We start from the raw sequence: 44,883 nt of genomic DNA on the forward strand, positions 1-44,883 counted from the left end.
AAACGAAGAACAGTCGCTAAGCGAGCTCTCCCGAGCAAGAGAACCGTGTTGGTCTCGACACGCCTCCGCCTAGCGGCTCCGGCGGCTCGACCAGCAGTGGACGGCTCCGGCGGCTCGACCAGCAGTGGACGGCTCCGGCGGCTCGACCAGCAGTCGACGGCTCCGACGGCTCGACCAGCAGTCGACGGCTCCGACGGCTCGACCAGCAGTCGACGGCTCCGACGGCTCGACCAGCAGTCGACGGCTCCGACGGCTCGACCAGCAGTCGACGGCTCCGACGGCTCGACCAGCAGTCGACGGCTCCGACGGCTCGACCAGCAGTCGACGGCTCCGACGGCTCGACCAGCAGTGGACGGCTCCGACGGCTCGACCAGCAGTGGACGGCTCCGACGGCTCGACCAGCAGTGGACGGCTCCGGCGGCTCGACCAGCGGTGCTCCGGAGCAGACGAGTCAAGCCCAACCAGAGCCCGCAGAGAACGAGATCCACGTGTCGACCGTCCCACGAAGCCCCACGGTCTCGGACCATGACCGATCACACCCCGCGGTGACCCGATCCCAGAACCCAACAGCCGCACGATTCCGCTCCTGATACGCCACTTTCCACTCCCCCGGAGCATCAGAGACGACAGCCCGAGCGAACTGGAGGCCGAGCCCGCCCCGACGAGCACCGGCGACGAGAAAGAAGCTGTTCAGGATGTGTACGGGCCGGTCGGCGTCTCGAACCAGAGCGAACCCGATGGGGTGGATGTCGGCGGTGAGGATCCAGGCGTGCCAGCCGGGGTCGGAGCGGAGGGCGGCGTCGAGCCATTCGGATCGGAAGGTGCCGTCGGCGAACGGAAGGGTGGAGCTGAAGCGCGACATGTCGTGGCGGAAGAGCAGCCAGAGATGGCGGAGGGCGAGATGGTCCTCGGCCCGGGCGAGACGGGCGGTGATCGGGCCGGGAAGGTCAAGGTCGGTATGGAGGCTGGTCATACACGAAAGCCTCGGAGCGCGTCGCGCTCCGAGGCTTTCGATCATTATCTCATGCCGTCCGGCGAAGGATCAGGCGATGTGGAAGTCGCTCACGTTGACGTCCACGGCCACTACGTCGATGTCGAAGTAGTCCTCGGCGACCTCGATCACCTGGGTACGGATCGTGGCGGCGTTGCTCTTGACGTTGGTGCCGTAGGCGATCACGTAGGACACCGTGATGTTGGCGACGTCGTCGACGATGTCGACCGAGGTGCCCTCGTCGTCGATGGCGTGCACGCCGTCGATCTTGGCGACGACGTGGTGGACCAGGCGCTCGACGAGGCCCTCGCTCACCGTCGAGGTGCCGCGCTCCTCGCGGGCCGCACGCAGGACGCCGGTCAGCGTCGAGTTGGCGTCGGGTTCCGGCTCGACGACCGGCTCGGGCGCGAAGCCCGGCGCGGGCGCCTCGGTCACGGTCTCCTCGACCGCGGCGGGTTCCTCGACCGTCTCCGTCGCCGTCTCCTCGGTGGCGGTGTCGACGGCGTCGGAAACCTCGGCGGCCGGTGCCTCCGCAGCGTCCTCGGTCGGCGCCTCGTCGACGATCGCCTCGGTCTGCTCGGCGGTGGTCTGCTCGGCGGTGGTCTCCTCGGCGGTGGTCTCCTCGGCGGTGGTCTCCTCGACGACGTCGGTCGGCTCCACGGCGGTCTCGACCTCGTCGGTCACCTCAGCAGCCTCGTCAGCAACCTCGACCGTCACCTCGGCGTCCTCGGCATCGACCTCGACCTCGGTCGGCTCGCCTTCGACGACGTCCTCGACGACGTCGGCGACCTCGGCGTCGGCCTCGACCGGCTCGGTCACGTCAGCAGCGTCCTCGTCGGTGGCGTCCTCAGCGACCTCGACGGGCGCGTCGGCGTCCTCGGTCTCCACGGGCACCTCGTCGACCGCGACCTCCTCGGCGAGCACCTCACCCTCCGGCTCGACGACCGTCTCCTCAGCGTCGGCCTCGACCAGCGCGTCCTCCTCCTGGAGGACGGTCTCCTCGATCGCCTCGGCGGCCGGCTCGACAGCGTCCTCCGACTCGACGGTCTCGACGACCTCGACCTCGGAGACCTCGCCGTCGTCCGCGGTCACCACGGCGTCCTCGATCTCGGTCGACTCCTCGGCAGCGGCCTCCTCGACAACGGCCTCCGCGTCGAGCACCTCGCCCTCAGGCGCGACGACGGTCTCCTCGACCTCGGCCGGCGCGTCGTCGACAACGGTCTCCTCGACCACGGCGGCCACCTCGACGTCGTCGGCGGACTCGATCGCGTCGGCGGGCACGAAGGTGTCCTCGGCGTCGATCTCGACCTCGGTCGCCTCACCGGTCTCGGTCGCCTCGACGACGTCCTCGGTCACACCCTCGGCAACGATCTCCTCGACCTCGTCGGTGGTCTCGGCGGCAGGGGCGTCGGCGTCGGCGCCCTCGAGCGGCGCCTCGTACGTGCCCTCGGTCTCGGTCTCGGCGACCTCGCCCACGACATCGGCAGACACCTCGGTGTCCTCGACGGCGAGCTCGGCCACGTCGGCGGCGGGGGTCTCCTCGGCGTCGGTGACGACGTGCTCCGGGTCGGAGAGCGGGTCGACGACCGCCGTCTCGGCGACCGGCTCGACAGAGGGCTCGAGAACAGGCTCGGCGACGGGCTCGACGACGGGCTCGGTGGCCTCGACGATGCCGGAGTCGGTGACGTACGCGGTGGTCTCGGCGGCCACCTCGGTGGTGGCCAGGTTCTCACCGAAGACGGGAGCGGAGGTGTCGGTCGACGCCCCTTCCTCGGCCTTGGCGGGGTCGGTCTTGTGACGGTTGAAGATGCCGCTGATGAAGTCGGACATGTCGGCGCATTCCTTCGAGGTGAGGGGAGGTTTTTGAGTGGGCGCTCACGGTTGGGCGTGATGCTAGGGCGGGCACGCAGCGGGTCGGGGCGCGTGTCTTGGATTCCCTTGTCTTGTACCCCAACGTTCACCGACGCGAGGACCCCTTGTGTCAAACCTTCCGGGGACATTCGCCCGCCGTTCAGCCAACGTCGCAGACCCGCCGGAGCACGCGCTGTAGAACGACGGAAGAGCACGTACGTCACGACAGAACCGCGCAGGGAGAGACGATGAATCCACTGCTGCTCCCGCTGGTCGCCGCACAGGCGGCGTACGTCCATCGGACCATCGGAAAGGAGGCTCGTCCGGAGGGTCCGACGAAGGGGCTCGTACCGGGTCCGACAGGTGCGCCGCTGCGGCTGCTGGTGATCGGCGACTCGTCCGCGTCAGGACGCGGCGCACCCACCCACGACCTCGCCTTCGCCGGATCGATGGCCCGCGCGATCGCGAAGCGGACCGGGCGTCCGGTCGAGTGGCGGGCGCTGGGGAAGTACGGCGCGACCAGCGAGCGGATCCGGCACGGCATCCTCACCGAGGTCACCGGCGAATGGGACCTCGCCGTGCTCCTGGTCGGCGTCAACGACATCCTCGCGCGCCGCTCGGTCGAGGCGTGGACGCGGGACCTGACCGCCATCGTCGAGACCCTCGAGCAGCACGCCGTACGCACCGTCCTCCCGGGGATCCCGGAGTTCGGTGCGTTCCCGTCACTCCCCCGCGCCCTGCGGCGCTACCTCGCCGAGCGCGGGCAGGCGCTCGACGTGGCGGCGCGGCTGGTCTGCGCCGGGCGTACGTCAGTGCAGTGGGTCAGCTCCGCCGACCTCGGTCCCGCGGAGCCGTCCTTCTTCGCCGCCGACGGCTTCCACGCCTCGCCGGCGGGCTATGCGCGCTGGGCCCAGGCGGTCTGCGACCACCTCGATCTCTGACTCACGGCACGACCAGCTGTGCGAGCGGTACGTGGTGCTGGCCGGCGTGGGTGTCGCGGTCGCGCAGTGAGCCCTGCGAGACCGGGCGCGGGTAGGAGATCTTGACGACGTTGAGCGACGGGATCCGGAAGATCTGGACGGACCCGGGATCGACCCGGTAGAGACCGGCGACGACGTCCTCGTCGAGGAACGTCTCGTCGGCCGCGATCCGGTAGCCCTCGGCGTCGCGCATGAACAGCTCCATCGTGATCCAGAACGGCCCGGCGTTCTTGGAGCGGACCTCGATCGCGAGGTCCCCCAGGGTGGTCTCAGACATCGTGCTTCTCTCCCATCTCGGTGCGGAACATCGCGGTCGGCGTGAGGCTGTCGACGGCGTGGTTGAGCACGAACTCGTACGCAGCGCCCCGCTCGACCTCGGCCGGCGACCCGGGGAACGCCAGGCTGGGCAGGTAGTCCATGTCCTGCGCCGGCAGATGCAGCATCAACGGGTTGGCGACCTTGGCGACCGCGGTGGCCAAGGCCTGGTCGGCAGCACGGACGAGCAGCATCACCCCGACCTCGCGCGGCGGGTCGGTGGACGGGTCGAGGTCGCCTAAGACCGCGTTGTAGCCGTAGAGCCGCAGGTCGTAGTCGTAGTCCTCGCTGGTCAGGCAGAGGGTCTGCTCGACCCGCTGGGTGAACACGACATGCATCAGCGAGGCCCAGCCCTCGATGTCCTTCAGGATCAGCGGGTCGCGGATCGCGGAGAACGACATGGTCTCGTAGCCGGTGATCCGGGCACCCTCGAGCTTGATCGTGTGCTGCTCCGCGTGGTGGAACAGTGATCCCTCGACGCGCACCCGGCGCTCGTCGAGCGCGGTGTAGACGGCATCGCGCACGTCCAGGGTGCCGTCCGGCTCCCGCATCAGATACGGGTTGGCCGTCTCGTACAGCATGTGGGCGGCCACCGAGATCGGAGTGCACGCGGCGCTCTCGTCGAGCGGCTCGATGGTGAATCCGGTCCGGTCGATGGTCGCGAAGACGCCGCCCATCCGCGGGTTGGTCGTGCACTGGCCGCCGCACTCGACGATCTTGGCCGCGTGCCAGGTCGGGCCGGCGGGCATCCCCTTCAGCAGTGCGTACGCAGCGGCGTTGGCCGTGTCGGTCGCCCGTCCCGCCAGGACCACCTGAGCCCCGGCGGCGAGAGCCTCGGCGATCGGCTCGTGGCCCATCATCGCGACGATGTGGGTGCACTCCTCCAGGGTGGAGACGTCGAGCTCGCCCAGCGGCGGCAGCGGACGGATCCGGCCGGCCTCGAGCGGCTCCTTCAGGTCCGCCGCGCGCTGCTCGCTGTAGATCCGGGCGACCTTCATCGACAGGCCCTCCTCGGCGAGCAGGTCGGCGACGATCCCGGCGACCCAGTCGACGCCGTCGTCGGTGCCGCTGGTGCCGCAGGAGCCGACGATGAGCGGGATCCCGGCACCGGCCACGGCCCGGAGCAGGAGCCGCAGGTCACGGGCGACCGCGGCGGCGGTGGTCTTCGGCTTCGAGGCACCCAGGTAGTAGGGACCGGAGTCGGTGGAGCCGCCGTCGATGGCGATCACGTCCGCTCCCAGCGCGATCCCACGGGTGATCGTCTCCTCCGGGAACCCGGCGCCGAGCATCCCGCTGGGCACCAAGATGCTGACGGAGTCAGCGTTGTCGCTGGTCATCTGTTGTCTCTCTCTTCGATCAGGTGGGCGTTGACGGCATGTTCCGGGCTGCCCGCGAGGGCGCAGAGGAGCTCTCGGGCTCCCTCGAGTCCGGCGGCCCGGCGGGCCTGGGCGGACTGCCCGGCCAGGTGGGAGTGGACGACGATGCCGGGCACTCCGCGCAGCGGGCTCGCGGCCGGCAGCGGCTCCTCGGCGACGACGTCGAGCGCTGCCCCGGCGATCCGGCGCTCGCGTACGGCGTCGGCGAGCGCTTCCTCGTCGACGATCGCGCCGCGGGCGGTGTTCACGAGCACCGCACCCGGCCGCATCTGCGCGAACGCGTCCGCGTCGAGCATCCCTCGCGTCCGCGGGGTCAGCGCGGTGTGGACCGAGACGTGGTCGGCTTCCGCCAGCAGCTCGGGCAGCTCGACGAACCGGACGTCCGGGTCGGTCCGCTCGGCCTCGGGAACCGAGGTCGTGCACAGCACGCTCATCCCGAACGCCCGGGCGAGCGGAACGACCGCACGGGCGGCGGCGCCGTAGCCGATCAGGCCCAGGGTGGAGCCGCGCAGCTCGCGGCCGTCCGCGCGTGGCCAGCCGCCGGAGGCGACACCGGCCGCGCTCTCGACCAGCCGGCGGGAGGAGGCGAGGAGCAGTCCCATCGTGTACTCGGCGACCGCGTTGGCGTTGATCCCGGGCAGGTTGCTGACCGTGACCCCGGCACGGGCCGCCGCTTCGACATCGATCGCGTCGTAGCCGACCCCGGTGCGTACGACTGCTCGCAGACGTTCCGCGGACGCCAGGACCTCGGCGGTGAGCGGGTCGTGACCGACCAGGGCGCCCTCGATCCCGGCGAGGTCCGCGACCAGATCTCCGGACGGGTAGCGGGTCTCGTGACCACGGGAGCGGAGGAGGTCGTCGACCTCGTCGCCCGCCCGCAGGTAGTCGGTGGTGATCAGGATCCGGGCCACCGCGCTCACACCGCCCTCTCGACGTCGCCGCGCCGCTGAAGGCGGTCGATCCGCACCACGATCGCCACCGCGACCGCCGCGAGGACCGCGATGTCGAGCAACATCGTCTGCCAGCCCAGGATGTCGACCGCCCCGCCGATCAGGGCCGGGCCGAGGAAGGCACCGCCCTGCCAGCCGACCGCATAGAGCGCTGCGTACGTCCCGAAGACCCGCGCCGACGGCGCCAGGTTCCACAGCACGACGACGGCATTGACCAGGAAGGCCGAGGCACCGGCGGCGCCGATGCAGAACGCCACGACGGTGCCCGTCGGGGTCTGCACCAGGGTGCCGAGGAGCATGGCGGCCGCGAAGATCGCCATGCCGCCGATCATGGTGCGCAGCCGGCCGAAGCGCTCGGCGAGCAGCGCGGTCGGGTAGGCCGCGAGCAGGAAGGCGACCCCGCTCGGCAGGGTGAGTCCACCGGCGTCGCCACGCGACAGCCCCAGGGTCTCCATGCCGTAGGGCGTGACCAGCGCGCGCGAGCCGGCCCAGGCGCTGCCGAAGACCAGGATCGCGACGATCAGCAGCAGCCGGCTGCGGTCGGGGTCGCGCACGATCTCACGGATCGTGTCGCGGATGCGCGCCTGGCCGACGGTCGTCGACGCCTCGGCGGTTTCCTCGGCGGCGTCCTCGGCCACGGCGGCCTGGTAGCCCGGCGAGGAGCTGTCCCGGATCGAGAGGCACAGCACGGTGATCGAGACCAGGGTGATCAGGGCGATCACCGCGAAGGCGAGGGCCGGGTGGTCATCGACCAGCAGGATGCTGACCAGGGCCGCGACGATCACGGTGAGGCTGGAGGCGATCTTGACGGCGGCGTTGGCGCGGCTGCGGCGCTCGGGGGCGATGAAGTCGGGCACCAGCGCCTCGCCGATCGGCTTGAACGAGTTCGAGACCAGCGCGAACGCGACGATGACGACGATCAGCAGCGGCAGCGAGTCGGCCGTGTGCGGCAGGGTCACGAACAGCAGCGCCGCGAGCGGCATCCCGACGGCGAGGTAGGGCATCCGCCGGCCCCATCGGGTGCGGGTCCGGTCGGACCGGTTGGCCATCCACGGCTGGATGAAGATCCCGAGGAGGTTGTCCATGCCCATGATGAAGCCGACCAGGGCGGCGCTGGCCAGGTGCTCACGCAGCAGCGGCGGCACCTGGCTGTCGTAGAAGTTCCACATCGACTCCTGGGCGAAGACCGCCAGGGCGACGAGGAGCGTGATCCGGCGAGGTCCGAGCTGCCGTGGTGGTGCGGTGGGGATGGTGGTGCTCACGAGACGGACCTCCGTGATCTCTCAATGGTCTCTGTTGCCTGTGGCGGCGCTCACAGTAGTTTTGCTACAGCAAAACAGTCAAGAGGTGGCACCGCTGGAAAAGTGGCCTAGGATCGGGGCCATGTCGATCCCCTCCCCCGAGATGCCGGAGACCACGACCGTGGCCGAGCGCGTCTACCAGGCTCTACGCAGCCAGATCGGCTCCGGCGAGCTCGCCCCCGGCGCCAAGGTGACCGAGCGCGGCATGGCCGAGCGCCTGGGCGTCAGCCCGACCCCGGTCCGCGAGGCGATCCGGCGGCTCGAGCTCGACGGACTCGTGGAGCGGGTCGGGCCGCGTACGACCCTGGTGGCCCGGATCGAGGAGGACGCCAGCCACGACCTGGCCGAGGTCGAGGTCGCGCTGCGCGGCCTGGCCGCCCGGTTCGCCGCGCGGCACGTGAACGACGACGAGCTCGACGAGCTCGACCGGCTGCTCGACGAGGCCGACGACCTGGTGATCCTGATCCGGGCACGCCACCGCGAGGGCAAGGCGGTCGAGAAGCACGCCGATCGCTTCCTCGACGTGCTCGGCCGTTTCAACGAGCAGGTCAACGCCGCAGCCCACAACCCCGTCCTCCTACGCCTCCTGGAGCAGTCCCGCTCTCTGACCCGCTCACGGCAGCGGGAGATCTCCCGGGCGCACCTGCTGGCCGGCGACGACTTCGGCGCCGACCGCTACACCGAGCACCGCGACCTGGTCGTCGCCCTGCGCAGACACGACGCCGTCGAGGCCGAACGCATCGTCACCGAGCACGCCGCCCGCGGACTCCTCGACCTGCGGCGCGAGATCTAGGCCGTGGCAGGGGTATTCACCGGCTTCGCCACGATCAGCGTCCTCATCGCGCTCGGCGCCCTGCTCGCCCAGCTCAAGATCCTCGACCAGCAGGGCCAGCGCACCCTCTCGACGCTCGCGTTCTACGTCGCCAGCCCGGCCCTGCTGATCACAGTGATGGACGACAGCGACCTCGGCTTCGTCTTCTCCGGCAACCTGGTCGCCGTCGCCGGCGCCGTACTGGTCTCGGCGACCCTCATCGTCACCGTCGCGCGCCTGCGCCGCCGCGACCTGGGCACCACGGTGATCGCGACGCTGTGCGGCTCCTACGCCAACGCCGGCAACCTCGGCCTCCCGATCGCGTCGTACGTCCTGGGCGACCCGGTCCTGGTCGCGCCGACGCTCCTGCTGCAGATGCTCGTGCTCCAGCCGCTGGCGCTGGTGATCCTCGACGCCGACGCGAGCGCGACGAGGCTCTCGTTCTGGGCGATCCTGCGCCGACCGCTGACCAACCCGATCACCGTCGCCTCCCTGATCGGGGTGGCGCTCTCCGTCTCCGGTCTCGACCTCCCGACACCGGTCTCCGACCCGCTGGAGCTGGTGGCCGGCATGGCGGTCCCCTCGATGCTGATCGCCTACGGGGTCGCGCTCCGGCTCGGCCCGCTTCCCGGACGAGGCGTGCCGCCGCTCGACCTCGCCGCGGTGGTCGCGACCAAGCAGGTGGTGCAGCCCGTGGCGGCGTACGTCATCGGGCGGTTCCTGCTCGGGCTCGACGCCGAGGCGCTGCTGGCGGTGACGGTGCTCTCGGCATTGCCGACCGCACAGAACGTCTTCGTCGTCGCACAGCGCTACAACCGGGCCGTGCTGCTGGCCCGGGACGTCATCTTCGTCAGCACGCTGGCCACGGTGCCGGCGATCCTGCTGGTCGTCGTCCTCCTCGGCTGAGGCCCGACGAAAGTCCCTTGCGGCCACATCTCTTCGCGCGTACCCTCGCGATATATCGGGAAACTACGCCGACAGTCGATGCGGCTTCACACGGGACACAAGGGGAGATGACATGAGCAACCTCGACAACCTGCGGGTGGGCGAGGCCGATCGGGAGGAGGCGTCGGCGAAGCTCGCCGAGCACTACTCGACCGGCCGGCTCACCGACGACGACTACTACGAGCGCCTGGACGCGGTCTGGTCCGCGAAGGTCCGTGCCGACCTGGAGATGCTCTTCACCGACCTGCCGAAGAGCGCCCCGCAGCCACCGCAGGTCGCTCGCCGGCCCCGGCGAGGCCGACCGCGGGCGTTCCCGCTGGTCGCCTGCTTCCTGCTCGTGGCGATCGGACTGGTCGTGATGGGCGTGCCCTGGTGGGTCTTCGCCGTGATCGCGGTGGGGGCGCTCGTCTTCCGCAAGGGACACCGCCACTCACGCTGCCACGACCAGCACTTCCGTCATTCCGTGCACTGAATTCCGGATTCCATGGCCTCCACCCGGGCTCACCACTAGGTTGTGCCGCGGTCGCTCCGGCGGCCGCCAACCCCACAGCCCGCCGGTAAAATTGCCGCCAAGATTGTTTACAATATCTCGTGGTGTGCATCACACTGGCGACCTGCCCGCGATCGAGCGGGCGCCCAGCCCCCGAGGAGTCCCGATGAATCGCTCCCTTGCCCGCACCGCGCGCCGCGGTCTGGCAACTGCACTCGTTCTCGCCCTGCCGCTCGCGCTCAGCGCCTGTGGTGGTGGCGAGTCCACCGACGAGGGTGCCGACGGCGCCACCGAGATCACCGTCGGCGTGATCCCGATCGTCGATGTCGCCCCCATCTATCTGGGGGTGGAGAAGGGCTTCTTCAAGGAGGAGGGCCTCGACGTCAGCCTCGAGCTCGCCCAGGGCGGCGCCGCGATCATCCCCGCCGTGGCCAGCGGGCAGTACCAGTTCGGCTTCTCCAACACGACCTCCCTGCTCCTGGCCCAGACCCAGGACGTCCCGGTCAAGGTCGTCACCGCCGGCGTCAACGCCACCGAGGACCCGGCCGCCGACATGGCCGGCGTCCTGGTCAAGGCCGGCAGCGACATCACGTCGCCCAAGGACCTGGAGGGCAAGAAGGTCGCGGTCAACACGCTCAAGAACATCAACACGACCACCACCAACGAGCTCGTCCGTCAGGACGGTGGCGACCCGACCAAGATCGAGTACGTCGAGCTGGCCTTCCCCGAGATCGGCCCGGCCATCGAGAAGGGCGACGTCGACGCGGGTCAGGTCGTCGAGCCGTTCCTCACCATCGGCACCCAGGCCGGCATGACCGACCTCGGCTCCAACTTCGTCGCCGCCGATCCTGGCCTCGCGGTCGCGGAGTACTTCACCTCGACCAGCTATGCCGAGTCCGACGCCGACACCGTCGAGGCCTTCACCGCCGCGATGAACGAGTCGCTCGACTACGCCCAGCAGCACCCCGACGAGGTCAAGGAGATCCTCCCGACCTACACCGACATCGATGAGAAGGTGCTGGCCGAGCTGAACATGCCGCAGTGGACCTCCGAGATCGACGCCGAGTCGATCCAGAAGCTCGCGGACCTCTCGGAGACCGACGGCCTGTTCGCCAAGGACCCGGACGTGGACGCTCTGCTTCCATGAGCGTCGCATCACCCGAAGCAACGGCAAGGCCCATGGCCGGCACCCGCCCCAAGCGGGTCGCCGGCCGCGGCCGGGACGCAGTCCTGGGTGTGCTCGGCCTGCTCGTCGTCGTCGGCCTGGCCGAGGCGCTGCCGCGCCTCGGCATCGTCAACGACAGCTATCTCCCGCCGGCGAGCGCGATGTTCGCCGAGCTCGTCGACCAGCTCGGCGAGGCCGCCTTCTGGACCGACCTCGGCGCCACCCTTCGGGGCTGGGCCACCGGTCTGGCCATCGCGATGGCCGCCGGCATCGTGCTCGGCGTGGTGATCGGCTCGGTCGGCTTCCTGCGCGACCTGACCGCCTCCACGATCGAGTTCCTGCGCCCGATCCCCTCGGTCGCCCTGATCCCCCTCGTCGTGCTCCTCTACGGCAGCCGGCCGACCTCGGCGCTGATCCTGGTCGTGTACGCCTCGTTCTGGCAGATCCTCGTCCAGGTGCTCTACGGGGTCGCCGACGTGGACCCCGTCGTGCGCGACACCGCCCGCTCCTACCGTTTCTCGCGGCTGACCACCGTCCGCACGGTCGTGTGGCCCACCGCGCTCCCCTACGTCATGACAGGATTCCGGCTCGCCGCCTCGGTCGCGCTGATCCTCGAGATCACCGCGGAGCTGATCGTCGGCGTCCCCGGCCTCGGCAAGTCCATCGGCGTCGCCCAGTCCTCCGGCGCGGTCGAGAAGACCTACGCCCTGGTCATCGTCGTCGGGATCATCGGCGTCACCGTCAACCTGGTCGCCCGGGCCCTGGAACGGCGCACGCTCCGCTGGCACGTCTCGATCCGCAAGGAGGCCCGATGAGATTCGCACGGACCATCGCGTACGCCCTCGCCCTCCCGATCGTCCTGGTCGCGGTGTGGTGGTTCGCCTCGGCCGGCTCCACCAGCGTCTTCTGGCCACCGCTGTCCAAGATCGTCTCCGTCTTCGGGGAGACCTGGACCGCGGACCGCTGGACCGGAGACGTCCTGCCCAGCCTGGCGCGGCTCGCGGCCGGCTATGCCGTGGCGATGGCCACCGGTGTACTCCTCGGGGTCGTCATCGGCCTCTACCGCCCGGTCCGGGCGTTCTGCGAGCCGACGCTGGAGTTCTTCCGAGCGGTGCCTCCGCCGGTGCTGGTGCCGGTGATCGCGCTGTTCCTCGGCTACACCGGCGACGCGTCCAAGATCGTCACGATCGCGCTCGGCTGCCTGTGGCCGATCCTGCTCAACACCGTCGAGGGCGTACGCGGCCTGGACGAGGTCATGCTCGACACCGCCCGCTGCTACCGGTTCAGCGCCTGGACCCGGTTGCGGCAGGTGGTGCTGCGCGGTGCCTCGCCGCAGATCGCCGCGGGTGCGCGCCAGGCCCTGTCGATCGGCGTCATCCTGATGGTGATCAGCGAGCTCTTCGGCGCCAACCGCGGCCTCGGAGCCTCGATCGTGCAGTTCCAGCGCAGCTTCGCCGTCCCGCAGATGTGGACCGGGATCATCCTCCTCGGAGTGCTCGGCTTCCTGCTCTCGGTCCTGTTCCGTCTCGTCGAGCACTACTCGCTCGCCTGGTACCGCGGCCTGCGCCAGGCCGATCGCGGCGCCTGATCCCGAAGTCTTGAGGAGAATCCCGTGGCAACTGCCCTGGACGTACGTGGCCTGAAGAAGACCTACACCACCGGCGGCACCTCCCTGGAGGCCATCGAGCAGCTCGACTTCTCGATCGGCCAGGGCGAGCTGGTCTGCATCGTCGGCCCCTCGGGTGCCGGCAAGACCACCCTGCTGCGCTGCATCAGCGGACTGCTGGACGCCACCGACGGGGTCGTCGAGCTCGACGGCGCCGCCGTCACCGAGCCGCCCGCCGGGATGGCGGTGGTCTTCCAGGAGTACGGCCGCTCGCTGTTCCCCTGGCTCACCGTCCGCCAGAACGTCGAGCTGCCGCTGAAGGAGAAGAAGGTGCCGCGGGCGCGCCGGACCGAGCTGGTCGACGAGGCACTCGCGGCCGTCGGCCTCGCCGACTCGGCCTCCTCCCATCCCTGGCAGCTCTCCGGCGGTATGCAGCAGCGGGTCGCGATCGCCCGCGCGATCGCCTACGAGCCCTCGGTCCTGCTGATGGACGAGCCGTTCGCCGCCGTCGACGCCCAGACCCGGGCCGACCTGGAGGACCTCGTCCGCGAGCTGTGGAAGCGGCTCGGCGTGACCGTCCTGTTCGTCACCCACGACATCGACGAGGCCGTCTACCTCGGCCAGCGCGTGCTCGTGCTCTCCAACCGGCCGACGGTGATCCTGGAGGACGTGGCCATCGACCTCCCCGACGAACGCGACCAGCTGACCACTCGCTCCGCACCGCGCTTCGCGGAGCTGCGCGCACACGTCTACGAGCTGATCCAGAAGGCCAAGAAGGGCGAGCGGCCGGCATGATCGTCGCGGTTCTCGGGGTCGGTGAGGCAGGCTCGGCGTTCGTCGCCGACCTGCTCGCGGCAGGGGCCACGGTGCGCGCCTACGACCCGGCCGTCAGCGCACCATCGGGCACCGTCGCCTGCGCCTGCGAGGCCGAGGCCGTCGAGGGCGCCGGCCTGGTGATCAGCGTGAACTCGGCCGCCGACTCGGTCGACGCCGCCCGCAACGCGCTGGCCGGGCTGTCGGCGAGCACCGTCTGGGCCGACGTCAACACCTCCTCCCCCGCCCGCAAGCGCGAGGTCTTCTCGGTGCTGGGCGGCCGCTGCCTCTTCGCCGACGTCTCGCTGATGTCGACCGTGCCGGGCCTGGGCATCCGGGTGCCGATGCTCGCCTCCGGACCGGGTGCCGCCGAGGCGGCGCGGCTGCTGGGCGCGGTCGGCGCGAGCGTCGAGGTCGTCGACGGTGAGGTCGGCGACGCGGCGACCCGCAAGCTGCTCCGCTCGGTGTTCTACAAGGGCCTCGCCGCCGCGGTCCTGGAGAGCTTGGCCGCTGCCCGCGCAGCCGGGCTCGAGGAGGAGACCCGCGCCGAGATCATGCGCGAGCTCGACCGCGCCTCGGCCGCGACCCTCGACCGGCTCGTCGACGGCAGCCACCGTCATGCCGTACGCCGCTCCCACGAGATGGCGGCCGCCGCCGAGATGCTCGACGACCTGGGTGTTCCCCCGCGGGTCGCTCGAGCCAGCCGGGACTGGCTCGAGGATTTCACCTGATCGGTCGCGGCGGCGACTGTGTTGGTTTCGACCCGCCTACGCCTAGCGGCTCCGGCGGCTCAACCACCGCTGGTCGAGCCGGGAGGCCGCCTGCGGCCGAGCGCGTCGAGACCGACACACCAGCACTTCGCGCTACCTCTGGCGTGCCACTTCGCGCACGGCCTCGAGGACGCTGGCGAGGTGCTCACGCACGGCGGTGTCCGCGGCTGCGGGGTCACGCCGGGCGAGCGCCTCGATGATCGCGAGGTGCTGCGGCAGCGAGACCTGGGAGCGACCGGGTCGATAGGCGAGCCGGTACTGGTGACGTACGCTCCGGCCCTGGAGCCGCGCGAGCGTCTCGGCCGCGACCTGCTGGCCGGAGATCGCCACGAAGCGCTCGTCGAGCCGGGTGTTGAGCTTGGAGTAGGTGCCGACGTCGCCGGAGGCGACCGCGGCCGACATCTCCTCGCCCAGCTGACGCAGCTCGGCGATCTCCTCGTCGGTGATCTTCTCGGCAGCCTTGGCCGCGCACAGGGCCTCGACGGCGGCGCGGACCTCGACGATCTCGACGGCCTCCTCGACGCTCACCACCCGCACCCGGGCGCCACGGTTGGCGATCCGCTCGACCAGACCCTCGTGGGTGAGGTCGATCAGGGCGCCGCGTACGGCACCGCGGCTGGCCCCGAGCGACTCGGAGAGCTCGGCCTCGACCAGGCGCTGGCCGGCGACGAGCTCACCGTCGAGAATGTCGCGGCGGATCGCCTCCGCCACCTCGCGCTGGGTCACCGGGGTCGGCGAGACCGTCACATGTCCTCCTTGGTCGGGTCCGAGGAGCGTACCAAAATTGTTGACAATCTTGAGAGACGATCACGCCGACCCGGGATCAGTCGACCGCGGGAGCGATGATCCAGACCGCCGCGTCGGTGGGCAGGTCGCCCACGACCGGGTCACCGCTGTACATCACGATCTCGCCCTCGGGAAGCGGCGCCGGCTCCATGCCGCAGTTGAGGACGACGATCAAGTCGGTCTTGGTGTCTAGCGACCCGCCGACCCCGCCACGCCGGAACGAGACGACGCCCTCGGGCGCGTCCAGGATCTCCACGTCCTCATCGGCACCGAGCGCGAAGCTCCGTCGCGCAGTCAATGCCGCCCGATAGAACTCCAGCGTGGAGTCCCTGACACCGTTCTGGGCAGCCACGGTGAGGTCCACCCACTCGGCCGGCTGCGGCAGCCACGGCTGCGTCGGCAACTCCTCGTCAGGTACGTCGCTGAACCCGAAGGGCGGCTCGAACCCGCTCCACGGCAGCGGCACCCGGCACCCGTCGCGACCGCCCTCACCGGTCTCCGACCACGGATCCTCCTGGTACTCGGGTGGCAGATAGACCTGCGGCAGGCCCAACTCCTCCCCCTGGTAGAGATACGAGGACCCCGGGAGCGCCAGCATCGTCAGCGTCGCCGCGCGCGCCCGGTGGAGCGCCTGCAGTCCGTCGCCGTAACGCGAGCGGTGGCGTACGACATCGTGGTTGGACAGGACCCAGGTGGGCGCCGCCCGCGAAGGACCGAGCGCCTTCAGCGTCGACCCGATGACCTCGGTGAACGCCTCGGCCGACCAGGGCGCCTGCAGCCAGGAGAAGTTGAACGCCTGGTTGAACTCGTCGGCGCGTACGTAGCGGCGCAGCTCCGCCGGCCCAGGGGTCCAGGCCTCGGCGACCATCATCCGGTCACCGTCGAAGGAGTCGATCAGCTTGCGCCAGGCGCGGTAGATCTCGTGGACGCCCGGGTTGTCCCACATCGGCGCGTCGGTGACGCCGCGTTCGTACATCACCGCAGCGTCGGAGGTCGGCGCGAGGCCCTCGGGGACGACCTGGTCGCGCAGATCCTTGAAGAGGCCGTGGGCGATGTCGACCCGGAAACCGTCCACGCCCCGGTCGAGCCAGAAGGTGAGGATCTTGGTGAACTCCTCGACCACCTCGGGGTTGTGCCAGTTGAGGTCGGGCTGGTCGTCGTCGAAGAGGTGGAGGTACCACTGCCCGTCCTCGATCCGCGTCCACGCCGGACCACCGAAGACCGAGCGCCAGTTGGTCGGGGGCTCCTCCCCCGCCTCGCCGCGGCCGTCGCGGAAGATGTAGCGGTCGCGCGCCGCGGACCCGGGTTCCTCCGCGAGCGCCTCGACGAACCACGGGTGCGCCGAGGAGGTGTGGTTGGGCACCAGGTCGACGATCACCTTCAGGGCGAGCTCGTGCGCCCGCGCGATCAGCTGGTCGGCATCGGCCAGCGTGCCGAAGATCGGGTCGACGTCGCAGTAGTCGGCGACGTCGTAGCCGTGGTCGTTCTGCGGAGAGGTGTAGAACGGGCAGATCCAGATCGCGTCGACACCCAGCGCGGCGAGATAGTCGAGATGGTCGGTGATCCCCGGCAGATCGCCGATTCCGTCACCGTTCGAGTCCGCGAACGAGCGCGGGTAGATCTGATATGCGACGGCTTCGCGCCACCATGGCTGGTCCACGTAATGTCCCCATCAATCGTCGGTTTCTGCACGCCAGGCTCTCCCGCGGCCAAGCCCAGATCAAGCCTCCGGCGCGCGCAAGAAACACCAATACCCGTAGAAGCGCCTGGGCATGTAGGCTTGGCTGCGTTGAAGGAGGCGTCCCCACGCGCTTCGCGGTTGCTCTCGGTGACCGTTCGTGCAGCACTTGGTCTTCCGCAGAAGCAGAAATCAGGACTCGTGGATTCAACGCCCAAAGGGCGGCACGGAGTCGCCCTGTGTACACAAGGATTAGATTCATGACTCAGGGAACCGTGAAGTGGTTCAACGGCGACAAGGGCTTCGGCTTCATCGCCCAGGACAACGGTGGCGACGACGTCTTCGTGCACTTCTCCGCGATCCAGACCAACGGCTACAAGACGTTGGACGAGAACCAGCGCGTCGAGTTCGACGTCACCCAGGGCCCGAAGGGCCCGCAGGCCGAGAACGTCCGCCCGGTCTGACTCTGGCTTCCACGGCAGCCCCGCTCCTGCTTCGGCAGGGCGGGGCTGTCCCCCTTTTTGAGACCAGGTCGGTCAGACGGTCTCGGGAAGCCTGGTGACGTCGACCCAGCCCCGGGCCTCGCTGATCGTCTCCAGGTCACCGAGGGTGAGCGCGATGGTCGTGTTGGCGCTGCCCGCGGCCGGGTAGACCATGTCGAAGCGCTTCATCGAGGAGTCGAGCCAGACCTCAGCCGAGGCGGGGTTGCCGAACGGGCAGACGCCACCGATCGCGTGGCCGGTCATCGGCTCCACGTCCTCGGCCGCGAGCATCCGCGCCTTGGTGCCGAAGTGGGCCTTGAACTTCGCGTTGGCGATCTTGGCGTCGCCGGCGGCCACGATCAGGATCGCGGCGGTCCGGTCCTCGGTGTAGAGGCTGATGGTCTTGGCGATCTCCGCCGGCGAGACACCGAGGGCGGCCGCGGCGAGCTCGACGGTCGCCTTCGACTCGACCGACTCGATGATGTCTCCACCGCGTCCGAATCGGTCCAGGTGCGTGCGGGCCAGCTCGATCGACATGGACCTCACCCTAGCGGCGCGTCCCACCACCGAAGGAGTCGGCGACAGCACGGTCGGTGAAGATGCGGTACTCCATCGGCGAGGGCGACCCGAACGGCGCTTCCGGCACCGAGCCACAGACGATGACCAGGTTGCCGGAGCGGCGGCCCTTCATGGTCGCCGGCTCGACGCCGACGACCATGTCGCCGAGGTCTCTGGCCACTGCGACGAAGTCACGCGCCTGGGGGAACGGCGCCCGGTCCACGAGGTTGGCGACGAAGACACCGGAGGGCGCGAGCACGCGGCGTACGTCCTCCACGAAGGCCGCGGAGGTGAGCTCGGCCGGGGTGCGACCGCCGTCGAAGGCGTCGAGGATCACCAGGTCGGCGAAGCCGTCGCGTACGCCGCCGATGCCGCTCTTCCCGTCGACGGGGCGCACCTTGATGCCGCTGCGGGGCGGGAGCGGCGCCTCGCTGCGTACGCGCTCGATGACCTCGACCGACGGCTCCAGCACGATCTGTGAGGAGCGCGGCCGGGTCGCATGGACGTAGCGCGCCAGCGTCATCGCGGCGCCGCCGACGTGCAGAACTCGCACTGGCCCTGGAGGCAGTCGGTCGATAACATCGCCGATACGCCTCATGTAGTCGAACACGAGGCGAGTCGGATCCCCCAGATCGACAGCCGACTGCTGCATCTCGTCGAGCTCGAGCACATATACATCGTCGGCCATAGCGGAGATACCCTACCCCCCACATGGAAATAGGGGACCTGTTCCTCTATTGTGACCTGCGCTACAACGGCACCATTGCCCGCTATGGATGCATCTCGGATACCCCATGGGGCATCCACGCATGTTTCCAGATCACCCTCGCCGATCCCCCACACCCCGTCCGGCGAGGAACGAGAGGAAGTCAAAGCAGCGTGACAAGCATCGAGGAAGTCACGATCGGGGCGTTCAGCCAACCCCTGGTCGCGATGTCGTTCATCATCTCCGTACTCGGCTCATGGGTCGGTCTGACCTGTGCGACCCGCGCTCGCCGGCGTGGCTCAGGCGCCGGTGCCTGGCTCTGGCTCTTCGGCGCGGCCGCCTCGATCGGCGGCGGCGCGATCTGGTCCATGCACTTCATCGGCATGCTCGCCTTCGACAGCCACGTGGCGTACGCCCTCGACGTCGGCACCACCCTCATCTCGCTCGCCGTCGCGATCATCGCGGCGATGGTCGGCATGCTCATCGCGACCGCCATGCGCGGCAACGCGGGCTACATCGTCGGTGGCCTGGTCACCGGTGCCGGCGTGGGCGCGATGCACTACACCGGCATGTACGCGATGGACATGAGCGCCCAGATGGTCTGGAAGCCGCCGGTCGTCATCCTCTCGATCGTGATCGCGCTGGTCGCCTCGGCGCTCGCGCTCTTCTTCGCCTTCAACGTCACCACGCTGCTGATGCGCGTGGGCGCCGCGGTCATCATGGGCATCGGCGTGTGCGTCATGCACTACACCGGCATGCTCGCTCTCGAGATCCACAGCTCTCCCGAGGACAAGCTCGGGCACGTCAGCGGCGCCGACCCGGTCTATCTCGCCATGCCGATCTTCGCGATCTCGGCCGGCATGCTCATCGTGATCGGGTTCGCCACCATGTTCGCCGGCATCAACGACGACCTCGAGGACCCCTGGACGCCGGTCACGCGGACGACCTCGGACTCCGGCTCCCACGCGATGATGCCGCAGCGGCCGGAGATGGCACAGCGCTACAACACCGGGCCGCAGCCGATCACAGGCCAGCAGCCGGCCCTGTCACAGCTGCAGCAGTTGCAGCAGCCGCAACAGCCGCAGCAGCCGCTCCAGCCGCTCCCGACGCGGCAGCCCGCAGCCTCGGGCAGCCCGCAGGCGGGTCAGCCCAACGGTGAGCCGGTGAGCGAAGGCTTCGGCAACGCGTTCGCCCAGCGCCCGCAGCGTCCGACCCAGCTGCGGCCGCAGAACGGACGCTGGACGCCCCGGCCCTACGCCCAGCAGGCCTCCAACAGTGCCTCGGAGCCCCAGCCGGACTTCTTCAGGCCTCAGGGTGGGCAGCCCGCCGACGAGGCGGGCAGCGAGCGGCCGGCCCAGCCGCAGCAGGCCCGGCCGCAGCGCACGCCGGGTTGGCTGCCGCCGCGCAACGACAACAACCTCTGAACCTCACTCCCAGAAGACGCGCTCGACCACACCGTGGGCGAGGCGGGTCATCCGCAGGTAGTCGTTGACCAGCTCGTCGGTCGCGCCCGCCGGATAGCCGAGAATGGCCGCTACGGCGTGCTGTTCCACCGGCCCGGCGGGCAGCGAGTCCGCCGGACGGCCGCGCGCGAGCGTGACCGCGTTACGGACCCGGCTGACCATCCGCCACGCCTCGATGAGCGTCTCGGCGTCGTGGTCCTCGATCAACGAGGCGTCGCGGGCGGCCTGCAGTGCCTCGACGGTGCGTGGCGTGCGCAGCCCCGGAACGGCGTACGCATGCCGCATCTGCAGGAGCTGGACGGTCCACTCGATGTCGGCGAGCCCGCCGCGGCCGAGCTTGAGATGGGTGTTCGGGTCGGCGCCGCGTGGCAGCCGCTCGTGGTCGACACGGCCCTTGATGCGGCGAACCTCGACGACGTCGTCCTCGCTCAGCCCACCCTCGGGGTAGCGCAGCGGGTCGATCATCTCGGTGAACGCATCGCGCACCTGCTGGTCGCCGACGACGGCGTCGGCACGCAGCAGCGCCTGCGACTCCCAGATGCCCGACCACTTGGCGTAGTAGGAGGCGTACGCCGGCAGTGTCCGCACCAGCGCGCCCTGACGCCCTTCGGGGCGCAGGTCGGCATCGATCTCCAGTGGCGGGTCGGCGCCCGGCAGAGCAAGCAGCCGGCGCAGGTCGGCGATGACCTTGAGCGCGAACTGGGTCGCCTCTCCCGGATCGGCACCCTCGACGGGCTGATGGACGAAGAGCACGTCGGCGTCGGAGGCGTAGGAGAGCTCGAACCCGCCGTAGCGGCCCATCGCGATGATCGCGATCCGCGTCGGAGGCCCGTCGATCCCACGGCGGGCGACCTCCTCGGCCACGACGGTGCGCAGCGTGGCCTCCAAGGTGGCGTCGGTCAGCCGCGACAGAGCAGCACCGATGGTGTCGATCCCGGCCTCGCCGAGGAGCTCGGCGGCCGAGATCCGGAACAGCTCGCGACGGCGGATCGCCCGGATATGGCGTACGGCCTCCTCGGCGGAGGTGGTGGTGCGACGGCGGGCGGCGCGGGCGACCATCTCGTCGGTCAGCGCCTCGGCGGACAGCGGCGCCAGATCGTGACCCAGGAGGCGCAGCGCCTCGGGCTCCCGCTCGAGCAGCGCGGTGGTGTAGCGCGAGGTGGACAGGATCGTGGCGAAGTGTTGCGCGACCAGGCCCTCGTCGCGCAGGGAGCGCAGATACCAGGGCGTGGCGCCGAGGGCGTCGGAGATCCGGCGGAACCCGAAGAGCCCGGCGTCGGGATCGGAGCCCTCGGAGAGCCACTGCAGCATCACCGGCAGCAGCGCCCGCTGCAGGGCCGCGCGCCGGGAGACGCCCGTGGTGAGCGCCTCCAGGTGGCGCAGGGCGGCCTTGGGGTCGGCGTAACCCAGCGCGGTCAGCCGCTCCTCGGCGGCCTTCGCGGAGAGGTGTGCCTGACCGGACGGGATCCGGGCGACCGCGTCGAGGAGCGGTCGGTAGAAGAGCTTCTCGTGGAGGCGGCGTACCTCGATCCGCTGGTGGCCCCACTCCTTCTCCAGCCGCACCACCGGGTCGCGCAGGTAGCCGAGCGAGCGCGCCAGCCAGCGCAGCGACTCCTCGTCGTCGGGGACGACGTGGGTGCGCCGCAGCCGGTGGAGCTGGAGCCGGTGCTCCATCCGCCGCAGGAACGCGTAGGCCTCGTGCATGGCCTCGCCGTCCTCCCGCCCGACGTAGCCGGATCGGGTCAGCGCCGCCAGCGCGGAGAGCGTGGTGGGCTGGCGGATCCCGGTGTCGGTGCGGCCGTGGACCAGCTGCAGCAGCTGCACCGCGAACTCCACGTCGCGCAGGCCGCCGGCGCCGAGCTTGAGCTCGCGGTCGGCCTCCCGGGACGGGATGTGGGCGATGACCCGGCGCCGCATCTTCTGGGTGTCGGAGACGAAGCCGTCGCGATCGGCGGCCTTCCACACGAACGGGTTGACGGCGTCGACATAAGCCTCGCCCAGAGCCAGGTCGCCCGCGGCCGGCCGGGCCTTGAGCAGCGCCTGGAACTCCCAGGTGCTCGCCCAGCGCTCGTAGTAGCCGACGTGGCCGGCGATCGTGCGCGAGAGCGCGCCCGCCTTGCCCTCGGGACGCAGCGCGGCGTCGACCGGCCAGATCGTGCCCTCGCCGGTGTGGGCCGAGCAGACCTGGATCAGATTGCTGGCGAGCTGGGTGGCGACCCGCAGCGAGACGTCGTCGCCGACCCCGTCGGCGGCCTCGTGGACGAAGATCACGTCCACGTCGGAGACGTAGTTGAGCTCGTGGCCACCGCACTTGCCCATCGCGACGACGGCCAGCCGGACCTTGTCGACATCGTCCCCCACCCGCGCGCGGGCGACCGCCAGCCCGGCGTCGAGGGTCGCGCAGGCCAGGTCGGAGAGCTCGGCGGCGACGTCGTCGACCGGGAGCTGGTGGGCCAGGTCGCGGGCGGCCAGCCGGAGCAGCCAGCGGCGGTACTCCACCCGGAGCGCGTCGACCGCCTCCGCGTCAGGGACCGTGGCCACCGGGCTCTCGTCGCCCGGCTTCGCGCCGACGGCCTCGAGCAGCGAGGCCCTGAAGACGTACGCGGCGGGCCTGGTGGTGCCGAGGGTCGGATCGGCCAGCTCACGCCAGTGAGCGGGATGGCGGGCCAGGTGGTCGCCGAGCGCGGGCGAGGCGCCGAGCACCGAGACCAGCCGCATCGCGGTGCCCTCGTCGCCGGCGAGCTCGTCGACGAAGCCGGCGCCCTGGGACTCGGCGAGCATGACCAGACCGGCCAGCGCCGCGTCGGGGTCTGCCGCCTGGCCCAGGATCGCCAGCAGCTCCTGGGCGCAGGGGCCGAGACCTGCCAGATCCGCCAGGGCCGTGTCCGGGTCGTTGAAGCCGAGCCGGAGCAGCTCGCCCTTGCCTGGCAACGTCATGGCCCCGATTGTGTCACTGGCCCGTTTTCAGGCGCTCCAGGGCCTAGGGGTCGAGATGACGCCTCCGCGGGTGCCGCCCGGGGCGACGGCGGCGCTGCGTTCACGAACCAGGCGAGCGAACCCGAAGGCCAGCGGCTGCCAGGTCTTGATCAGCTCCTTCTCGGCGAAGGTGGCCGTCGCGACCACGTCCTCGACGCTGCGTCCGATCTGCTCGAGCTCCTCGACGGACTCCTCGGCCCAGACCGCGACCGCGGCGGCGTCGACCTCGGGGTGGAACTGCACGCCCCACACGGTCGGGGCGAACCGCGCCGCCTGGACCTGCCCGTCGATCGAGCGGGCCAGCTCGACGGTGCCCTCGGGAAGCTTCCCGACGACGTCGCGGTGCCAGTGCATGGAACGGTCGTCGCCCGCCAGCAGGCGCATCAGCGGGTCGAAGAGCACCTCGGGCTCCCAGGTGACCTGGCGTACGCCCACGGTCAGCCCGAACGGGCTGCGCTCCACGCTGCCGCCCAGGGCCATCGCGGCCAGCTGGTGGCCCAGGCAGATCCCGAGCGTGGGGATACCGGCCTCGGCGGCCTGCGCGATCCGCTCGCGGGTGACCTGGAGCCAGGGGTGCTCGTCGTCGGAGTCGGCGTCCATCGATCCGCCCATGACGAGCAGCCCCGAGTAGGAGGCGTTCAGCGACGAGAGCGGCGGGATCGGCTCGGCGTACGCCCGACAGACATCGACGCACATGCCCGCCTCAGCCAACCAATGACCGAACAACGCCGGCGGAACTGTCTCCTCGTGCTGAATCACAAGCACTCGGGGAAGACTCACGACATCACTCCCACTCTCCCGTTCGATCCAGTGTGGCAGCACCGGATCGGAAGTGTGGAATCGGGCTTGAGTTTCCCTGACAACCAGTTATCGGAGGTCAGATGACCGGCAGCATCCGGGAGCGCTCGTAGGCGGTCACCTGCTCGCGGTAGGCGGCCCACTCGGCGCGCTTGTTGCGCAGGAAGAAGTCGAAGACGTGCTCGCCGAGGGTCTCGGCGAGGAGCTCGGAGTCCTCGGCCATCCCGATCGCCTCGTCGAGGTTCTCCGGCAGCGGATCGATGCCGAGGCTCTTGCGCTCGCGCTCGGTCAGCGCCCACACGTCGTCCTCGGCCTCGCGCGGCAGCTCGTAGCCCTCCTCGATGCCCTTCATGCCCGCGGCCAGGATCACGGCGAAGGCCAGGTAGGGGTTGCAGGCGGCGTCGAGGGACCTGACCTCGATGCGGGTCGACTGGCCCTTGAGCGGCTTGTACATCGGCACCCGGACCAGCGCCGAGCGGTTGTTGTGACCCCAGGCGACGTGGGCCGGCGCCTCTCCCCCGCCGATCAGGCGCTTGTAGGAGTTGACCCACTGGTTGGTCACCGCGGTGATCTCGCCGGCGTGACGGAGTACGCCGCCGATGAAGCTGCGCCCGGTCTTGGAGAGCTGGTATTCGGCGCCCGGCTCGTAGAACGCGTTGGCGTCGCCCTCGAACAGGCTCAGGTGGGTGTGCATGCCCGAGCCCGGGTGCTCGGTGAACGGCTTGGGCATGAAGCTGGCCCAGATGCCCTGGCTCAGCGCCACCTCGCGGATGACTGTACGGAAGGTCATGATGTTGTCGGCGGTGCTCAGCGCGTCGGCGTAGCGCAGGTCGATCTCGTTCTGGCCCGGACCGCCCTCGTGGTGGCTGTATTCCACCGAGATCCCCATCGCCTCCAGCATCGTGATCGCCTCACGCCGGAAGTCGGCACCCATCGACTGGGCGGTGTGGTCGAAGTAGCCGCTGGAGTCGACCGGGGTCGGCTCGCTGCCGTCCCTCGGGTTGTCCTTGAAGAGGTAGAACTCGATCTCCGGGTGCGTGTAGAAGGTGAAGCCCTTCTCCGCGGCGTTGGACAGGGTGCGCTTGAGCACGTAGCGCGGGTCGGCGTAGGACGGCGAGCCGTCGGGCATCACGATGTCGCAGAACATCCGGCCGGTGGACGGGCCGTCTGCACGCCACGGCAGGATCTGGAACGTGCTCGGGTCCGGCAGGGCGAGCATGTCGGCCTCGGTCACCCGGGCGAACCCCTCGATCGCGCTGCCGTCGAAACCGATGCCCTCCGCGAAGGCGCTCTCGAGCTCGGCCGGAGCCACCGCGACCGACTTCAGATAGCCGAGCACGTCGGTGAACCACAGCCGCACGAAACGTACGTCCCGCTCTTCGAGTGCCCGGAGCACGAAGTCCTGTTGCTTGCCCATGCGTGAACACTAACGGTCCGACGTTACGGCTGAGACCTCCGCGCCACGCCGTGGCCGGGCTCAGCCTCTGGGACCCTTGAAGATCGAGATCACCAGGGCGACCCCGAACCCCGCCAGCGCCGCTCCGAGGACCGACCACGCGGTGCTCGTGCCGCCTCCGCCGAGATAGCCCATGCCGGTCAGCGCCAGCGCTCCTCCGGCAAGGAGGAGCACCGCAGCCACCAGGAGTCCAAGAGCCTTACCCACAGTCATGACACCGCAATCTAGCCTCGGGCTAGGTGATGACCAGGGCAAGGGTCACCAGCGAGGTCATCCAGGAGACGAAGCTGCCGACCAGGAAGTATTCGGTCACGTCGTTGATGCTCGGCCCGTCGTTCCCACGGAACGACTGCAGCTCCGGCCAGCGGATCAAGCCCTTGGCCGCGACCACCAGGCCGGCGGCGGCGAGGTTGCCGGTGAGACCGAGCCCGAAGATCGTCAGCCGCTCGAGCGGGCCCAGGAGCCGGCCACCCTTGAGGTTGTTGCCGTCGACACCGTCGAGCGGGTTGGCCACCTTGGCGACGTCGAGGACGAGCTGCACCACGACGTTGCCGGTCGAGACCTGGACCAGCAGGCCGCCGAAGACGAGCAGCACGGCCTCGGGGCGCGCCGACTCGACCCAGACCCAGGGCGCCTGCTCCGCCCAGGCAGCGACCGGTCCACCGACCTCACCTGCCACCGGGGCCAGCAGGATCCCGACGAAGATCGTCCCGCCGAGCAGGGCCAGCGGAATCCCCGGCCGGGGGTTCGCGTCGGAGCCCTCGGGCGGGTGGGCCAGGAAGCCCCACAGCACCGTGATCCCGGCGATCACGATCACCGCCGCCAGGTCACCTCCGAAGAGAGCCGAGAGCAGGCCGAAGGCGATCACCGCGACCGCCCCGATCGCCTCGGGAACCCAGCGGATCCGCTTGAGCGGGTCGAGGAGCGAGTGGGCGAAGTCGACCGTCCCGATCCCGATCAGGAGCAGCGCTATCCAGCTCATGCCGCCGCCTCGCCTGCTCGCCGACGCTCGCTCATCGGACCTCCCCCAGAAGCTCGTCGGAGCGCACGATCACGGCGATGCCGTCGCGGCGGACGCGCTGGGATACCGCGGAGGGGGTGATGTCGAGCTCGGCGGCGATGGCCTTCTGAGACATGGCGGAGAGCATGCCAGAAAGCACCGACACCGAGGACCGATCCAGGCGAGAAAAGAGCTCGTCGCGGGAGATGATCGCGGCGTTGATCGCGGCCGGGTCCGGCCCGCCCGCGTCTTCGGCGGGCTGATACCAGGTCCGTACGCTGCGAGAGGCCGCCTTGTTCTCGGCGTTCTCGGCGGTCTCGATCGCCGCCCGAGCGGACCACCACCCCGGCCCGTCCTCGACCCGGGGGTCGTCGCGGAGCACCCGGGTCTCGCCCCAGCCGATGCCGTGGCGTACGCCGACCACGGGGTCGAGCGCGATCCGCAGCCGGAACGTGGCCCGGATCGCGGCGCCGACGGTCTCGAAGGCTCCCTGGTACTCATCCCCGACCGTGATCCGCAGCGGCGTGACCGGCTGCCACTCCCGGTTGATCCCCTCGATCGCGTCGGCGAACGCCTCGTGGACCTTCGCGCGGTCGGACTTGGTGCGCGAGCCCACGAGGTCGCCGATCACGGTCGCCACTGACGTCATATGAAGATCATACCTTCATTCTCACGTGATGAAGGTATTTGATTCACTTGATACGAATGAAGCGAGGAGGTTCAGCCGGCGACCATCGCGGTCGCGCCCGGCCCGGTGAGTTCGTCCGGCCCCACCTGCCGCCCGGACAGCGCGAGCACGATCGTGATCGCGGTGCCCCGGACCTCCGGCCCGCTTCCGATCACCGTGTCGGCATCGGTGGCCACAAGGCGTACGCGCTGGGCTCGCTCCTTGCCACCGCCCCACTTCAGCGAGGTCTTGGCCAGGTAGCCCAGCGCCGTGACGACATGCTCGACCGGGTAGTCGCGCCGCAGTCCCAGCGGACGCCGGATGTCCTCACCATGGGCGAACTCCTCGACCAGGCGGGTGGCGAGCGGGGCCGGCGGAGTGGCGGTCAGACCGGCGACCTGGCGGTACGCCGCCAAGGTCTCGGCCGGATCCTCGGCGCGCTCCCGGTCGACACCCGTTTGGTTGTCCCGGTCGAAGTCGCCGCGCGCGGCGATCATGCGGCGTACGAACCCCAGCCGGGTCGTCGTCGAGACGTCGACCATGTGGGCGAGCACGTCGTGGACGGTCCACCCCACGCACAGCGACGGCGTCGCCCACTGTGCCGGGGCGAGGGTCTCGAGGTCTCGGATCAGCGCCTGACGCTCGGCGTGTACGACGGACCAGACCAGGCTCTTGGACGACATGATCAGGACGCTACCGCGACCCCGGACCCCACGCCCCGGCATCAGGGACCCGCTACCTCACCGGCTGCTGCAGCTCCGTGACCCAGGCATCCTGGTCCTCGGGCATCTCGAGGTAGATCTCGCGGCAGGGTCCGGCGAACTCGAGCCCGGCGTCGGAGACGTGGCGGGACAGCTCCTGCCAGGCCTCGCTGATCCCCGTCATCGGGCCGCGGTAGATCGCGGTGACCGCGCGGTCGTGTGCCGGGACGGTGCCGAGCTCGAGGCCGTCGACGGCCCTGCCGCCGAGCTCGGCTCCGGCACCGAACGACATCCCGTCGCCGAGGGCGTCGTACCAGCCGATCGCCGGCCCGGACGGTTCGATCCCGGCAGCCGCGAACGCGTCGTAGACACGCCCGAAGAGGGGGCCGACGCGGCGGCCGACCTCGTCGACGTCGTCGACGTGGTCGGTGAGCTGGGTGAGACTGAGGGCCGCGAGCGGCTTCTCGGTGTAGGTGAGGGTGGACATGGCATCTCCTTCCAACAGTCGAAGACGTCGCTCCACCTCGCCGAGGCGCCGGCCGTCGGCCTCGATCTGAACGCGCAGCTCGTCGCGGCGCCGATGAAGCAGCGCAGCGAGCTCGCCCGGCGTACGGCCCTCGTCGAGCAGGTCACCGACCTCCTCGAGCGAGAACCCCAGCGACCGGAACGCGACCAGTGCGTCGGCCCGAGCCAGCAGCGCCGGCTCGTAGAACCGGTAGCCGCTGTGCGGGTCGACACGGGAAGGCGAGAGCAGGCCGAGGGAGTCGTAGTGCCTCAGCATGCGCACCGACACCCCGGCGAAGCGAGCGAAGTCTCCGATACTCAACATGACGCCATCAGCCCATCGCCTGACACCGTGTGAGGGTCAACTACTCCACCGGAACCCGGGCCTCGATCTCCGCGAGCCAGGCGGCCGGGGAGGCGTCCGAGGGCATCCGCCAGTCGCCGCGGGGCGACATGGTGCCGCCGTTGTGGACCTTCGGCCCGTTGGGCAGCGCCGAGCGCTTGAACTGGTTGGCGAAGAAGCGCTTCACGAACACCTCGAGCCAGGCGCGGATCTCCTTCATCTCGTACGCCGCCCGCTTGTCCTCGGGGAACCCCGGGGGCCACTCGCCGGCCTCGACGTCGTGCCAGGCGTTCCAGGCCAGGAAGGCGATCTTCGAGGGCGAGAACCCGTTGCGGACGGTGTGGAAGAGGGTGAAGTCCTGCAGTGCGTACGGGCCGATCTTCTGCTCCGTCGACTGCAGCTCCTCCCCCGGCACGAGCTCGGGCGAGATCTCCTGGTCGAGGATCTCCTGGAGGACATCGTCGGCGGTGCCGTCGAACTGCTCGGTGGTGATCACCCAGCGGATCAGGTGCTGGATCAGGGTCTTCGGCACGCCCGCGTTCACGTTGTAGTGCGACATCTGGTCGCCGACGCCGTAGGTGGCCCAGCCGAGCGCGAGCTCGGAGAGGTCGCCGGTGCCGAGGACGATGCCGCCGCGCTGGTTGGCGATGCGGAAGAGGAAGTCCGTACGCAGCCCCGCCTGGACGTTCTCGAAGGTGACGTCGTAGACCGGCTCGCCGTCGCCGGCCGGGTGGCCGATCTCCTTGAGCATCTGGGTGGCGGTGGGGCGGATGTCGAGCGTCTCGTAGGTCGTCCCGAGCGCCTCCATCAGCTGGATCGCGTTGGACCTGGTGTCCTCGGAGGTCGCGAAGCCGGGCATCGTGAACGCCAGGATGTCGCTCGCCGGCCGCCCCAGGCGCTCCATCGCCTTGGCGGCGACGATCAGCGCATGGGTGGAGTCGAGCCCGCCGGAGACGCCGACGACGATCTTCGTGTCCGGGCCGATCGACTGGAGCCGCTTCTCGAGCCCGGAGACCTGGATGTTGTAGGCCTCGTAGCACTCCAGCGCGAGCTTGTCGGGGTCGTCGGGGACGAACGGGAACCGGTCCACCTTGCGCCGCAGCCCGTCGCCGGTCAGCGGCGGCGCCAGCTCGAACTCGATCTCGGCATGGAAGGTCGCCTCGGCCCGGCGGTTGTCGTCGAAGGTGCCCTGCCGGATCCGCTCGGCGCGGATCCGCTCCAGGTCGACGTCGACCACCGTGCGCCGCGGCCCGTCGGGGAACCGCTCGGTCTCCCCCAGCAGTTCGCCGAGCTCGTACGCCATCGTCTGACCGTCCCAGGACAGGTCGGTGGTCGACTCGCCCTGGCCGGCGGCGGTGTAGACGTACGCCGCCAGGCACCGGGCGGAGGCCGATTGGACCAGGAGGCGGCGCGCGTCGGAGCGGCCCACCGTGATCGGGCTGGCGGAGAGGTTGAGCAGCACGGTCGCGCCGGCCAGCGCCGCCTTCGCGCTCGGCGGCACCGGGACCCACATGTCCTCGCAGACCTCGACGTGGAAGACGAGATCCTTGACGTCGGTGCACCGGAAGAGCAGCTCGTTGCTGAGCGGCACCTCCTCGCCGCCGAGCATGATGGTGCCGTCGGCGCCGTCGCCCGTGCCGTACCACCGCTTCTCGTAGAACTCGCGGTAGGTCGGCAGGTAGGTCTTGGGCACCACGCCGAGCACCTCGCCGCCGTGGATCACGACCGCCGTGTTGAGCACCCGGTCGCCGTGGCGCAGCGGGGCGCCGACGACGATCACCGAGAGCAGTTCCTCGGAGGCCACCACGATCGCGCTGATCGCGGCGTGCACGGCGTCGAGGAGGGTCCGCTGCAGGACGAGGTCGTCGATCGAGTAGCCCGAGAGGCACAGCTCAGGGAAGACCGCGACCGCGACTCCCTCGTCGGAGCACTCTCGGGCCTGCGCGATCACCTCGCGCGCGTTGGCCGCCGGGTCGGCGACGGAGATCGGGATGGTGCACGCCGCGACCCGCGCGAAGCCATGGGAGTAGGCGGAGTAGAAGTCCACACCCGGAGTCTAGGTGCTGGCCGGCATCCCGATCCCGCCACCGACCGCGTACGACCTCAGGACAGGTCGCGGATGCGGATGTTCCGGTAGGAGACCACGTCTGGGGTGCTGCCGTGCGCCTGGACCCCGACGTGACCGGTCAGCCCTCGGCTGCTGGAATCGGGGTCGTTGGGACGACCGGGGAACGGCAGCCCGGGCAGGTTCTCGAACTCGTTGATCACGACACCGTTGCGGATCACGGTGTACTGCTGCCCGACGACGCGGATCTCGAGGTCGTTCCAGGTGCCCTTCGGGGTCGGCCGCGCCTGGGCCAGGGTGAGGTCGGCGAAGCCGTAGATCGACCCGGTCTTGCGGGGGTCGTTGCTGCCGCCCTCCGGCGAGTCGTTGACCTGGATCTCATGGCCGCAGTTGACCGCGATCCAGGACAGGTTGCCGGTCTCGCTGCCGTTGAACGTGGTGGGGCATCCCTCGACCGGACCCCACAGCTCGGGGAAGCGCACCTGGACGCCGCTGTTTCCACGGGCCGCACCGGGCGCGTCGTCGCGGAACTGCAGTCGCAGCGAGAAGTCGCCGTACTCCCGTTCCGGGTACCACAGGGTTCCGAACCCGCCACCCGCGCCGGCACGGCTGCGGATGGTGCCGTCCGGCACCAGGTCGAACCCACCGTCTCCGGCGTACGCCCAGTCACCGAAGGAGTCGGCCGAGCCGTCGAAGAGCACGTCATAGCCCTCGACCTTGCCCACCTGCGATCGGGCTGCGGCGGACCGCAGCCGGCTGGCCTCGGCTCGCGTCACCTCACCGGTGGCGACCAGATCGGCGGTGACGCCGCGGACGTGCGTCACGAAGGCCCCGTGGGTCCGCCATGTCCGCTCGTCGTCGATGACGTCGTTGATGGTGCAGCCGGAGCGCAGGGTGCTGTTGGCGACGCCGGTGTCGAGATCGAGGAAGACCACGCTCGTGCGGGCATCGGGCGCCGGACAGGTCGCGGCCGTCGAGGGTGTCTCGGCACGAGTCGCGGCGGCGGCTCCGATCGGACCGCCCAGGCACAGGGCGGTGATCCCGAGGACAGCCGACCCGACGGCGAGCCGGGTCCGCGTGCGGCGTGTGGAGGGGAAGCGAGACATCGAGACTCCGAACGTCGGGACGCCGAATGAGATGTGATGCGCGTCACGCCGGATGCTAGTGTCGACAGTCGCCGACTTTCAACCGTTCCTGAACGACTTTCGCGGATAATCTTCGAAAGTGGTCTTCCAGGTCAGCCGGCCGAGCGCTCCATCACGATCTCCTCCGGACCGTCGTCGATGGGGCTGGGAACCGTGGCGGACTCCACGAAGCCGAGCTTCTCGTAGACGGCGTGGGCGCGGTCGTTGCCGACGAGGTGGGTGAGGCGCACGGGCAGGTCGCCGGCGCGGGCGATCACCTCGCTCAGCAGCGCGCTGCCGGCGCCGGAGCCCTGGGAGTCGGGCAGGACGTACAGCTTCCAGAGCATCAGGTGGTCCTCGAAGACCGAGTAGGAGGCCATCGCGACGACCCGGTCCTCGACCTCGGCGACGAGGACGGTGCCGGCCCCGATCCCGGGGAGCACCGCGTCCGGGATCCACCACTTGGCGATGCCCTCCTCGACGTACGCCTCGCCGGTGATCGGCGGGTATGTCGCCCGCCAGGTCGTCACGCCGACGTGGATCACCGCGTCGAGGTCCTCCGCCGTCGCCTGTCGCACCCGCATGGACGCGACGATAACCAGGAGCGTCGGGGCTGTCGCTCCGTTTAGCGTGGACATGTGCTGATCCGACGTGAACGTCTCGAGGACGTGGCCGACATCCGTGCGGTCACCGCCGCCGCCTTCTCCGGCGCGGAGCACTCCGCGCCGCCGATCGAGCCCGACGGGGTGCCCGGGGAGGCGACGCTGGTGGGGTGGCTGCGCGAGGATCCGGGCTGGATCCCGGAGCTCTCGCTGGTCGCCGAGGCGCACGGCGAGATCGTGGGCCATGTCGTGGCCACCCGCGGCGAGCTCGCCGGTCGGCCCGCGCTCGGTCTCGGCCCGGTCAGCGTCTCCCCCGCACGCCAGCGCGACGGCGTCGGCTCGGCGCTGATGCACGCCGTCCTCGGCGCCGCCGACGCCATGGGCGAGCCGGTCGTCGTCCTCCTCGGCTCGCCGGACTACTACGGGCGCTTCGGCTTCGTGCCCGCCTCCTCGCTCGGGATCGAGGCGCCCGAACCCGCCTGGGGCGACTACTTCCAGGCACGGCCGCTGGCCGCGTACGAACCGGGTCTTCGGGGTTCGTTCCGCTATGCCGCCCCGTTCGACCGGCTGTGACCACCGCCACAGCGCGCCCGGTGTGAACTCGGCCTACGCTGGAGGTAGTCCGTGGACTCCATCAGGGAGCTGCGAGATGAACCCAGAAAGGCTCGATGATGAGCACGAACCCCTCTGCTGAGGAGACCGCACCGTACGGTTCCGGCGCCGCGGGCAATGCGCCCGCGAAGCCCGTGAAGAAGGTGCGGACGCATCATCTTCGCGAGATGAAGCAGCGTGGCGAGAAGATCACGATGCTGACCTCCTACGACATGTACTCCGCCCAGATCTTCGACGAGGCCGGCGTCGACCTGCTGCTCGTCGGTGACTCCGCCTCCAACAACGTCCTCGGCAACGAGACGTCGCTTCCGGTGACCGTGGACGAGCTGCTGCCGCTGACCCGCGCGGTCTCGCGCAGCGTGAAGCGGGCGATGGTCGTCGGCGACCTGCCCTTCGGCTCCTACCAGGCCTCGCCGGAGCAGGGCTACCTGACCGCGGTGCGGTTCATGAAGGAGGCCGGCGCCCACTGCGTGAAGCTCGAGGGCGGCGCCGAGATGGCCCCGGTGATCAAGAAGCTGACCGAGGGCGGCATCCCGGTCATCGCCCACATCGGCTTCACCCCGCAGTCCGAGCACGTGCTCGGCGGCTACCGCGTCCAGGGCCGCGGCGACAACTCCGACCGGATCATCGACGACGCCAAGGCCGTCCAGGAGGCCGGCTCGTTCGCGGTGGTCATGGAGATGGTCCCCGGCGATGTCGCCGCGCAGATCACCAAGGAGCTGGACATCCCCACCATCGGGATCGGCGCCGGCCCCGACTGCGACGGCCAGGTGCTGGTCTGGCAGGACGCCTTCGGCATGCGCAGCGGCAAGATGGCCCGCTTCGTGAAGCAGTACGCCGACGTGAAGTCGGTCCTGTCCGAGGGTGCCGAGGCCTACATCTCAGACGTCAAGGGCTCGACCTTCCCCGGCCCCGAGCACACCTTCTGAGGATCTGCGACACAGAAGTGGTCGATCCGGGCCGTCCGCCGGCTCGGGTCGACCACTTCGCGGACTCGCCCGGCTACACGCGTCGCGCCCTGGCGGCGGCGAGCCCGACCAGGCGGGCGACCACCATGGCGACGTAGAAGACCCCCGCGATCTGCTCGATCATCACCACCGAGCGGGCGTGCGGGAGCACGGGCACGATGTCGGAGAGGCCGACCGAGGTCAGCGTCGTGAACGAGAGGTAGAGCAGGTCGAACCACTGCCGATGGTCGCCGAACGAGCCGGGCCAGATCACCTGGATCGCCGCGTACAGGTAGGCGAAGGCCCAGGCGACGACGGTGAACGCGGCACCGGTCGCGAAGAGCTCGTCGCGGGTCACCACGTCATCGTGGAAGAGATAGCGGATCATCGCGTAGGAGACGAACAGGTAGAACGGGACGTGGAAGAAGGCCGAGGTCAGCACGACCCAGCCCTCGTTCGGCGCGACGGACTCCCACACCGCGAAGATCGTCGCCGGTCCACCGAAGATGATGGCCGCCCAGGAGAAGGCCGGAGTCATGCGTACGGCCGCGACCGCTGCCAGCAGGAGCAGCAGCTGCAGCACGCCCAGTACGGCGCGGCCGGCGGTCGAGCCGTCGAGGAAGGGGTAGGCCAGGATCGCCACCACCTGTCCGAGCAGCAGCACCGCGGAGGGGTGTTCGCGCATCGCCCTGATCACGTTCGTCACAACCGCACACCCTAGAGCCCACCGGGCCAGTACCGTCGACACCATGCGCGCTGCCATCGCACTCGCCTCCGTGATCGCTCTCGGGCTCTCGACCGCCGCATGCGCGGGAGACTCCTCTCCCGCATCCACTCCCCCGCCGCTGAACCCGTCGGGCTCGCCGAGCGCCCCCGCAAGCGCCTCCTCGTCGGCTCCCCCGGCCGTGCTGCCGACCTCCGATCGGGTCCCGGAGCTCGATGTCGAGGTGGTCAACGACGAGCTCGACCACCCCTGGGACGTCGCCGACATCGGCGAGGACCGGTTCCTGCTCACCGAGCGCGACCGGGCGGTCCTGTCGCTGGTCGAGGGCGGCGAGCGGCGCGAGATCCCGCTCGAGGACAACGACATCTGGGTCTCCGGTGAGACCGGGCTGATGGGGCTCGAGATCGACCCGGACTTCGCCGAGAACCGGCGCATCTACACCTGTCAGGGGTGGAACGACGGCCAGGACGTACGCGTCATCTCCTGGACCCTCGACGCCGGACTGACCCGGGCCACCCAGGAGCGGACCCTGATCGACGGTTTCCCGACCTCGTCAGGAAGACACGGTGGCTGCCGGCTGCTGATCACTGCCGACGGGGCGCTCTGGGTCGGCACCGGGGACGCCGCCAACGAGGAGAACCCGCGCAGCCTCGACTCCCTGGGCGGCAAGACGCTCCGGCTCGACCCGGAGACCGGCGAGCCCTGGCCGGGCAACCCGTGGGCCGGCGACGAGGGGCCGCGCCGATTCATCACCAGCTTCGGCCACCGCAACGTGCAGGGGCTGGCACAGCGCGCCGACAGCACCATCTGGTCGATCGAGCACGGCTCCGACCGCGACGACGAGGTCAACGAGATCACCCTCGGTGGCGACTACGGCTGGAACCCCGGCCCCGGCTACGACGAGTCGGTGCCGATGACCGACCAGAACCTGCCCGGAAAGCAGATCGAGGCGGCCTGGGACTCCGGCAACCCGACCGTCGCGACCGGTGGTGGCACCTTCATCCCGGTCCAGGAGCGGTGGGGCGCCTACGGCGGGGCGCTCGCGGTCGCCGTGCTCAAGGATCAGGAGCTGCGGATCCTCTCCTTCGACGAGTCCGGGAAGCTCACCGACGACAGCTCACCCGAGGTCATGCGCGACTACGGGCGGCTGCGTACGGTCTCGCTGGCCGCGGACGGCGACCTGCTGGTCACCACCGACAACGGCGGTGAGGATGTGCTGCTCCGGGTGACCCCGCGCTGAGGATCAGCGGTCCTCGTTGCCCGCGTCGCCTTCCCAGGCCTTGTCTTCCTTGTCCCAGCGCTCGTTGTTCTCCTGAACGTGATCGAGCGCTCGGGAGGCCTCGGCGTGGGAGGCGTAGGGACCGAGACGGTCCTTGGCCTTGCAACCCTGGTACGGCTCGACGGTCTTGTGCTTGAGGCAGTAGTAGAACTCGCCCGCGTGCTCGTCGCTCATGCTTCCAACCTACCGTTGTGCGAGATGTTCGCGTGGGCAACAGCGCTGTTACAAGGATTTCAGTAGGTTGCCTTCATGAGCCAGATGTTCGACGCCTACGAGACTCGGGATCCGGCCTTCGACGAGATGTTCGTCGGCAGCGAGCTCCGGCCTCCGTACCAACGGCTCGGCGAGTCCCTGCGCAGGCTCAGCGCTGCCGAGCTGATCAGCCGGGTCGAGGCGATGCAGGCCAGCTACCTCGACCAGGGCGTCACCTTCGACATCGGCGGGGAGGAGCGGGCCTTCCCGCTCGACATCGTGCCGCGAGTCATCGAGCGGGACACCTGGGCGACGATCGACAAAGGGGTCCAGCAGCGGGTCAGGGCCCTGGAGCTGTTCCTCGCCGACGTCTACGACGAGGGCAAGGTGTTCGATGACGGGGTGATCCCACGCGAGGTGATCACCACCTCCAGCCACTACCACCGCGCCGCCGCCGGGGTGCACCCGCCCAACGGCGTACGCGTCCAGGTCTCGGGCATCGACCTGGTCCGTGACAACGCCGGGGAGTTCCGCGTCCTGGAGGACAACGTGCGGGTCCCGTCGGGCGTCTCGTACGTCATGACCAACCGTCGCGCGATCTCGGCCGCGCTCCCGGAGACGATCGCGGAGCACCGGATCCGGCCGGTGGCCAACTATCCGCAGAAGCTCCTTGCGGCGCTGCGCGCGGCCGCTCCAGCCGGTGTCGCCGACCCGACCGTGGTCGTGCTGACCCCGGGCGTCTACAACGGCGCCTACTTCGAGCACGCGCTGCTGGCCCGGACGATGGGGGTCGAGCTCGTCGAGGGGCGCGACCTGGTCTGTCGCAACGGGCAGGTGCTGATGCGTACGACCAAGGGGCTCGCCCCGGTGCACGTGATCTACCGGCGCATCGACGACGAGTTCCTCGACCCGGTCCACTTCCGGCCCGACTCGATGCTCGGCTGCGTGGGGCTGATCGACGCCGCCCGGATGGGCAACGTGACCCTGGCCAACGCGGTCGGCAACGGCGTCGCCGACGACAAGCTCGTCTACACCTACATGCCCGACATCATCCGCTACTACCTGGGTGAGGACCCGGTGATCCGCAACGTCGACACCTGGCGGATGGGCGATGCGTCCTCGCGCGAGGAGGTCCTCGACCGGCTCGACGAGCTCGTGCTCAAGCCCGTCGACGGCTCCGGCGGCAAGGGGATCGTCATCGGGCCGGCGGCCTCCGCGCGCGAGCTGGAGGTGCTGCGCGGCAAGATCCTGGAGGATCCCCGCTCCTGGATCGCGCAGCCGGTGGTGCAGCTGTCCACGGTCCCGACCTTCATCGATGGAGATCTCGGGGCGCGGCATGTGGACCTGAGGCCGTTCGCGGTCAATGATGGCGACAAGGTCTGGGTTCTTCCCGGTGGCCTGACTCGGGTGGCGCTCGCAGAGGGCGAGCTGATCGTGAACAGCTCCCGTGGCGGCGGCTCGAAGGACACCTGGGTGCTCGCCGGACCGACGTCGTCCCGGCCGTCCGGTCGGGGTCAGGGTCAGTCTCAAACGCAGGGGGTTGCGTGATGCTGAGTCGCATCGCCGAGTCGATGTTCTGGATCGGGCGCTATGTGGAGCGTGCCGAGGACACCGCGCGCATCCTCGACGTACAGACCCAGCACATCCTCGAGGACGCCGCCACCGACGAGGAGACCGCCTGCCGCTCGCTGCTCGCGGTGATGGGCATCGAGCTCTCCGCGGAGGAGAAGGTCGGGCTGCCGCAGATGCTCGACATGCTCGCCTACGACACCACCCAGCCGACCTCGATGGCCTATGCGCTCGGCGCGGCCAGGGAGTCGGCCCGCGGGGCGCGGGAGACGCTCTCGGTGCCGTTGTGGGAGGCGCTCAACACCACCTACCGGGCGATCCCGGCCGGCCAGTTCAAGCACATGCGGGCTCCGTTCATCTTCGGCTGGGTGCGCGACCGGGTGGCTCAGATCAACGGCACCGCCGACGCCACGATGATGCGTGATGAGTCCTGGCAGTTCCTGATGCTCGGGCGCTACGTCGAGCGCGCCGACATGACCTCGCGGCTGGTCGCGACCACCTCCTTGACGAGCGCCGGCGGCGCGTCGCAGTGGAACTCGACGCTGCGCGCCTGCGGGGCGTACGACGCGTTCCTGCGGGTCAACAAGGGGGTCGAGACCGAGCAGGCGGCTGCCGAGTTCCTGCTCCTGGACCGGATCTTCCCGCGCTCGGTGGTGCACGCGCTGCAGCGTGCCGAGGGGGCGCTGGACACCCTGGAGGGGACGACCCGCCGCGCCGGCTTCACCGACGAGGCCCACCGGCTGATCGGCCGGATGCGGGCATCCCTGGAGTATCGCTCGCTCCACGATCTGCTGGCCGACCTGCCCGCCGAGATGGAGCGGCTCCAGGTCACCTGCGCCGAGGCCACCGAGGCGGTCACCAAGCGCTACTTCGCCGGTGCCGAGGCGCTGGCCTGGCAGCCGGTCTGAGGAGTCTGATCGAGATGAGCATGCAGTTCCGCATCGTGCACACCACGACGTTCGCGTACGACGGGCCGGCGGTCGCCTCCTACAACCAGGCGCGGCTGACACCCCTGACCACGCCCGACCAGATCGTGGTCCACCACCGGATCGACGTCTCGCCCAAGCCGTGGACCTATGAGTACAAGGACTACTTCGGCAACGAGGTCACCGCGATCGAGGTGCTCGAGGCGCATCGGGCACTGAAGGTCTCCGCGACCAGCACCGTCCGGGTCGACCGGAAGCCCGGCGCGGCTCCGGTGCTCACCTGGGAGGAGGCCGGTCAGCCTGAGGTCACCGATAGGTACGTCGAGTTCCTTGGCCTGCCCGAGCTTGTGACGCCCTCTGAGCCACTTGCGGGAGTCGCCAAGTCGATTGCAGCCGACGCCGGGTTTCCAGGCGAGGCCGCGTCAGCGATCGCGCAGGAGATCGCTATCGAATCCAGGGCCACCGGCTACCCGGCTATCGATGCCGCCCACCAGCTGCTCGGCGCGCTGCGTACGGTCGGGATCCCGGCGCGCTACGTCTCCGGCTACGTCTACCCCGGCGGCGCGCACTCCTGGGTGGAGTGGTGGGACAACGGCTGGCACGGGGTCGATCCGATGACCGGCACCGAGCCCGGCGACGCGTACGTCGGTGTGGCCACGGGCCGTGACCACACCGACGTCAAGCCGCTGGGCGGGATCTACTCGGGCCCCGAGGAGCCGGCCGTCGAGGTCACCGTCGAGATGACCCGGCTCGCCTAGCCTGGCTCAGAGCGTGCTCTCCGCAGCGAGCCCGTTGATCACCTTCGCCAGCGCGATGTCACGGCTGGTGACGCCACCGGCGTCGTGGCTGGTGAGCCGGATCTCGACGTACGGGTAGCGCAGGTCGATGTCGGGATGGTGGTTGGCCTCCTCGGCCTTCGCCCCGATCGCGTTGACCAGCGCGAGACCGGTGATGAAGTCACCGGTCTCCACGCGGGCGACGATGCTGTCGGCCTCGCCGCTGGTGTCGAACGTCCAGCCGTCGAGCTGCTCCTGGGCGACCTGCTCGGCGGTGAGGGTCGTGGTGTCAGGTTCCATGCCCCCACCCTGCCACCGCCGCGGGCGACGCGCCACGCGGGTCACCCCTCGCGCTGCGCGAGCCGGTTGCGTACGCGGTAGACGGCTGCGTGATGGTCGTAGTCGTCGCTCATCACGGCCGCCAGGCGCAGCGGGCCGAGCGCGTCCTCGAGCCGGTCCTGGCGCTCCAGGACGCGACCCAGCGAGTGCTGGCTCCAGGCGTCGCTGGGGTCGCGGTCGACGAGCCAGCGCAGCTCGGCCTCGGCCTTCGCGAGCTGGGCCCGCAGCATGTAGGCCCACGCCCGCATGCTCCGCAGACCGATGTTGTCGGGGTCGTCGGCAAGCGCCGGCTCCAGGATCTCCAGCGCCTCCACCGGGAAGCGCCGCGAGAGCAGGTCGTGGGCCGTCCGGTAGGCCGCCTCGTGCGAGGCCTGGCCCGGGAAGACGACAGCCGGGGCTACGTACTCGAACTCTTCGTTCTCCGTCATCACACCCTCCGAACATGATACCCCCACATGGTATTCCCTATGCGCCCGTCATGGGAGCACCATGGTGACGGTTAGGAGGTGAACGCGCATGCACGCATCAGTAGGTGACCACCTCGTCGTCATGGGTCCTCACGTCGGCGACCACACGCGAGAGGCCGAGATCATCGAGGTCAGCCACCCCGACGGCAGCCCGCCCTACCTCGTACGCTGGAGCGACAGCGACCACGAGTCGCTCGTCTTCCCCGGCCCGGATGCCCACATCGAGCCCGGCTCGCACTAGACTTTTGTGCGGACGGGCTGGCCGGGCGATCGCGTCGTAGAGATACGTCGAGGAAAGTCCGGGCTCCACAGGACAGGGTGGTGGCTAACGGCCACCCGGGGTGACCCGCGGGACAGTGCCACAGAGAACAGACCGCCGCTACCCTCCAGGTAGCGGTAAGGGTGAAACGGTGGGGTAAGAGCCCACCAGTCCTCGTGGTGACACGAGGAGCTAGGTAAACCCCACCCGGAGCAAGACCAGACAGCGTACGTTTGAGGGCGGTCCGCCCGAGTGCGCGGGTAGGTTGCTAGAGGCCATCGGCAACGATGGCCCGAGATGGATGGTCGCCGACTACAGAACCCGGCTTACAGGCCAGCCCGTCCGCTTCACACTTGGTCCCCGATTCCGGGGAACCCGGATATCGACCTCCTCACCTCTCCCGAGATCCCGCTACGGTCCTTGGGCAGCACACGCGCCCAAGCGGCTCATCCGACGAGGCCGCAGGAGGGAGCAGCGTCGTGGGAGGCCTCCTCGGTCGACTCGGGGGCTTCTGTGCCCGGCACAGCCTGGTCGTCATCGGCGCCTGGGTCCTGGTGCTCGTCACCGTGGTCGTGGCCGTCTCGACACTCGGCGCCAAGACCAGCAACGACCTCGCGCTGCCCAACACCGGCAGCCAGGAGGCGAAGGACCTGCTCACCGACCGGTTCCCGCCCCAGCAGAACGGCGTGAACCCGATCGTCTTCCACGTGAGCAAGGGGAAGCTGACCGACTCCGCCAACAAGCAGGCCGTCGACGACTCGGTGAAGGAGATCGGCAAGCAGCCGCACGTCCATACCGTCACCAACCCGTTGAGCAGCGACGGACAGACCGCCGGCCTGCTGTCGAAGGACGGCCGAACGGCCTTCGCGCCGGTGCTGATGGACGTCGGGTCCGGCGACCTGACGGAGGAGATCGCCGGCAACGTCCTGGACGCCACCCAGCCCGCACAGGACGCAGGCATCACCACCGCGGCCGGCGGCTCGATCGGCTCGACGCTGTCGACCGACGAGTCCAGGACCAGCGAGGTCGTCGGGATCATCGCAGCGATGATCATCCTCAGCCTCGTGCTCGGGAGCCTGGTGGCGATGGGGCTGCCGATCATCACCGCAGTCGTCGGGCTCGGCGTCGCCCTGGCCACCGTCGGCCTGGTCGGCCACCTCCTCTCGATCCCGACCGCCGGGCCGACCCTGGCCACCATGATCGGCCTCGGCGTGGGCATCGACTACGCGCTCTTCCTGATCACCCGCCACCAGGACCAGATGCGTGACGGGATGCCGGTCCGCGAGTCGATCGCGCGCGCGGTGGCGACGTCCGGCAGCGCCATCGTCTTCGCCGGCTGCACCGTCGTGGTGGCCCTCCTCGCACTGGGCGTGGCCGGCATCCCGCTGGTCTCCGCGCTCGGGTACGCCTCGGCCATGGCCGTGGTCGCCGCCGTCCTGGTGGCGATCACCCTGCTGCCTGCGTTCCTGGGATTGTTGGGCCACCGGATCAGCTGGGCCTCGCTGCCGGCGTTCATGCGTCCGGGACGTCGGCGCGGCAAGGGCCTGTGGGCGACGTGGGCCGGAGTCGTCCACCGCCACCCGTGGGTGGTCGCCTGCGTCTCGCTCGCGGCGCTGGTGCCGCTCATCATCCCGGTGCTCAGCCTCGAGCTCGGCCAGGAGGACGTCGGCGCCACCTCGAAGGAGACGACCGAGCGGCAGGCGTACGACCTGATCAGCGCGGGCCTGGGTGTCGGCTACAACGGTCCGCTGCAGGTCGCCTCGTCCCTCGACCCGCCCGCGGCCCCGAGCGACGAATACACCCAGAAGTACAACAAGGCGATGTCGCTCAAGTCCGACCTCGAGAAGAAGCAGAAGGAGCTGCCCGAGCAGGAGCAACAGCTCAAGGACGAGCAGGCGCAGCTCGAGGACGAGCAGGCGCAGCTCGAAGCCGAGCAGGCGTCCTTGGAACAACAGGGCGCGCAGCTGCAGGCGCAGCAGGCCGCCCTCGAGCAGCAGGCCGACGCACTGCGCGGGCAGCAGGCGGACCTCGAGCGGCAGGCCGACCGGCTCCGCGCCGAGCAGCGGAGGCTCGAGGCCGAGCAGGCACACCTCGAGGCCCGCCGGGAGCAGCTGCGACGCGAGGCGAGACGGCTGGCGATGCAGGCCCGGCCGCTCGTCCGGGAGCTCGTACGCCTCCGCGCCCACGAGCGCATCCTGGAACGTCGCATCGCCCGCGCCGAGCGGGACGGCGACGAGGCCCGGGTGGAACGGTTGCAGGCTCGCCTCGACGAGGTGGAGGCCCAGCAGGCCGCCGTCCAGAAGAAGCTCGCGCCGCTGGAGAAGGAGGCACGCGGCCTCGCCCGGCAGGCCCGCCGACTGCAGGCGCAGGCACAGCGCCTCCAGCAACAGGCCGACGCACTGCAGCGGCAGGCCGACGCGCTCACCCGGCAGAAGGCCGAGCTGGAGCGCCAGGCAGCTTCACTGCAGGCCCAAGGTGACGAGCTGCAGGCTCAGGGCGACGAGCTGCAGGCCCAGGCCGCCGCGCTACGCCAGCAGGGGGACGCGTTGGAGCAGCAGGCGGCAGAGCTCCAGAAGAAGGCCGCCGATCTCAAGGCCGAGCAGCAGCAGGCCGAGCAGGAGCAGAAGGAGGCCGAGCAACTGCAGGACGAGCTCACCCAGATGATGACGGCGGCGGGCGGCGACGCACGCGGCACGGATCTTCGCGTGGTGAGCCTGCAGACGGGCCTCTCGGACGCCGACGGGGTCGCGGCCCTCACCCCGCCGCAGATCAACAAGAAGGGCGATGTCGTCCTCCTCTCCGCCGTGCCGACCACCGCCCCAGCCTCCGACGACACCGCCGATCTCGTCGAGCACGTCCGCGACACCGTGCTGCCGGAGAAGACCCTGGGCACTGGCATGAAGTCGTACGTCGGTGGCTACACGGCCTCCTACGTCGACCTGGCCTCCCTCATCTCAGCGAGGCTGCTGCTCGTCATCGGAACCGTCATCCTGCTCGGCTACCTGCTGCTGATGGTCGCGTTCCGTTCGCTGCTGATCCCGCTGCAGGCGGCGGTGACCAACCTACTCTCGGCCGCCGCCGCGTTCGGCGTCCTGACCGCCGCGTTCCAGTGGGGCTGGGGCATCGACCTGCTCGGCATCGACACGGCGTCATCGACGGTGCCGATCGCCAGCTACGTACCTCTGATGATGTTCGCGGGCCTGTTCGGACTCTCGATGGACTACGAGGTGTTCCTCGTCAGCCACGTCCAGCAGCACGTCCACGAGGGCGACGAACCCCGGCAGGCGGTCCACTCAGGGCTGGTCTCCAGCGCCCGGATCACCACAGCCGCGGCCCTCATCATGGCGTCGGTGTTCGCCAGCTTCATCCTCGACCCCGACCCGACGATCAAGCAGTTCGGCGTCGGCCTCTCCGTCGCGGTGCTGCTCGCGGGCATGCTCGTGGTCACCCTTGCACCGGCAGCGCTGGTGATCTTCGGGCGTGCTGCCTGGTGGCTGCCCGGATGGCTCGACAAGGTCCTCCCCCACATCTCGATCGAGGGCGAGGCGACCGCCGGGACTCCGGGCGTCTCGGAGACGCCCCGTCACCGGGACGACGAGGGCACCGGGGTGCCGTCTCGACCTCAGTGATCGAGGTTTCGGACAGCGATGCCTTCCAGCGCTCGCTTGACTGCCTTCTCCACGGCAGAGGCGGGAACACCGGCGGGGACGACGAGCATCCCGATCGATGCCTCGCTCTCGTCGGCGAAAGTGCGATGGACCGCGGCCAGTGCCTGCTCGATCTCCCGCTGAGGGTCCGTGCACTCGCGTCGAAGCCACCGGCGAAGCACGCGGTTGTGTGCCGCGACGACCGCCGCTGCCGTCATCTCGGCACGGAGCTCCGCCTCCGGCGAGGCGTCGGCCCAGTGACTCAGGTATCGACGGAAGAGGCGCTGGTAGCGGGCCCCACTCACCAGCTCGCGCTCACGGAGCGCCGACACGGTGGAGGTGAGCCCGTAGCGCTCCCGCGCACGCTCGCCCTCCGCGACGTAGTGGAACAGCACGATCTTGACCGCGTCGGTGACGGCGGCCAGGCCGGCGTTCGATGGCGAGGAACGCAGTCGCTCCTCGATCCGACCGAGGAGCTCGTCGTGGTCGGGGAATATCACCGCTTCCTTGGACCCGAAGGAGCGGAAGAAGGTGCTGCGGCTGACGCCTGCTTCGGAGGCGATGTCATCGACCGAGGTGGCTGCGTACCCCTGGATCCCGAACAGGCGGAATGCCGCGTCCGAGATCTCGTCACGCGCTGCTGCCATCACTCTCCTTTTGGAACGTTCCCTGGACATCATGCCCCATGACACTTAGTCTCACTCATTGACACTGAAGTTCACAAGGAGTCCCGTTGAGCGCCGAGCCCACCACCGCACCCGATTCCCCGGGCGCTGAGATCGATCTGCACACGACTGCCGGGAAGCTGGCCGAGCTGGAGCGTCGTCTTGACGAGGCCGTCCATGCTGGTTCGGCCAAGGCGGTGGAGAAGCA

Annotated in this window: 45 protein-coding genes and 1 other RNA gene; 20 read left to right on the forward strand and 26 right to left on the reverse strand. The window is 69.8% G+C overall.

The genetic code is table 11. The features are described from left to right. Window positions 1-451 precede the first annotated feature (451 nt). Window positions 452-973, reverse strand: coding sequence for a hypothetical protein (locus tag BLT25_RS28750; RefSeq protein ID WP_091053156.1), 522 nt, complete (start codon window positions 971-973; stop codon window positions 452-454). A 69-nt stretch (window positions 974-1,042) separates the two neighbouring features. Further along, a complete protein-coding gene (locus tag BLT25_RS28755; RefSeq protein ID WP_091053158.1) occupies window positions 1,043-2,821 on the reverse strand; it encodes an Asp23/Gls24 family envelope stress response protein in 1,779 nt (592 codons plus the stop codon). Between the two features lie 269 nt (window positions 2,822-3,090). Between BLT25_RS28755 and BLT25_RS28760 the strand changes: the two genes are divergently transcribed. Further along, window positions 3,091-3,783 (forward strand): SGNH/GDSL hydrolase family protein, encoded by a 693-nt coding sequence (locus BLT25_RS28760; RefSeq protein WP_091053160.1) that lies wholly within the window; start codon window positions 3,091-3,093, stop codon window positions 3,781-3,783. A gap of 1 nt (window position 3,784) precedes the next feature. Here BLT25_RS28760 and BLT25_RS28765 read toward each other — a convergent pair whose 3' ends face one another. Genes BLT25_RS28765 through BLT25_RS28780 form a run of 4 tightly spaced genes read right to left on the reverse strand, consistent with a single transcriptional unit; the run spans window position 3,785 to window position 7,725 of the window. Continuing rightward, window positions 3,785-4,099, reverse strand: a complete 315-nt coding sequence (locus BLT25_RS28765; protein ID WP_091053161.1) for a DUF4387 domain-containing protein — start codon at window positions 4,097-4,099, stop codon at window positions 3,785-3,787. Next, window positions 4,092-5,474, reverse strand: coding sequence for an acyclic terpene utilization AtuA family protein (locus BLT25_RS28770; RefSeq protein WP_091053163.1), 1,383 nt, complete (start codon window positions 5,472-5,474; stop codon window positions 4,092-4,094). Before BLT25_RS28770 ends, BLT25_RS28765 begins: the two co-directional genes overlap by 8 nt. After that, window positions 5,471-6,433, reverse strand: coding sequence for a phosphoglycerate dehydrogenase (locus BLT25_RS28775; RefSeq protein ID WP_256328861.1), 963 nt, complete (start codon window positions 6,431-6,433; stop codon window positions 5,471-5,473). Before BLT25_RS28775 ends, BLT25_RS28770 begins: the two co-directional genes overlap by 4 nt. Beyond that, window positions 6,430-7,725 carry an MFS transporter gene (locus BLT25_RS28780; protein WP_091053164.1) on the reverse strand — a complete coding sequence of 432 codons (1,296 nt, stop codon included), beginning with the start codon at window positions 7,723-7,725 and terminating at the stop codon, window positions 6,430-6,432. The genes BLT25_RS28775 and BLT25_RS28780 overlap by 4 nt, the downstream gene beginning before the upstream one ends. A 121-nt stretch (window positions 7,726-7,846) precedes the next feature. Between BLT25_RS28780 and BLT25_RS28785 the strand changes: the two genes are divergently transcribed. The 8 genes from BLT25_RS28785 (at window position 7,847) to BLT25_RS28820 (ending at window position 14,325) form a co-directional block, all read left to right on the forward strand. After that, window positions 7,847-8,557 carry a GntR family transcriptional regulator gene (locus tag BLT25_RS28785; RefSeq protein WP_091053166.1) on the forward strand — a complete coding sequence of 237 codons (711 nt, stop codon included), beginning with the start codon at window positions 7,847-7,849 and terminating at the stop codon, window positions 8,555-8,557. A 3-nt stretch (window positions 8,558-8,560) separates the two neighbouring features. Continuing rightward, on the forward strand, window positions 8,561-9,481 hold the full coding sequence (locus tag BLT25_RS28790; protein WP_091053167.1) for an AEC family transporter: 921 nt from the start codon (window positions 8,561-8,563) through the stop codon (window positions 9,479-9,481). A 112-nt stretch (window positions 9,482-9,593) separates the two neighbouring features. Continuing rightward, window positions 9,594-9,992, forward strand: a complete 399-nt coding sequence (locus BLT25_RS28795) for a DUF1707 SHOCT-like domain-containing protein (RefSeq protein ID WP_091053169.1) — start codon at window positions 9,594-9,596, stop codon at window positions 9,990-9,992. 184 nt (window positions 9,993-10,176) lie between these two features. After that, window positions 10,177-11,157: an ABC transporter substrate-binding protein gene (locus BLT25_RS28800; RefSeq protein WP_091053171.1), complete on the forward strand. Its 981-nt coding sequence runs from the start codon at window positions 10,177-10,179 to the stop codon at window positions 11,155-11,157. After that, window positions 11,154-11,990: an ABC transporter permease gene (locus BLT25_RS28805; protein WP_218131519.1), complete on the forward strand. Its 837-nt coding sequence runs from the start codon at window positions 11,154-11,156 to the stop codon at window positions 11,988-11,990. The genes BLT25_RS28800 and BLT25_RS28805 overlap by 4 nt, the downstream gene beginning before the upstream one ends. Continuing rightward, a complete protein-coding gene (locus tag BLT25_RS28810; RefSeq protein ID WP_091053174.1) occupies window positions 11,987-12,763 on the forward strand; it encodes an ABC transporter permease in 777 nt (258 codons plus the stop codon). Before BLT25_RS28805 ends, BLT25_RS28810 begins: the two co-directional genes overlap by 4 nt. Before the next feature lie 24 nt (window positions 12,764-12,787). Further along, window positions 12,788-13,576, forward strand: coding sequence for an ABC transporter ATP-binding protein (locus tag BLT25_RS28815; protein ID WP_091053176.1), 789 nt, complete (start codon window positions 12,788-12,790; stop codon window positions 13,574-13,576). Continuing rightward, a complete protein-coding gene (locus tag BLT25_RS28820) occupies window positions 13,573-14,325 on the forward strand; it encodes a DUF1932 domain-containing protein (RefSeq protein ID WP_091053178.1) in 753 nt (250 codons plus the stop codon). The genes BLT25_RS28815 and BLT25_RS28820 overlap by 4 nt, the downstream gene beginning before the upstream one ends. Before the next feature lie 132 nt (window positions 14,326-14,457). On the opposite strand, the gene BLT25_RS28825 is transcribed toward BLT25_RS28820, so the two are convergent. Further along, window positions 14,458-15,111, reverse strand: coding sequence for a GntR family transcriptional regulator (locus BLT25_RS28825; RefSeq protein WP_218131520.1), 654 nt, complete (start codon window positions 15,109-15,111; stop codon window positions 14,458-14,460). 76 nt (window positions 15,112-15,187) lie between these two features. Continuing rightward, window positions 15,188-16,810 carry a glycoside hydrolase family 13 protein gene (locus tag BLT25_RS28830; RefSeq protein WP_091053179.1) on the reverse strand — a complete coding sequence of 541 codons (1,623 nt, stop codon included), beginning with the start codon at window positions 16,808-16,810 and terminating at the stop codon, window positions 15,188-15,190. Between the two features lie 278 nt (window positions 16,811-17,088). Here BLT25_RS28830 and BLT25_RS28835 point away from each other — a divergent pair, with 278 nt between their 5' ends. Then, window positions 17,089-17,292 carry a cold-shock protein gene (locus tag BLT25_RS28835; protein ID WP_091053181.1) on the forward strand — a complete coding sequence of 68 codons (204 nt, stop codon included), beginning with the start codon at window positions 17,089-17,091 and terminating at the stop codon, window positions 17,290-17,292. 72 nt (window positions 17,293-17,364) lie between these two features. Here BLT25_RS28835 and BLT25_RS28840 read toward each other — a convergent pair whose 3' ends face one another. Together BLT25_RS28840 and BLT25_RS28845 are read right to left on the reverse strand one after the other, a co-directional pair. Then, window positions 17,365-17,847 (reverse strand): YbaK/EbsC family protein, encoded by a 483-nt coding sequence (locus tag BLT25_RS28840; RefSeq protein WP_091053183.1) that lies wholly within the window; start codon window positions 17,845-17,847, stop codon window positions 17,365-17,367. A gap of 10 nt (window positions 17,848-17,857) precedes the next feature. Continuing rightward, the gene (locus tag BLT25_RS28845) at window positions 17,858-18,556 is read right to left on the reverse strand and encodes a spermidine synthase (protein WP_091053184.1); all 699 of its coding nucleotides are present in this window, start codon (window positions 18,554-18,556) and stop codon (window positions 17,858-17,860) included. A 191-nt stretch (window positions 18,557-18,747) separates the two neighbouring features. On the opposite strand from BLT25_RS28845, the gene BLT25_RS28850 reads away from it, so the two are divergent. After that, complete coding sequence (locus BLT25_RS28850) at window positions 18,748-19,998, forward strand: MHYT domain-containing protein (protein ID WP_176884394.1); 1,251 nt, start codon at window positions 18,748-18,750, stop codon at window positions 19,996-19,998. Between the two features lie 3 nt (window positions 19,999-20,001). Here BLT25_RS28850 and BLT25_RS28855 read toward each other — a convergent pair whose 3' ends face one another. The 11 genes from BLT25_RS28855 to BLT25_RS28900 form a co-directional block, all read right to left on the reverse strand. Further along, a complete protein-coding gene (locus BLT25_RS28855; RefSeq protein ID WP_091053187.1) occupies window positions 20,002-22,974 on the reverse strand; it encodes a bifunctional [glutamine synthetase] adenylyltransferase/[glutamine synthetase]-adenylyl-L-tyrosine phosphorylase in 2,973 nt (990 codons plus the stop codon). Between the two features lie 27 nt (window positions 22,975-23,001). Continuing rightward, the gene (locus BLT25_RS28860; RefSeq protein WP_143033907.1) at window positions 23,002-23,724 is read right to left on the reverse strand and encodes a type 1 glutamine amidotransferase; all 723 of its coding nucleotides are present in this window, start codon (window positions 23,722-23,724) and stop codon (window positions 23,002-23,004) included. A 166-nt stretch (window positions 23,725-23,890) separates the two neighbouring features. Continuing rightward, window positions 23,891-25,228: a type I glutamate--ammonia ligase gene (gene glnA / locus BLT25_RS28865; protein WP_091053190.1), complete on the reverse strand. Its 1,338-nt coding sequence runs from the start codon at window positions 25,226-25,228 to the stop codon at window positions 23,891-23,893. Between the two features lie 60 nt (window positions 25,229-25,288). Further along, a complete protein-coding gene (locus BLT25_RS29640; RefSeq protein ID WP_143033908.1) occupies window positions 25,289-25,480 on the reverse strand; it encodes a hypothetical protein in 192 nt (63 codons plus the stop codon). Window positions 25,481-25,502: 22 nt separating this feature from the next. After that, window positions 25,503-26,249 (reverse strand): hypothetical protein, encoded by a 747-nt coding sequence (locus tag BLT25_RS28870; protein WP_091053192.1) that lies wholly within the window; start codon window positions 26,247-26,249, stop codon window positions 25,503-25,505. Window positions 26,250-26,280: 31 nt separating this feature from the next. After that, entirely contained in the window at window positions 26,281-26,916 is a 636-nt protein-coding gene (locus tag BLT25_RS28875; RefSeq protein ID WP_091053194.1) for a SatD family protein, read from the reverse strand. Window positions 26,917-26,987: 71 nt separating this feature from the next. After that, window positions 26,988-27,617 (reverse strand): maleylpyruvate isomerase family mycothiol-dependent enzyme, encoded by a 630-nt coding sequence (locus tag BLT25_RS28880; RefSeq protein WP_218131521.1) that lies wholly within the window; start codon window positions 27,615-27,617, stop codon window positions 26,988-26,990. A 52-nt stretch (window positions 27,618-27,669) separates the two neighbouring features. After that, window positions 27,670-28,464, reverse strand: coding sequence for a MerR family transcriptional regulator (locus tag BLT25_RS28885; protein ID WP_091053195.1), 795 nt, complete (start codon window positions 28,462-28,464; stop codon window positions 27,670-27,672). A 40-nt stretch (window positions 28,465-28,504) separates the two neighbouring features. Further along, window positions 28,505-30,529 (reverse strand): NAD(+) synthase, encoded by a 2,025-nt coding sequence (locus BLT25_RS28890; protein WP_091053197.1) that lies wholly within the window; start codon window positions 30,527-30,529, stop codon window positions 28,505-28,507. A 56-nt stretch (window positions 30,530-30,585) separates the two neighbouring features. Next, entirely contained in the window at window positions 30,586-31,653 is a 1,068-nt protein-coding gene (locus BLT25_RS28895) for a 3-keto-disaccharide hydrolase (RefSeq protein ID WP_256328862.1), read from the reverse strand. Between the two features lie 131 nt (window positions 31,654-31,784). Next, complete coding sequence (locus tag BLT25_RS28900) at window positions 31,785-32,255, reverse strand: GNAT family N-acetyltransferase (protein ID WP_176884395.1); 471 nt, start codon at window positions 32,253-32,255, stop codon at window positions 31,785-31,787. 54 nt (window positions 32,256-32,309) lie between these two features. Here BLT25_RS28900 and BLT25_RS28905 point away from each other — a divergent pair, with 54 nt between their 5' ends. Continuing rightward, window positions 32,310-32,846, forward strand: coding sequence for a GNAT family N-acetyltransferase (locus tag BLT25_RS28905; RefSeq protein ID WP_091053201.1), 537 nt, complete (start codon window positions 32,310-32,312; stop codon window positions 32,844-32,846). Window positions 32,847-32,941: 95 nt separating this feature from the next. Continuing rightward, window positions 32,942-33,814 carry a 3-methyl-2-oxobutanoate hydroxymethyltransferase gene (gene panB, locus BLT25_RS28910; protein ID WP_091053203.1) on the forward strand — a complete coding sequence of 291 codons (873 nt, stop codon included), beginning with the start codon at window positions 32,942-32,944 and terminating at the stop codon, window positions 33,812-33,814. A gap of 73 nt (window positions 33,815-33,887) precedes the next feature. Here the strand turns inward: panB and BLT25_RS28915 are convergent, their stop codons facing one another. Next, window positions 33,888-34,538 (reverse strand): potassium channel family protein, encoded by a 651-nt coding sequence (locus BLT25_RS28915; protein ID WP_091053205.1) that lies wholly within the window; start codon window positions 34,536-34,538, stop codon window positions 33,888-33,890. A 43-nt stretch (window positions 34,539-34,581) separates the two neighbouring features. Here BLT25_RS28915 and BLT25_RS28920 point away from each other — a divergent pair, with 43 nt between their 5' ends. Then, window positions 34,582-35,796: a PQQ-dependent sugar dehydrogenase gene (locus tag BLT25_RS28920; RefSeq protein ID WP_091053206.1), complete on the forward strand. Its 1,215-nt coding sequence runs from the start codon at window positions 34,582-34,584 to the stop codon at window positions 35,794-35,796. Window positions 35,797-35,799: 3 nt separating this feature from the next. Here BLT25_RS28920 and BLT25_RS28925 read toward each other — a convergent pair whose 3' ends face one another. After that, on the reverse strand, window positions 35,800-36,009 hold the full coding sequence (locus BLT25_RS28925; protein WP_091053208.1) for a hypothetical protein: 210 nt from the start codon (window positions 36,007-36,009) through the stop codon (window positions 35,800-35,802). Between the two features lie 75 nt (window positions 36,010-36,084). Between BLT25_RS28925 and BLT25_RS28930 the strand changes: the two genes are divergently transcribed. The 3 genes from BLT25_RS28930 to BLT25_RS28940 are packed head-to-tail and all read left to right on the forward strand — an operon-like array spanning window position 36,085 to window position 39,280. After that, a complete protein-coding gene (locus BLT25_RS28930; RefSeq protein ID WP_091053210.1) occupies window positions 36,085-37,575 on the forward strand; it encodes a circularly permuted type 2 ATP-grasp protein in 1,491 nt (496 codons plus the stop codon). Further along, window positions 37,575-38,504: an alpha-E domain-containing protein gene (locus BLT25_RS28935; protein WP_091053211.1), complete on the forward strand. Its 930-nt coding sequence runs from the start codon at window positions 37,575-37,577 to the stop codon at window positions 38,502-38,504. The genes BLT25_RS28930 and BLT25_RS28935 overlap by 1 nt, the downstream gene beginning before the upstream one ends. A 14-nt stretch (window positions 38,505-38,518) precedes the next feature. After that, window positions 38,519-39,280, forward strand: a complete 762-nt coding sequence (locus BLT25_RS28940) for a transglutaminase family protein (protein WP_091053213.1) — start codon at window positions 38,519-38,521, stop codon at window positions 39,278-39,280. A 6-nt stretch (window positions 39,281-39,286) separates the two neighbouring features. Here BLT25_RS28940 and BLT25_RS28945 read toward each other — a convergent pair whose 3' ends face one another. Together BLT25_RS28945 and BLT25_RS28950 are read right to left on the reverse strand one after the other, a co-directional pair. Next, window positions 39,287-39,598, reverse strand: coding sequence for a 4a-hydroxytetrahydrobiopterin dehydratase (locus BLT25_RS28945; RefSeq protein ID WP_091053215.1), 312 nt, complete (start codon window positions 39,596-39,598; stop codon window positions 39,287-39,289). A 41-nt stretch (window positions 39,599-39,639) separates the two neighbouring features. After that, entirely contained in the window at window positions 39,640-40,065 is a 426-nt protein-coding gene (locus BLT25_RS28950) for a tetratricopeptide repeat protein (RefSeq protein WP_256328865.1), read from the reverse strand. An 88-nt stretch (window positions 40,066-40,153) separates the two neighbouring features. On the opposite strand from BLT25_RS28950, the gene BLT25_RS28955 reads away from it, so the two are divergent. From BLT25_RS28955 to BLT25_RS28965, 3 genes are all read left to right on the forward strand, one after another. Continuing rightward, window positions 40,154-40,345, forward strand: coding sequence for a DUF1918 domain-containing protein (locus BLT25_RS28955; protein WP_091053218.1), 192 nt, complete (start codon window positions 40,154-40,156; stop codon window positions 40,343-40,345). A gap of 13 nt (window positions 40,346-40,358) precedes the next feature. Further along, window positions 40,359-40,708: RNase P RNA component class A (rnpB, locus tag BLT25_RS28960), an RNA gene on the forward strand. 134 nt (window positions 40,709-40,842) lie between these two features. After that, window positions 40,843-43,992, forward strand: coding sequence for an MMPL family transporter (locus BLT25_RS28965; RefSeq protein WP_176884397.1), 3,150 nt, complete (start codon window positions 40,843-40,845; stop codon window positions 43,990-43,992). On the opposite strand, the gene BLT25_RS28970 is transcribed toward BLT25_RS28965, so the two are convergent. Continuing rightward, the gene (locus BLT25_RS28970; RefSeq protein ID WP_091053222.1) at window positions 43,986-44,657 is read right to left on the reverse strand and encodes a TetR/AcrR family transcriptional regulator; all 672 of its coding nucleotides are present in this window, start codon (window positions 44,655-44,657) and stop codon (window positions 43,986-43,988) included. The two genes, BLT25_RS28965 and BLT25_RS28970, sit on opposite strands and share 7 nt — an antisense overlap. Window positions 44,658-44,883 lie beyond the last annotated feature (226 nt).

Origin of the sequence: Nocardioides sp. YR527 (assembly GCF_900101045.1) — a bacterium.
GTDB lineage: Bacteria > Actinomycetota > Actinomycetes > Propionibacteriales > Nocardioidaceae > Nocardioides.

What these genes read in the sequence shown, in the direction of transcription:
- BLT25_RS28950 (WP_256328865.1), bottom strand. Translation starts at nt 40,065, where the DNA reads ATGACGGAGAACGAAGAGTTCGAGTACGTAGCCCCGGCTGTCGTCTTC.
- BLT25_RS28920 (WP_091053206.1), top strand. Translation starts at nt 34,582, where the DNA reads ATGCGCGCTGCCATCGCACTCGCCTCCGTGATCGCTCTCGGGCTCTCG.
- BLT25_RS28800 (WP_091053171.1), top strand. Translation starts at nt 10,177, where the DNA reads ATGAATCGCTCCCTTGCCCGCACCGCGCGCCGCGGTCTGGCAACTGCA.
- BLT25_RS28805 (WP_218131519.1), top strand. Translation starts at nt 11,154, where the DNA reads ATGAGCGTCGCATCACCCGAAGCAACGGCAAGGCCCATGGCCGGCACC.
- BLT25_RS28785 (WP_091053166.1), top strand. Translation starts at nt 7,847, where the DNA reads ATGTCGATCCCCTCCCCCGAGATGCCGGAGACCACGACCGTGGCCGAG.
- BLT25_RS28925 (WP_091053208.1), bottom strand. Translation starts at nt 36,009, where the DNA reads ATGAGCGACGAGCACGCGGGCGAGTTCTACTACTGCCTCAAGCACAAG.
- BLT25_RS28820 (WP_091053178.1), top strand. Translation starts at nt 13,573, where the DNA reads ATGATCGTCGCGGTTCTCGGGGTCGGTGAGGCAGGCTCGGCGTTCGTC.
- BLT25_RS28845 (WP_091053184.1), bottom strand. Translation starts at nt 18,556, where the DNA reads ATGGCCGACGATGTATATGTGCTCGAGCTCGACGAGATGCAGCAGTCG.
- BLT25_RS28875 (WP_091053194.1), bottom strand. Translation starts at nt 26,916, where the DNA reads ATGACGTCAGTGGCGACCGTGATCGGCGACCTCGTGGGCTCGCGCACC.
- glnA (WP_091053190.1), bottom strand. Translation starts at nt 25,228, where the DNA reads ATGGGCAAGCAACAGGACTTCGTGCTCCGGGCACTCGAAGAGCGGGAC.
- BLT25_RS28870 (WP_091053192.1), bottom strand. Translation starts at nt 26,249, where the DNA reads ATGAGCTGGATAGCGCTGCTCCTGATCGGGATCGGGACGGTCGACTTC.
- BLT25_RS28885 (WP_091053195.1), bottom strand. Translation starts at nt 28,464, where the DNA reads ATGTTGAGTATCGGAGACTTCGCTCGCTTCGCCGGGGTGTCGGTGCGC.
- BLT25_RS28855 (WP_091053187.1), bottom strand. Translation starts at nt 22,974, where the DNA reads ATGACGTTGCCAGGCAAGGGCGAGCTGCTCCGGCTCGGCTTCAACGAC.
- BLT25_RS28895 (WP_256328862.1), bottom strand. Translation starts at nt 31,653, where the DNA reads ATGTCTCGCTTCCCCTCCACACGCCGCACGCGGACCCGGCTCGCCGTC.
- BLT25_RS28900 (WP_176884395.1), bottom strand. Translation starts at nt 32,255, where the DNA reads ATGCGGGTGCGACAGGCGACGGCGGAGGACCTCGACGCGGTGATCCAC.
- BLT25_RS28940 (WP_091053213.1), top strand. Translation starts at nt 38,519, where the DNA reads ATGAGCATGCAGTTCCGCATCGTGCACACCACGACGTTCGCGTACGAC.
- BLT25_RS28755 (WP_091053158.1), bottom strand. Translation starts at nt 2,821, where the DNA reads ATGTCCGACTTCATCAGCGGCATCTTCAACCGTCACAAGACCGACCCC.
- BLT25_RS28835 (WP_091053181.1), top strand. Translation starts at nt 17,089, where the DNA reads ATGACTCAGGGAACCGTGAAGTGGTTCAACGGCGACAAGGGCTTCGGC.
- BLT25_RS28810 (WP_091053174.1), top strand. Translation starts at nt 11,987, where the DNA reads ATGAGATTCGCACGGACCATCGCGTACGCCCTCGCCCTCCCGATCGTC.
- BLT25_RS28930 (WP_091053210.1), top strand. Translation starts at nt 36,085, where the DNA reads ATGAGCCAGATGTTCGACGCCTACGAGACTCGGGATCCGGCCTTCGAC.
- BLT25_RS28970 (WP_091053222.1), bottom strand. Translation starts at nt 44,657, where the DNA reads ATGGCAGCAGCGCGTGACGAGATCTCGGACGCGGCATTCCGCCTGTTC.
- BLT25_RS28765 (WP_091053161.1), bottom strand. Translation starts at nt 4,099, where the DNA reads ATGTCTGAGACCACCCTGGGGGACCTCGCGATCGAGGTCCGCTCCAAG.
- panB (WP_091053203.1), top strand. Translation starts at nt 32,942, where the DNA reads ATGATGAGCACGAACCCCTCTGCTGAGGAGACCGCACCGTACGGTTCC.
- BLT25_RS28955 (WP_091053218.1), top strand. Translation starts at nt 40,154, where the DNA reads ATGCACGCATCAGTAGGTGACCACCTCGTCGTCATGGGTCCTCACGTC.
- BLT25_RS28795 (WP_091053169.1), top strand. Translation starts at nt 9,594, where the DNA reads ATGAGCAACCTCGACAACCTGCGGGTGGGCGAGGCCGATCGGGAGGAG.
- BLT25_RS28770 (WP_091053163.1), bottom strand. Translation starts at nt 5,474, where the DNA reads ATGACCAGCGACAACGCTGACTCCGTCAGCATCTTGGTGCCCAGCGGG.
- BLT25_RS28760 (WP_091053160.1), top strand. Translation starts at nt 3,091, where the DNA reads ATGAATCCACTGCTGCTCCCGCTGGTCGCCGCACAGGCGGCGTACGTC.
- BLT25_RS28750 (WP_091053156.1), bottom strand. Translation starts at nt 973, where the DNA reads ATGACCAGCCTCCATACCGACCTTGACCTTCCCGGCCCGATCACCGCC.
- BLT25_RS28935 (WP_091053211.1), top strand. Translation starts at nt 37,575, where the DNA reads ATGCTGAGTCGCATCGCCGAGTCGATGTTCTGGATCGGGCGCTATGTG.
- BLT25_RS28945 (WP_091053215.1), bottom strand. Translation starts at nt 39,598, where the DNA reads ATGGAACCTGACACCACGACCCTCACCGCCGAGCAGGTCGCCCAGGAG.
- BLT25_RS28880 (WP_218131521.1), bottom strand. Translation starts at nt 27,617, where the DNA reads ATGTCGTCCAAGAGCCTGGTCTGGTCCGTCGTACACGCCGAGCGTCAG.
- BLT25_RS29640 (WP_143033908.1), bottom strand. Translation starts at nt 25,480, where the DNA reads ATGACTGTGGGTAAGGCTCTTGGACTCCTGGTGGCTGCGGTGCTCCTC.
- BLT25_RS28840 (WP_091053183.1), bottom strand. Translation starts at nt 17,847, where the DNA reads ATGTCGATCGAGCTGGCCCGCACGCACCTGGACCGATTCGGACGCGGT.